At 46.2% G+C, this 57,671-nt stretch carries 51 protein-coding genes (1 of these 51 running past the window's edge); 38 read left to right on the top strand and 13 right to left on the bottom strand.

Annotated features, from left to right (window positions below; genetic code table 11):
* From BMY78_RS29630 to BMY78_RS29550, 17 genes are all read left to right on the top strand, one after another.
* On the top strand, positions 1–553 hold the 3' portion of the coding sequence (locus BMY78_RS29630; protein WP_090904815.1) for a helix-turn-helix domain-containing protein. Its footprint begins 299 nt before the window's first position; 553 of the gene's 852 nt are visible here — the last part of the coding sequence; its start codon lies off the left edge, out of view; its stop codon occupies positions 551–553.
* A 174-nt stretch (positions 554–727) separates the two neighbouring features.
* Entirely contained in the window at positions 728–1,594 is an 867-nt protein-coding gene (locus BMY78_RS29625) for a DUF6923 family protein (protein ID WP_090904814.1), read from the top strand.
* 45 nt (positions 1,595–1,639) lie between these two features.
* Complete coding sequence (locus tag BMY78_RS29620; RefSeq protein WP_090904813.1) at positions 1,640–3,007, top strand: ABC transporter substrate-binding protein; 1,368 nt, start codon at positions 1,640–1,642, stop codon at positions 3,005–3,007.
* A 129-nt stretch (positions 3,008–3,136) separates the two neighbouring features.
* Positions 3,137–4,027 (top strand): carbohydrate ABC transporter permease, encoded by an 891-nt coding sequence (locus tag BMY78_RS29615; protein WP_090904812.1) that lies wholly within the window; start codon positions 3,137–3,139, stop codon positions 4,025–4,027.
* Between the two features lie 128 nt (positions 4,028–4,155).
* Positions 4,156–4,965 (top strand): carbohydrate ABC transporter permease, encoded by an 810-nt coding sequence (locus BMY78_RS29610; RefSeq protein ID WP_256222522.1) that lies wholly within the window; start codon positions 4,156–4,158, stop codon positions 4,963–4,965.
* Between the two features lie 14 nt (positions 4,966–4,979).
* Positions 4,980–5,834 carry a metallophosphoesterase family protein gene (locus tag BMY78_RS29605; protein WP_177185921.1) on the top strand — a complete coding sequence of 285 codons (855 nt, stop codon included), beginning with the start codon at positions 4,980–4,982 and terminating at the stop codon, positions 5,832–5,834.
* The gene (locus BMY78_RS29600) at positions 5,831–7,039 is read left to right on the top strand and encodes a Gfo/Idh/MocA family protein (protein WP_090904809.1); all 1,209 of its coding nucleotides are present in this window, start codon (positions 5,831–5,833) and stop codon (positions 7,037–7,039) included. The genes BMY78_RS29605 and BMY78_RS29600 overlap by 4 nt, the downstream gene beginning before the upstream one ends.
* Positions 7,036–7,557, top strand: a complete 522-nt coding sequence (locus tag BMY78_RS29595; protein WP_090904808.1) for a GNAT family N-acetyltransferase — start codon at positions 7,036–7,038, stop codon at positions 7,555–7,557. Before BMY78_RS29600 ends, BMY78_RS29595 begins: the two co-directional genes overlap by 4 nt.
* Before the next feature lie 276 nt (positions 7,558–7,833).
* Positions 7,834–9,636 (top strand): sensor histidine kinase, encoded by a 1,803-nt coding sequence (locus tag BMY78_RS29590; protein ID WP_090904807.1) that lies wholly within the window; start codon positions 7,834–7,836, stop codon positions 9,634–9,636.
* Between the two features lie 11 nt (positions 9,637–9,647).
* Positions 9,648–11,252, top strand: coding sequence for a response regulator transcription factor (locus tag BMY78_RS29585; RefSeq protein ID WP_090904806.1), 1,605 nt, complete (start codon positions 9,648–9,650; stop codon positions 11,250–11,252).
* Between the two features lie 157 nt (positions 11,253–11,409).
* On the top strand, positions 11,410–13,083 hold the full coding sequence (locus tag BMY78_RS29580) for an extracellular solute-binding protein (RefSeq protein ID WP_256222518.1): 1,674 nt from the start codon (positions 11,410–11,412) through the stop codon (positions 13,081–13,083).
* 137 nt (positions 13,084–13,220) lie between these two features.
* A complete protein-coding gene (locus BMY78_RS29575; protein ID WP_218152291.1) occupies positions 13,221–14,195 on the top strand; it encodes an ABC transporter permease in 975 nt (324 codons plus the stop codon).
* Positions 14,196–14,210: 15 nt separating this feature from the next.
* A complete protein-coding gene (locus BMY78_RS29570; protein WP_090904804.1) occupies positions 14,211–15,110 on the top strand; it encodes a carbohydrate ABC transporter permease in 900 nt (299 codons plus the stop codon).
* Between the two features lie 124 nt (positions 15,111–15,234).
* Entirely contained in the window at positions 15,235–15,564 is a 330-nt protein-coding gene (locus BMY78_RS29565) for an ArsR/SmtB family transcription factor (RefSeq protein WP_090904803.1), read from the top strand.
* A 168-nt stretch (positions 15,565–15,732) separates the two neighbouring features.
* Complete coding sequence (locus BMY78_RS29560) at positions 15,733–17,484, top strand: SulP family inorganic anion transporter (RefSeq protein ID WP_090904802.1); 1,752 nt, start codon at positions 15,733–15,735, stop codon at positions 17,482–17,484.
* A 127-nt stretch (positions 17,485–17,611) separates the two neighbouring features.
* Positions 17,612–18,991 (top strand): amino acid permease, encoded by a 1,380-nt coding sequence (locus BMY78_RS29555; protein WP_090904801.1) that lies wholly within the window; start codon positions 17,612–17,614, stop codon positions 18,989–18,991.
* Between the two features lie 536 nt (positions 18,992–19,527).
* The gene (locus BMY78_RS29550) at positions 19,528–20,430 is read left to right on the top strand and encodes an SDR family oxidoreductase (protein WP_090904800.1); all 903 of its coding nucleotides are present in this window, start codon (positions 19,528–19,530) and stop codon (positions 20,428–20,430) included.
* 123 nt (positions 20,431–20,553) lie between these two features.
* Here BMY78_RS29550 and BMY78_RS29545 read toward each other — a convergent pair whose 3' ends face one another.
* Positions 20,554–23,067 (bottom strand): transglutaminase domain-containing protein, encoded by a 2,514-nt coding sequence (locus BMY78_RS29545; RefSeq protein ID WP_090904799.1) that lies wholly within the window; start codon positions 23,065–23,067, stop codon positions 20,554–20,556.
* A 320-nt stretch (positions 23,068–23,387) separates the two neighbouring features.
* Here BMY78_RS29545 and BMY78_RS29540 point away from each other — a divergent pair, with 320 nt between their 5' ends.
* Complete coding sequence (locus BMY78_RS29540; RefSeq protein WP_090904798.1) at positions 23,388–23,807, top strand: ester cyclase; 420 nt, start codon at positions 23,388–23,390, stop codon at positions 23,805–23,807.
* A gap of 69 nt (positions 23,808–23,876) precedes the next feature.
* A complete protein-coding gene (locus tag BMY78_RS29535; RefSeq protein WP_090904797.1) occupies positions 23,877–24,314 on the top strand; it encodes a phospholipase domain-containing protein in 438 nt (145 codons plus the stop codon).
* A gap of 44 nt (positions 24,315–24,358) precedes the next feature.
* Here the strand turns inward: BMY78_RS29535 and BMY78_RS29530 are convergent, their stop codons facing one another.
* On the bottom strand, positions 24,359–25,117 hold the full coding sequence (locus BMY78_RS29530) for a GNAT family N-acetyltransferase (protein WP_090904796.1): 759 nt from the start codon (positions 25,115–25,117) through the stop codon (positions 24,359–24,361).
* A gap of 162 nt (positions 25,118–25,279) precedes the next feature.
* Between BMY78_RS29530 and BMY78_RS29525 the strand changes: the two genes are divergently transcribed.
* Together BMY78_RS29525 and BMY78_RS29520 are read left to right on the top strand one after the other, a co-directional pair.
* Complete coding sequence (locus BMY78_RS29525) at positions 25,280–25,942, top strand: M48 family metallopeptidase (protein ID WP_090904795.1); 663 nt, start codon at positions 25,280–25,282, stop codon at positions 25,940–25,942.
* Between the two features lie 43 nt (positions 25,943–25,985).
* Positions 25,986–26,372 carry an iron chaperone gene (locus BMY78_RS29520; RefSeq protein ID WP_090904794.1) on the top strand — a complete coding sequence of 129 codons (387 nt, stop codon included), beginning with the start codon at positions 25,986–25,988 and terminating at the stop codon, positions 26,370–26,372.
* Positions 26,373–26,604: 232 nt separating this feature from the next.
* On the opposite strand, the gene BMY78_RS32680 is transcribed toward BMY78_RS29520, so the two are convergent.
* Positions 26,605–26,874, bottom strand: coding sequence for a hypothetical protein (locus BMY78_RS32680; protein WP_143067097.1), 270 nt, complete (start codon positions 26,872–26,874; stop codon positions 26,605–26,607).
* Positions 26,875–27,068: 194 nt separating this feature from the next.
* Between BMY78_RS32680 and BMY78_RS29515 the strand changes: the two genes are divergently transcribed.
* Positions 27,069–28,715 carry an RNA polymerase sigma factor gene (locus tag BMY78_RS29515; protein WP_177185920.1) on the top strand — a complete coding sequence of 549 codons (1,647 nt, stop codon included), beginning with the start codon at positions 27,069–27,071 and terminating at the stop codon, positions 28,713–28,715.
* A gap of 389 nt (positions 28,716–29,104) precedes the next feature.
* Here BMY78_RS29515 and BMY78_RS29510 read toward each other — a convergent pair whose 3' ends face one another.
* Complete coding sequence (locus tag BMY78_RS29510) at positions 29,105–29,680, bottom strand: dihydrofolate reductase family protein (protein WP_090904792.1); 576 nt, start codon at positions 29,678–29,680, stop codon at positions 29,105–29,107.
* A 245-nt stretch (positions 29,681–29,925) separates the two neighbouring features.
* Between BMY78_RS29510 and BMY78_RS29505 the strand changes: the two genes are divergently transcribed.
* The 5 genes from BMY78_RS29505 to BMY78_RS32675 all read left to right on the top strand — a co-directional run bounded on the left by BMY78_RS29505 (position 29,926) and on the right by BMY78_RS32675 (position 34,490).
* A complete protein-coding gene (locus BMY78_RS29505; protein ID WP_090904791.1) occupies positions 29,926–31,509 on the top strand; it encodes a glycosyltransferase family 39 protein in 1,584 nt (527 codons plus the stop codon).
* A gap of 5 nt (positions 31,510–31,514) precedes the next feature.
* Positions 31,515–32,084, top strand: a complete 570-nt coding sequence (locus tag BMY78_RS29500) for a hypothetical protein (protein ID WP_090904790.1) — start codon at positions 31,515–31,517, stop codon at positions 32,082–32,084.
* A 387-nt stretch (positions 32,085–32,471) separates the two neighbouring features.
* The gene (locus BMY78_RS29495; RefSeq protein ID WP_090904789.1) at positions 32,472–33,476 is read left to right on the top strand and encodes a phosphotransferase enzyme family protein; all 1,005 of its coding nucleotides are present in this window, start codon (positions 32,472–32,474) and stop codon (positions 33,474–33,476) included.
* Positions 33,477–33,686: 210 nt separating this feature from the next.
* Positions 33,687–34,217 (top strand): HAD family hydrolase, encoded by a 531-nt coding sequence (locus tag BMY78_RS29490; protein ID WP_090904788.1) that lies wholly within the window; start codon positions 33,687–33,689, stop codon positions 34,215–34,217.
* A gap of 99 nt (positions 34,218–34,316) precedes the next feature.
* Positions 34,317–34,490: a GntR family transcriptional regulator gene (locus BMY78_RS32675; protein ID WP_256222516.1), complete on the top strand. Its 174-nt coding sequence runs from the start codon at positions 34,317–34,319 to the stop codon at positions 34,488–34,490.
* Positions 34,491–34,516: 26 nt separating this feature from the next.
* On the opposite strand, the gene BMY78_RS29485 is transcribed toward BMY78_RS32675, so the two are convergent.
* Positions 34,517–34,729, bottom strand: coding sequence for a DUF6366 family protein (locus BMY78_RS29485; RefSeq protein ID WP_090904787.1), 213 nt, complete (start codon positions 34,727–34,729; stop codon positions 34,517–34,519).
* A 119-nt stretch (positions 34,730–34,848) separates the two neighbouring features.
* Entirely contained in the window at positions 34,849–35,418 is a 570-nt protein-coding gene (locus tag BMY78_RS29480; RefSeq protein ID WP_143067096.1) for a hypothetical protein, read from the bottom strand.
* Between the two features lie 293 nt (positions 35,419–35,711).
* On the opposite strand from BMY78_RS29480, the gene BMY78_RS29475 reads away from it, so the two are divergent.
* The 3 genes from BMY78_RS29475 to BMY78_RS29465 all read left to right on the top strand — a co-directional run bounded on the left by BMY78_RS29475 (position 35,712) and on the right by BMY78_RS29465 (position 37,423).
* On the top strand, positions 35,712–36,191 hold the full coding sequence (locus BMY78_RS29475) for a GyrI-like domain-containing protein (RefSeq protein WP_090904785.1): 480 nt from the start codon (positions 35,712–35,714) through the stop codon (positions 36,189–36,191).
* 339 nt (positions 36,192–36,530) lie between these two features.
* Positions 36,531–36,980 (top strand): hypothetical protein, encoded by a 450-nt coding sequence (locus BMY78_RS29470; RefSeq protein WP_090904784.1) that lies wholly within the window; start codon positions 36,531–36,533, stop codon positions 36,978–36,980.
* Complete coding sequence (locus BMY78_RS29465; protein ID WP_090904783.1) at positions 36,977–37,423, top strand: hypothetical protein; 447 nt, start codon at positions 36,977–36,979, stop codon at positions 37,421–37,423. Before BMY78_RS29470 ends, BMY78_RS29465 begins: the two co-directional genes overlap by 4 nt.
* Positions 37,424–37,677: 254 nt before the next feature.
* On the opposite strand, the gene BMY78_RS29455 is transcribed toward BMY78_RS29465, so the two are convergent.
* The 5 genes from BMY78_RS29455 to BMY78_RS29435 all read right to left on the bottom strand — a co-directional run bounded on the left by BMY78_RS29455 (position 37,678) and on the right by BMY78_RS29435 (position 44,709).
* Positions 37,678–38,889, bottom strand: coding sequence for an alginate O-acetyltransferase AlgX-related protein (locus BMY78_RS29455; RefSeq protein WP_090904781.1), 1,212 nt, complete (start codon positions 38,887–38,889; stop codon positions 37,678–37,680).
* A 39-nt stretch (positions 38,890–38,928) separates the two neighbouring features.
* Positions 38,929–40,350 carry an MBOAT family O-acyltransferase gene (locus BMY78_RS29450; protein ID WP_090904780.1) on the bottom strand — a complete coding sequence of 474 codons (1,422 nt, stop codon included), beginning with the start codon at positions 40,348–40,350 and terminating at the stop codon, positions 38,929–38,931.
* A gap of 117 nt (positions 40,351–40,467) precedes the next feature.
* Positions 40,468–41,619 (bottom strand): hypothetical protein, encoded by a 1,152-nt coding sequence (locus BMY78_RS29445; protein ID WP_090904779.1) that lies wholly within the window; start codon positions 41,617–41,619, stop codon positions 40,468–40,470.
* A gap of 17 nt (positions 41,620–41,636) precedes the next feature.
* Complete coding sequence (locus tag BMY78_RS29440) at positions 41,637–43,916, bottom strand: glycosyltransferase (RefSeq protein ID WP_090904778.1); 2,280 nt, start codon at positions 43,914–43,916, stop codon at positions 41,637–41,639.
* 388 nt (positions 43,917–44,304) lie between these two features.
* Entirely contained in the window at positions 44,305–44,709 is a 405-nt protein-coding gene (locus tag BMY78_RS29435; protein ID WP_090904777.1) for a CBS domain-containing protein, read from the bottom strand.
* 147 nt (positions 44,710–44,856) lie between these two features.
* Here BMY78_RS29435 and BMY78_RS29430 point away from each other — a divergent pair, with 147 nt between their 5' ends.
* Positions 44,857–46,941: a penicillin-binding protein PBP4(5) gene (locus tag BMY78_RS29430; RefSeq protein ID WP_177185919.1), complete on the top strand. Its 2,085-nt coding sequence runs from the start codon at positions 44,857–44,859 to the stop codon at positions 46,939–46,941.
* A 108-nt stretch (positions 46,942–47,049) separates the two neighbouring features.
* Here BMY78_RS29430 and BMY78_RS29425 read toward each other — a convergent pair whose 3' ends face one another.
* Complete coding sequence (locus BMY78_RS29425) at positions 47,050–47,805, bottom strand: class I SAM-dependent methyltransferase (protein WP_090904775.1); 756 nt, start codon at positions 47,803–47,805, stop codon at positions 47,050–47,052.
* Between the two features lie 305 nt (positions 47,806–48,110).
* Here BMY78_RS29425 and BMY78_RS29420 point away from each other — a divergent pair, with 305 nt between their 5' ends.
* The 7 genes from BMY78_RS29420 (at position 48,111) to BMY78_RS29390 (ending at position 54,659) form a co-directional block, all read left to right on the top strand.
* Entirely contained in the window at positions 48,111–49,355 is a 1,245-nt protein-coding gene (locus tag BMY78_RS29420; protein ID WP_090904774.1) for an FxLYD domain-containing protein, read from the top strand.
* A gap of 14 nt (positions 49,356–49,369) precedes the next feature.
* Entirely contained in the window at positions 49,370–50,524 is a 1,155-nt protein-coding gene (locus BMY78_RS29415) for a trypsin-like peptidase domain-containing protein (protein ID WP_090904773.1), read from the top strand.
* A 120-nt stretch (positions 50,525–50,644) separates the two neighbouring features.
* Entirely contained in the window at positions 50,645–51,244 is a 600-nt protein-coding gene (locus tag BMY78_RS29410; RefSeq protein WP_090904923.1) for a TetR/AcrR family transcriptional regulator, read from the top strand.
* Positions 51,245–51,276: 32 nt separating this feature from the next.
* Positions 51,277–52,497, top strand: a complete 1,221-nt coding sequence (locus BMY78_RS29405) for an MFS transporter (RefSeq protein WP_090904772.1) — start codon at positions 51,277–51,279, stop codon at positions 52,495–52,497.
* Positions 52,498–52,640: 143 nt separating this feature from the next.
* Positions 52,641–52,808: a DUF3934 family protein gene (locus BMY78_RS29400; protein ID WP_090904771.1), complete on the top strand. Its 168-nt coding sequence runs from the start codon at positions 52,641–52,643 to the stop codon at positions 52,806–52,808.
* A 166-nt stretch (positions 52,809–52,974) separates the two neighbouring features.
* Positions 52,975–53,406, top strand: coding sequence for a MarR family winged helix-turn-helix transcriptional regulator (locus BMY78_RS29395; protein WP_177185918.1), 432 nt, complete (start codon positions 52,975–52,977; stop codon positions 53,404–53,406).
* A gap of 80 nt (positions 53,407–53,486) precedes the next feature.
* The gene (locus BMY78_RS29390) at positions 53,487–54,659 is read left to right on the top strand and encodes a YhgE/Pip domain-containing protein (protein WP_090904769.1); all 1,173 of its coding nucleotides are present in this window, start codon (positions 53,487–53,489) and stop codon (positions 54,657–54,659) included.
* 173 nt (positions 54,660–54,832) lie between these two features.
* Here BMY78_RS29390 and BMY78_RS29385 read toward each other — a convergent pair whose 3' ends face one another.
* Positions 54,833–56,599: a methyl-accepting chemotaxis protein gene (locus tag BMY78_RS29385; RefSeq protein ID WP_090904768.1), complete on the bottom strand. Its 1,767-nt coding sequence runs from the start codon at positions 56,597–56,599 to the stop codon at positions 54,833–54,835.
* Positions 56,600–57,671 lie beyond the last annotated feature (1,072 nt).

Here is a 57,671-nt window from a genome sequence, read left to right as displayed (position 1 = left end):
ACTGCTAAAGGAAGGGTATATTCAGTTGGAAATGAAGTATTATGTCAAGGACCCCAAGCTGCTGCAATTAGGACTCTGGTTGCTTGAAGAGCTGCAGAATGGCGGCAGACAAGGAAAGATATATAGTGATTCACTCTCCAATATGCTCATCCTGCATCTCCTGAACCATTATTCTCAGGTATGCACGAACAGCACCCCCTCCAGAATGACGGCCAATCAGGAAATTTATCAGTCCATAGAATATATGAAGGAAAATTTGGAGGCGGAGCTCTCCATTCAGGAGCTGGCAGACAAGGCTGCCCTGAGCCTGTCCCATTATATTCGGCTGTTCAAACAGCAGACGGGGCATACACCGCATCATTATCTGATTCGCCTGCGGATTGAACATTCCAAGCTGCTGATCAGCAAGGGAGAGTACGGGCTGAAGGAAATTGCCGACCGTGCCGGTTTCTCTGATCAGGGTCACTTCACAAGAATGTTCAAGCGGATTGCTGGAACGACGCCCAAACAGTATATGAACGAGGTTTCTTCGAACCGGATCATTCTAAAATGATTGTTTTGTTCAATAAAAACCGCATTTTGTCCAACAGACGTCCTTATCCTGAAAGCTACAATTAGTTTAAGCCGATCGGGAAGTGAATCCCGCTGGCTAAAATGGAGGTCACTGCTTCTATAATGGACGAGCCATTATTTGGAGCAGACCCACAATTCAGGAGGCGTTAATATCATGAAACTGAGAAGAGTGTCAGGCTGGGTCTGTGCGGGAGTGTTAATTGCAGGTTCTCTTACATCAGGAGCATGGGCGGTGCCCGTATCGGCCGAAGCTGCGGAAAATGCGGTATATGCTGCACAGGCGGCTGAATCCTGGCATGAGGTGTCCAAGCAAACCTTTTGGCTGACGGATGCCTTTGAGCGTGGACAAGGCGTCACAACAGATGGAAACTCATGGATTTTCAACTCCCAGCTTGGTTTATTAAAGACGGCACTGGACGGTAAGACGGTTCAGAAACGAAATGCGGTAGCGATCCCGGCTGAGATAGCAGTGCAGGGCGGTGACCACATTGGTGACATTTCCTATTACAACGGGTTGATTTATGCTCCTATTGAAGACAGCAAGAAATACGAGCATCCCTACATTGCCGTCTATAATGCCTCCACACTTCAATATACCGGAACCTCCTATGCGCTTCCGCTGAACCTTCATCCCGGTGGTGTGCCATGGGTAGCCGTAGATGCCGATCGCGGTCAGGTCTATACGGCCCAGTGGAACAATGCCCCGGTGCTGAATGTGTTTCGACTCAGTGACATGTCCTTAATCAAAACCGTACCGCTTAGTCAAACGATTGATCGCATTCAAGGCGCAGAGATGTATAATGGTGCGCTTTATGCTTCCTCCGATAATAATTCCAAGAAATCCGTCTACCGGATTGATCCGGATACCGGAGCTGTCACGCTGGCCTTTGACCGGAACCTCGGAAGTAGTAATGAAGCACAAGGCATCACTGTACTTCCAACAGCCGAAGGTGCTGTCCTGCATATCCTTGATGTAGACTCCAACCGTGTAAGCATGAATTTCAGACATTATGCATTTTAAACAGAGCCAATTGGAACGCTCGGCACATATGAGGGGAGAAAACAAATGCTGAAGCAGGGGAAAATGGCGCTGATTGCGCTGGGGTTAACGTTAATGCTGGTCGGGTGCAGTCAGGGAGGGGGGAATGCAGCTGATACCAAGGCGGGTACAGGTACAACGGCTTCAACAGCTAATCCAAACACCGCTTTGGATCAGACTCCCAAGGAGCCGGTTGAAATTTCATTCTATTACCCGGTGAACGTAGGCGGGCCGCTTACAAAGGTTATTGACGGGATGAGTGCATCTTTTATGGAGAAATTCCCGGATATTAAGGTTAAACCGGTCTATACCGGAAACTACGGAGATAATACGATCAAAATTCAGGCAGGTGTACAGGCCAAGCAGCCGCCGGATGTGGCTGTTATGATGTCGACTGAGCTGTACAGCATGATGGACACCGACGCCATAATTCCTCTGGATGATTTTATCGCCAAGGATGCGGACTATAACAAGGATGATTTCTATCCGGCATTTGTGGAGGATACCCAAGCGGATGGACATACGTACAGTGTACCGTTCCAGCGAAGCACAATTATTTTGTATTACAACAAAGAGATGTTCAAAGCTGCTGGTCTGGACCCGAACAAGCCGCCAACAAACTGGGATGAGCTGGTGGAATATGCCGGGAAGCTGAATCGTGATGGACATACAGGGATGGAGATTCCGGGGAATGATGATTCCTACTGGATGTTCCAGATGCTAGCCCGCCAAAATGCGAGCGATCCCAAGCAAAGCATTATGGGGGACGACGGCAGAAAGGCCAATTTTAATACGCCGGAGAACGTCGAAGCTCTGCAATTCTGGCTTGATTTGTCCCGTAAGTACAAGGTAATGCCGGAAGGGGTTATTGATTGGGCGGCTACGCCAACCGATTTTATTGAAGGCAAAACGGCTATGATGATGCACACCAGCGGCAACTTGACGAACGTAAAAACCAACGCCAAATTCGACTTTGGTGTAGCCTTCGCACCAGCCAATAAGCAATACGGATCGCCTACGGGCGGGGGAAACCTGTACATTTTCAAAGATACCACACCGGAGAAACAGGCGGCGGCTTGGGAATTCGCCAAGTATATGACTGCTCCGGAACAGGCCGCACTGTTCAGTTCTTCATCCGGTTATGTCGGGGTTCGCAAATCCGCCTACGATACGGAAGCCATGAAGGCGTACACCGATGAATTTCCGCAGGCACTCGTGGCCCGCGACCAGCTGCAGTATGCATTCAGGGAGTTATCCACGCATAATCACGGCAAGGTGTCCTCCGCACTGACCAACCAGATTCAATCCGCGCTGGCTGGCAAAATCGATGCCGCCGGTGCACTGAAGGCCGCACAAGAAGAAGCGGATCGTGTGCTCGCTCCTTTTAACAAATAAAACTGCTGAATTAGAACCTTCCTCAGTTATGATCCTGGCGGGAAGCCAAGACAGTGCTTCCCGCCGATATTTCTTTCCCCGTAGTTGCAGGGATGCAAGGCGCAGATCGTACAAGGAGGAGAATCGGGCATGAATACCCGCTGGAACGAAAAGCTTAGGCGGAACGGGTTTGGGTGGGGACTTGTGTTACCATCCCTTCTGTTTCTTGGCATGTTCACCTATTATCCGATGCTTAAATCGGCATGGCTCAGTCTGTTTGAGCAGAATTTGGCCGTACGCACGCCCGTATTCGTAGGAATGGACAACTATAAGGCATTGCTGCATAATCCTGTTTTTATTGAAGTGTTCCGAAATAACATCTGGTTTGCCGTCGGTACGGTTCCCGTCTCGATGGCGCTGGCCTTTGTAATGGCGTTGTTCGCAGATAAAGCGATCCGGGGCAAAGGTCTGGTCCGTATTGCTTTTTTCTACCCGAATATGATTCCAATGATCGCCGCTGCGAGCATTTGGCTGTTTCTTTATATGCCTCAGTTTGGTTTGTTTGCCCGGTTTGCTTCCTGGTTCACAGGAAGCGAGGTTAATCTGCTTGGCAATCCGGATACGGTGCTTGGCTCGCTGATTGTGATGACTGTCTGGAAGGAAGCCGGATATTTCATGATCTTTTATCTGGCTGGCTTGCAGCAAATTCCGAAAGATCTTTACGAGTCGGCCTCGGTAGACGGGATCGGCGTGTGGACGCAGCAGCTGCGGATCACCATACCATTGACGATGCCCACAACGCTGTTTGTCACCGTCGTCGCGATTACGAATGCCTTCAAATGGGTGGATCATCTGTGGATGATGACCAAGGGAGGGCCGGATCATGCCAGCAGCCTGCTTCTATATTATATCTATGAGACAACTTTTAGTTTCAATGACCAGGGGATGGCGGCGGCTATGACCGTGGTGATGATCGTTCTGCTTCTTGTAATATCCTGCTTCCAGTTTGCGGGATGGGAACGCAAAATTCATTACCAGTAGAAGGTGGAAGGTGAAAGGGGATAGGAATCATGAAAAATGCTGCCGAGCTGTCCTTGTCCGCTACATTGCGGCCAGAAAAGGCCAAGCAGTCGCTGAACGGGAAGTTTCGATCCGCAAGGCGCCGCCGGATGGCCGGACAAGCGTTGTGGCATGCAATTATGCTGTTGTTTGCTGCCGCTTGGCTGATTCCGCTATTGTGGATGCTGCGCAATGCCTTTCTTCCAAAGGATGCATCCATTGGTGCAGGTTGGTCCTGGAATTTTACGCTGGATAATTTCAGTCGGGTGTGGCAGGGGGCACCATTCGGACAATACATGTGGAATACGCTACTTGTAACCTCAGGAATATTTGCAGTTCAGATTGTTACATTAACCCTGGCCGCATATGCGTTTGCCCGCGTTGCTTTTGTTGGGCGCCATATTGTCTTTATGCTCTTTCTCGTCCAGATTATGGTCCCATCGGATGTACTCATTTTCTCTAACTACCAAATCATTAACGAGTTGGGACTGCTGGATACAAAGATCGGTATTATGCTGCCTTATTTTGCTTCTGCGTTTGGCGTGTTCCTCTTAAGGCAGGCCTTTAAACAGCTTCCTTACGAACTGGATGAGGCTGCGCGTGTAGAGGGCTGTTCTTCGCTCGGCATTTTGCTGCGTATTTATATACCACTGTCGAAGCCCGTCTATCTTTCGTTTGCGATCGTTTCCATCAGCTTTCATTGGAATGATTTTCTTTGGCCGCTTATTGTGACGAATTCCCCGGAAAATCGTCTGCTCACTGTAGGGCTAGCGATGTTTGCCAAATCAACCGAAGCAGGTGCACAGTGGACGGATGTCAGCGCAGCAACCCTGATTGTAACGGCGCCGATGCTGATTGGCTTTATGTTGTTCCAACGGCAGTTTATCAGCAGCTTTATGCATTCGGGCATCAAAGGATAAGGGAGATTATGATAATGAGACTGATTGTAATGGGCGATTTGCACTATTCTAGCGAGCTGATAGAGGCGGATGATCCGATGATTGAGGCCAGGGAGGCTTTCTATACCGGTTATCTGTCGGAGTTTTTGGCATTCTCCGCTGACTACCATCTGTCTATTGGTGACTTGACACATGCCGGTGAACCCTCGGAGTTCGATTTTATTATGAGTAAGGTTAAAAGTGAGCTATTGCAAGGTGAATTTTTATATGCGCTGGGTAATCATGACACGCATACCTGTTCCAAGGGCGATCTTCAGGCAATGACGGGGCAACATCGCTATCTGGCGATTGAAGAAGAGGAGGCGGTGCTGCTGGTACTGGACACTGCGCGTGAGAATCCCGACCATTGGGGCGGTATGATCGATGAAGAGCAGCTGAACTGGCTGCGGGGACAGATGAACAGGTACGGACAGAAGCCGCTGCTCGTGTTCGCCCATCATCCGGTATACGCTACAACGGCCAGATCCACGGAGCCGATGATGTCTCTTGATGCTGCACTCGATATCTGGTCGATACTGAATGAACATCAGGGACCGGGCATTTTCTTTAACGGACATAACCATGTTCAGTCTGTCTTCCAACGTGATCATTGGCATTTTGTACAATTGGCGGCTGTACCGGATATCCCAGCGGTGCTGCTCGTAAACCTTCAGGAGCAGCAGTTGAGCATCAATACTATTTTGCTGCAGGGGACACCGTATCAGGAGCTGGCGAACATTTTTGTCAAAGGCATGTATGATTATGAACCGCATCCAGATGCCAAAGGCGATGGTCATTCCACAGAACTGATTGTGTCACTATCCTCTCCGAAGAAAGGGATGACGCGATGACCCGCAAGCGAGTAAGGCTGGCTATAGTGGGAGGTAACCGGGGGGCAAGCTTTCTGAATGCCTTGCATTCTCTGGCTGACCGAATTGATCTGACGGCTACTTGTGATTTGAATGAACTGGTTCTGGAGCAGTGGAAAGGGATTTTCCCGGGGATCAGGACGTATAGCGACTATTCGGAAATGCTGCAGGACGCTTCCATTGATGCCGTCTTTGTAATTAGCCCCATGCATATGCATGCCAGGCATTCCATTGATGCACTGAACGCAGGCAAACATGTGTTAAGTGAGGTGATTGCTGTGCAGTCGCTTGAGGAAGCCTGGGAATTGGTCGAGACGGTGGAGCGCACAGGTTTGAAATATATGATGTCAGAAAACTATTGCTTCTCCAGGTCCAATCTTACGGTTAATTATATGGCGCAGCAAGGTTTATTCGGGGAGATTACCCATGTTGAGGGTGGCTATATTCATGATTTACGCCATCTGATTCATCATCCGGACGGCTCACTTACGTGGCGAGGACAGCTCCACCAGAATTATAACGGCGTCAACTATCCGACGCATTCGATTGGGCCAGCCGCGCAGTGGATCGGGCTGAATCAACCGGGAGGAGATCGGCTTAAAAGCATCTCGGCGCAAGTCTCCAAACCGAGGGCGCTGCAGAATTATTTCAGCGAGCAGTTTGGCAAGGATCATCCGGCTGCCCGTGAAGGCTACTGGAGTCAAGGGGATTCAGCCGTCGCCGCGCTGGTGACCGAGAATGGCGTTCTGATTACGCTGCGTATCGACTGGGTCTCCGTCCGGCCGCATAATAAAACTCATTATATGCTGCAGGGAACCAAGGGAGCTTACTTGTCCGCGCGTCATCCCTATGAGGAAGATCTCGTATGGCTGCAGAACCGCTCTCCGGTAAACGGAGAGGATGGCTCGGATGTATGGGAGAAAATGTCCTGTTATCAGCCCGAATATGATCATCCCAAATGGAAGCAGTGGGGGCACTTAGCGGCGGGAACGAAGCATGGCGGGGGTGATTTTCTGGTGCTGGAGGAATTCATCTCGGCGATTCAGGAAAACCGCAGCCCGCTGGTTGATGTGTATGATGCCGTGACCTGGAGCGCGGTCTTTTTCCTCTCGATGCAATCCGTGAAGCAGGGCGGGAACACGGTTCCATTTCCAGACTTTAGAGTAAAGGCAGGCTTTACAGGATGAGGGATGAACGCTCCAAGCTGGTCATGAAAAAGGATACTTTGGCAGATCTGCCGCAGCTGAACATACCGGAAGGTTACAGCTTGAGATCGTTTCAATCTGGTGATGTAACGGAGTGGGAGCATGTGATCCGAATTTCTTTTGCCAGGGAGATTGCCTTCGGCGACAAGATCGGATTTCAGCCACCGTTTTTGCCGGAGAAGATTCTGTTTCTCTGTTATCAGGGACTTGCTGTTGCCACTGCTGTAGCATGGGAGAAAGAGGATAGGGATATCAACTGTGGATATCTGCATATGGTGGGTGCTCTGCCGGGGCACTCCGGGAAAGGGCTTGGGTATACCATTGCACTGGCTGCCTTGCACCGAATGAGAGATGAGGGGAAGCAAGCGGCCCTGCTTGAGACGGATGACTTCAGGCTTCCTGCAATTGCAATCTATCTCCGATTGGGATTTGTTCCTTTATTCATGGAGGATGGGCACAGCAGCCGCTGGGAAAAGGTATTCAACCAACTGATGAGTTAACGCATCCTCATGACCGTTTTCACTCAGGGGAGCCAATGTAAATGAGAAGCGAACGCTCGGCCGATTGTTGCGCCGAGTGTTTATTTTTGCTTCAATTCCTTCATGACCAAACTTTTTCTGGCACGTGGGCAAGGAATGCATGATGTTGTTCAACCCCAGGTGCTATGATCTTCCGGAGCACGACGGATAGGCGGCATCATTTGTACCAACTCCGATTCAAAAAACGATATAATAACGTTGATGCGATGTAATTGTTAGAGGAGATAATGATAAGAGATGAGCCAAAAGCAGTTCTGTAAGCGCAAACAATTTTTAGATGATTGGAGTCTCAAAACGAAGCTGTACATATTGTTCATTTTTTGTGTGCTAGTTCCGGTACTGGCAACCAATACGGTCTTTTATCAAAGCATCAAAGGCAACATCGAGGAAAAGGAAAACAACCGTTTCAATGAAATGCAGCAAAGGATCAGGTTCAACCTGCGGAACAGCATCGACAACAGCCTGTATGTGTCCAATTTTCTGTATACGGATGCAACGCTGAACCGATTTATGGAGTCCAGATACCGCGATGACGAAGACTATTATCTTGCTTACTATGACATGCTTAGCAACAATAATCTGGTCAGATACTATTACAGTTATCAGCAGGTGAATCAAGTAACGTTTTATGTCGGCAACGATACCTTTGTGAATGGCGGAAACTTCATTAAGCTGGATGATGCGGTTCGAGCAAGTGAGTGGTACCAAGCGTTGATGAATACGAGCGACCATATCATGATCTATTCGTATTTCGACAAGCAGCAGGCGGAGATGTCACAAAGTCAGGGAGGACGCAAAGTAAGCATCATTCGGAGGCTGGATTACTTTGGGGAGCAGCAGGTGGAGAAGGTTTTGAAGGTCGATCTGGATTATGCCTTCATCAACAAGTCGCTCAAGAACGAGGGAACGAACGGAAATGTATATGTGGTATCGGATGACAAGGTCATTTTCTCGAACGATTCAAAAATGAACCAGACGCGCCAGCCATTTCACCTGTTGGCGAACAGTCCAATTTCGTCTGTTCAATCCACGGAATTGATTCCCGTGGTATCAGAGAACTGGCAGATTATCGTCAGCGCCGCCAAATTGGACTTTTTGTCCGAGGTCATGGATTCCAGGCTCAATGTGACCGTCCTGATGATCCTCAATCTGCTGATGCCGACCCTGCTGATCTGGATGATATCCAGATCGCTGGTAACGAGGATTGACCGGATTTCGAAGCATCTGGATCAAGTGAAGCATGAGCAATTTGAGGTCATTTCAGGACCTGTGGGCAAGGACGAGATTGGTAGCCTGACCCACAGCTACAATATGATGGTGATCAAGATCAGGAACCTGATCGAGATTGTATTTAAGGGTCAGGTGGAGCGGCAAGCCCTTGAACTCTCCAGGAAGCAAGCGGAACTGAAGGCCCTTCAAAGCCAGGTGAATCCGCATTTCATGTTCAATACGCTGGAAACGATCCGTATGCGGAGCTTGATCAAGGATGAGCTTGAAACCTCGGATATTATTCATAAGCTGGCATTGCTGCTGCGCCAGACGATTAATTGGGGGGATGACCTGATTACCATTGCAGAGGAAATCAAGTTCGTGGAGAGTTATTTGAACATTCAGCAATATCGCTTTGGTGACAAGCTGCAATTCGCAATCAGGGTCACAGATCCTTCTATTCCAGACCTGATGATCCCCAAGCTGACCGTGCTCACCTTTGTCGAGAATGCTTGCATCCATGGCATCGAGAGCACGTCGAGTGACGGGATCGTGGAGGTTTTGTTCGAAATTCGAAGCGAGCAGCTCTCCATAACCATTCGGGACACCGGAGTCGGCATCGATCCTGACAAGCTGGCGCTGCTTCGAGCGATGATGCGTGATCCAAACATCGATCGGATGAGCGAGCTTAGCAGCATCGGCATGATGAATGCCTATATTCGGCTGCGGATGTATTTCGATGATTGCGTGCAGATGGACATCTTCAGCGAAAAGGGCAAGGGGACAACGGTTGCCATCCATATTCCCCTTTTGCAAGCATCTCAGGGATAAGGAGCGAGGATATGATCAACGTGCTGATTGTGGATGATGAGCCATTTATTCGCCAGGGACTTCAGTTACTTATCGATTGGGAGTCATGCGGATATCAGATTTGCGGTCAGGCATCAAACGGTTTGCAGGCGCTGGAGTGCATTCGGGCCGTGCACCCTGACCTGGTCATCGCCGACATCAAGATGCCGGAGATGGACGGCATGGAGCTTGCGAGAACCTTGTACGAACAGTATGGCGGCGAGATCAAGCTGATCCTGCTAAGCGGATTCTACGAGTTCGAGTATGCCAAGCAGGCGATTAAATACCAGGTGAATGACTATATTCTCAAGCCCATCGTGAAGACGGAACTGGTTCAAGTGCTTGAGGAATTCAGAATCTCATTCGATGCGCGGACAGAAGAGAAGCGACACCAGCAAGAAAAGGACCGGATCATCTTGGCTCAGCATATGCAGTCCATCTTGCTTGGGTCAGCCGATAAAGAATCTGTTGCAAATGTGCAGTCCAGCTATCAGAGTGCCAACTTCCTGCGCTGCATGCTGATCGAGGCGACAGGGGAGACCGCAGGGAGAGCAGAATGCGAAACGGATTGGTGCTCCCGGGTTGAAGCATCGGTTGGCGAGCCCTTCAAGGGACAAGTGCTGAAGCCGTTCACGGGGGAAAAGAATGCGGTTTTGCTCATTCTCACGGATCTGATGCTGAAGGAGGAGGCTATCGCGTTGGAGGAATATATCGGCCGATTACATGGCGAGCTGAATCAGGGTCAGGAGTCGGCAGTTGCCTTCTATATCGGAAAGGAAGTACAGAGGGTGGAGGAACTGTATGAGTCCTACCAATCCTGCGGCAAAATGAAGAGCTTGCGTTTTTTTACCACGAGTGGCCCCATGTATTACTTCGAGCATATGAATACTGAAATATTTACGAAACAGCCAGGACAACGAGAGAAACAATTGTTTGATGGCCTGATCAAGTCGATTGAGCAACAGCAAATGGATGAGCTTCGCAGTCATGCAGAGGCGATCTTTCAATTTTTTCTCAATGAACGAATCGAGCCGGGCATCGTCCGCATTCAGTTGCATTATTTGGCGTACAATCTGTTGGAACTTGTAAAAGGTGAGACGGGTCCCCCGGATTCCGGGTTGATGCAGTCAGCGTTCCTCCAGATGAATTACGCGATGCTGTCTATGGAGGCTAACATTGAAAATTTATGGGAGTTCTCGCGACTGTGCGCAGAGAAGCTGAAGGAGCAGCAGAAATGGAACGCAATGGGTGTATTGGCCAGAATCGAGGCATTCATTCATGAACATTACAGGGAGAACATCAGCCTGAAATTGCTGGGAGAGCAATTTTACATGAACAGTGCGTATTTGGGTCAGATTTTCAAAAAGCATTATGCTCTGTCCTTCAATGATTATTTGAATCAATTGCGTGTGGAGGAAGCCGCCCGGCTGCTGCGTAGAACCGATCAAAGGGTATATGAAATTGCAACAGCTGTCGGATATCGCGATTCCGATTACTTTATTAACCGGTTCGAGAAACTCATGGATGAGACGCCTGCGCAATATCGCAAAAGAGCCCAGGCAGCGTACGCTGCCGATTCTACATCCTGCACTCCTTGATGGAGGGGCAGGATTTTTATTGCCATTGAACTGGAATTATTGGGATTTCGCCTATAATTTCTCCCGTTGAGGGGGACAGGGGAACATGGTAATTTTAACATAGCCTTTGGAAAGCGCTTTCCACAAAGCTTCTGTCCAAATAATCGATGGAGGGGTCATGATGAAAAAGGATGTTAGAAAAAAAATCAGGCATTGCGTTTTGCTGGCTTTAATACTGGTTGTTGCACTTGCCGGATGTACGCCAGGATCATCCTCGTCTGGTGAGAAGACAGCGGATGGCAAGGATTTGAAGCAATTTTCCGCATTTTTTGCCGTGCCGGGGAAAATTGCACCAGACGATAATCGGGTGCTGAAAGCGATTGAAGAAAAAACGGGTGTCCGCGTGACCATGGATTGGCTCACCGGCCAAACGGCCAAGGAACGGATTGGCGTGCTGATTGCAGGCGGCGAATATCCCGACTTTATCGATGGAAGTGATGGTACTCAGCAATTGGTATCGGCAGGGGCGCTGGTCCCGCTTGAGGATTACATCGATAAATATCCGAACATCAAAAATTATCTAGGCGAAGATTGGAAAAAAATGAAAAACACAACGGATGGACATATCTACTTCATCCCTCAGTTTGGCAATGTACAAGGCGAGTCCATGAAGGTAACTCATGACGGAGAAGCATTCTGGATTCAGAAGGCTGTGCTGGAATGGGATAATTATCCGACAATCAAAACACTTGATCAATACTTTGACTTGATTGAACGGTATAAAGCAGCTCATCCGACAGTTGACGGTCAGCCGACGATTGGATTTGAAATTATCTCGTATGACTGGCGATATTTTGCACTGGAAAACCCTCCGCTCTTCCTGGCTGGTTACCCCAATGAAGGGGCAGCTATCATAGACAAAGAAACGCTGACGGCCAAAAACTACAATACGATTCCTGAAGCGAAGGCGTATTTCAAAAAGATCAATGAAGTGTACCATAAAGGTTTGGTCGATAACGAGACCTTTACGGCAAACTTTGATCAATATATTTCCAAACTTTCAACCGGACGTGTGCTGGGCATGGTGGACCAGGGGTGGCAGTTCCTTGACGCCGAGGCGTCGCTCGTGAAGCAAAAATTGTACGACAAAACATATGTGCCATTGTCCATCACGCTTTCCGAGGATGTAAAGGGGCGCTATCAGCACAAGCCAATCCTTAACGTGAATGGCGGCTTGGCCATTACAACGAGTTGCAAGGATGTAGAGGGTGCGCTTCAGTATATTAATGATTTGCTGGACCCTGAGATCGAAGTATTGAGAACATGGGGACAGGAAGGCGTGGATTACCAGGTCGATGAAAAAGGTGTATTCTCCCGGAATGAAGAGCAGCGTTCCAATTCCAAAGATCCAGACTGGGTGCTGGCGAACACGGGAAGTCCCCTAGTGTATTTTCCGCATCATGAAGGCATGACTGCTGACGGGGAAAATGCACTCGACCCTAAGGAGCAACCCGAGGAATATCTGGCCACACTGAATGACATCGACAAAAAAGTGTTGAAGGCTTACGGATATACGAAGTTTACGGATTTCCTGGAGCCTGCGGAGGACAACGAACCATGGTTCCCGATCTATACCTATAACTTTGAACCCAACAAACCTGAGACGATTGCTAGACAGAAAATGGACGACGTAAAACGAAAATGGCTGCCTAAAGTGATCATGACGTCACCAGCCGAGTTTGACCAGGCCTGGGAAGAGTATCAGGCCACTCTCAAGGAAAGTTCGGATATCAAAGCATATGAAGATGCATTAACGGAGGAAGTCCGCAGACGCGTGGAGCTGTGGGGGTAAGGATCTGCTATGCAGAGAGGCTATGGGGAATCCTGTAGCCTTTTCTTACACGATAAAATCGGAGATTGGATTGGAATGGACCGATTCATCCACACGAGGTTGATATAGATAAACTCGTAAGCAAGGAGAGAAAAAGAATGGCCAAAAATGAGTTGCAGCACCGGATAAAGGCAAGCCATTTTCCATCAGGAAAAAGCTGGATCGGGTATAACCTGTCACGAATGAAAAGTCAGCGTCAATTATTGTGGATGTCATTTCCATTTATTGCGTTTATCGCTATTTTTGCGTATGGACCGTTATGGGGCTGGTTGATGGCGTTTCAGAATTACAGACCCGGCCTTGGTTTTTTTCAGCAGGAATGGGTAGGCATGGAGCATTTTAAAACCCTGTTCACGGACCCTACATTTGTACGTGTCATCCGAAATACGCTGGCGATGAGCTTAATCAGTCTGTTTCTGGGCTTTGTTGGCTCGATTGGCCTGGCGCTTCTGTTGAACGAATTGCGGATGGTGCTGTTCAAACGTGTCGTGCAAACGGTTTCCTATCTTCCACATTTTCTATCATGGATCATCGTTACAGGCATCGTTGCCAACGTATTATCCACTGAGACGGGAATCGTCAATGTGCTGCTGACGAAGCTTCACATCATCAGCGCTCCAATTAATTTCTTCGCCGAGCCGAAATATTTCTGGGGCATTGTGGGCTTGTCCAGCATGTGGAAAGAAATTGGCTGGGGTACCATCATTTATCTGGCTGCCATGACTTCAATTAATCCGAGCTTGTACGAGGCGGCTTCGATTGACGGGGCAGGCCGGTTTCGCAAAATGTTCAATGTCACTCTTCCAGGCATTAAACCAACGATTATTATCCTGCTCATTATCAATGTCGGCAACGTGCTGAACGCGGGTTTCGAGATTCAATATTTGCTGGGGAACGGATTGGTGCAGGACGTGTCCGAGACCATCGACATTTTCGTATTGAAGTACGGAATTAACCTGGGCAACTATTCTCTTGCAACTGCCGCAGGCATATTCAAGAGCGTCGTCAGCCTGGTGCTCATATTTATGGCCAACGGGCTTGCCAAGGCTCTTGGCGAAGAGCGTTTGATTTGATAAGGAGGTATAGCTGTGAAGCGATTTAGCAGAAGACGAAGCTTTGGCGATTATTTATTTTCATTCACAAACGGTTTTTTTATGTTGTTCGTTATGGTTGTTACATTATATCCTTTTTTAAACACGATTGCCGTATCCTTCAATAATGGGCTTGATACGATCCGCGGAGGAATATATCTGTGGCCAAGGGAATGGACACTTCAGAACTACGTATCCGTATTCCAGAATCCCCATCTAACGCAAGCGGCATTTATTTCGGTCGCTAGAACGGTAGTTGGGACGATGGTTCAGTTGTTCTGTACCGCGATGCTGGCCTACGTGTTGAGCCGCAAGGAGTACATGTTTAACAAATTGGTCACCACGCTGTTTGTGGTGACGATGTATTTCAGCGGCGGATTGATTCCGGGATACATGCTGATCAAGCAACTGGGGCTGTTGAATAACTTCTGGGTATATATTATCCCTGGATTAATCGGTGTCTTCAACATGATCGTGGTCCGCACCTACATTCAGGGACTTTCAGAAGGACTGCTCGAATCGGCGAAGATGGACGGTGCCGGCGATTTTAAAATCTTTATGCGCATCGTGCTTCCGCTATCCAAACCGGTGTTGGCCACCATCGCGCTGTTTATCGCCGTGGGACAGTGGAACTCCTGGTTTGATTCCATGCTGTACACCGCTGGCAACCGGAATTTGACCACCTTGCAGTATGAGCTGATGAAATTGCTGTCCTCTGCGACTTCACAGGGTGGAACTGTCAATGTGGACCAGTACAAAAATGTAACAAACATGGTCACTCCCGTATCGATTCGAGCAGCAATTACGGTTGTGACGGCCATGCCCATCGTTTTACTATATCCGTTCTTGCAAAAATATTTTGTGACTGGACTCACCATTGGAGGGGTGAAAGAATAAAAAAAGCAATTCAGGGTGAGGATGGCCGGTTGTGAATGAAGGCCGCGGAAAACCTGCTTCCTTTCAATATGTTATATGTTATGATATTTGCATCTTCAAAAGTTTGATTGAAGGGGCATAGCGTATGAATCAGAGCATACAACAGTTTAAAGCGGATTTTTTCAAAGCCTTGGCGCATCCGATGCGAATTCAGATTCTGGAGCTGCTGAGCGATGGGTCGAAAAATGTGAATGAACTGCAAAGCATTCTGGGATCAGAAGGCTCCGCCGTCTCGCAGCAGCTGGCTGTATTGCGCAGCAAAAACGTTGTCCAGGGAACAAAAGAAGGGACGACAGTCACTTATTCGCTGCGTGACCCATTGATTAAAGACCTGCTGGTCGTTGCCAAACAGATTTTTGACAATCATCTGGTTGACGCCATTTCCATGCTGGAAGACATTCGAAAAGATACTTAAACACATTAAACAAGGGGAACCGGAAGCAAGTTTCAGGTAACTTCTTGTTTTTTGCGTTTTAAGAGGGTTACTGCTGTGAGCATTACGATTGACAGAGCGCACAGACGGGAGTAGTCTTTTTATTATATTCAAATATTCAAATATATGAAGAAAAGAAGGTCAGGACAGATGAAATGGATGGGAAGATTTGCAGGATACAATGCTGCCGCTTTTCGCAAGGATCTGGTATCGGGGCTGATTGTTGGCATTATTGCGATCCCGCTCGGGATGGCGTTTGCGATAGCTTCCGGGGTCAACCCCGAGTATGGTCTGTACACGACAATTATCACGGGCATTCTCATTTCCTTGCTGGGTGGGTCCAAATTCCAGATTGGCGGGCCGACAGGGGCATTTATTCCGATCCTCTTCGCCATTGTCATGCAGTATGGATACGAAAATCTGCTGATCGCCGGAATAATGGCCGGATTGATGCTTGTACTTATGGGCGTTTTCAAGCTCGGCGCGCTGATCAAATTTATTCCAAGACCCGTGACCATTGGATTTACGGCGGGAATTGCTGTGATTATTTTTAGTGGGCAAATTGCGAATTTTCTGGGGCTGAGCGGCATCGAGAAGCACGAGGATTTCTGGTCCAATATGAAAGAAATCGGGATGCACATCTCGACGATTAATATATACAGTTTGTTGACGGCTGGAATCTGTCTGGCTGTTCTTCTGTTTGTGCCCAAGTTTGCACCCAAGGTGCCTGCATCACTGGCCGGGTTGGTTCTATCGACGCTAGTTGCAGCGTTCTTTTTTGAAGGGCAGGTTGCTACGATCGGATCGTCATTTGGCGCTATTCCGGGAGCGTTGCCCCAGTTTCATATTCCGGAGATCACATGGGCGCGTGTGGTGAACTTGCTGCAGCCCGCTTTTGTTATCGCCATGCTGGGCGGCATCGAATCGCTGTTGTCTGCTGTGGTTGCGGATGGCATGACCGGGACCCGTCATAACAGCAATCGGGAGCTGATTGGGCAGGGAATCGCGAATATGGTGACACCGCTATTCGGCGGCATTCCAGCAACAGGGGCCATTGCGCGTACGGCAACGAATATAAAATCCGGTGCAGTATCGCCATTTTCTGGCGTTATTCACGGCGTTGTTGTGTTGCTGGTGCTTGTTCTCTTCGCACCATATGCGTCCCACATCCCTCTTGCCAGTATGGCCCCGGTGCTGATGCTGGTTGCCTGGAATATGAGTGAGCGGAGATCGTTCATACATGTAATGAAAACCAAAACGAGTGATTCACTCGTACTACTCATTACCTTTTTGCTCACCGTTTTTACGAGTCTAACCACCGCTGTGGAGGTGGGATTGATCCTTGCGGTCCTTCTATTCGTGAAGCGCATGAGCGAGATGCTGAAGGTTGCCAAAGTGCTGCCTGACCCCGATCACAAGCATGAGAAGGTTATGGCGCATATGGTTCATGAAGGGCATGATTGTCCGCAGATCAGTATGTATACGATTGAAGGCCCTTTGTTTTTTGGAGCGGCAGATCTGTTTGAGAAATCGGTGATGGATTCAATTCATCAAAGACCAGGTATTCTGCTGCTGCGTATGGGGAAGGTTCCTTTTATGGATACAACAGGTGAAGCCAACCTTGCCAGTTTGGTAAAGCATTTTGAGCGATATGGTGGCATGATACTGTTTTCAGGCGTTCAGGCACAGCCCTTGGAGATGATGAGGAAAACGGGTTTAATGGAGTGCATTCATCCGGATCACATGTTTGAGCATACCGGTGAAGCCATCAATTATGCATTACAGCATCTAAATCACCAGAAATGCCTAGGCTGCAAGCATTTTGCTTTTCGTGAATGTGCTGTGTTGTCTCAGGAGGATGCTGTTGCTGGACGGAAAAGTTTACTGGAGCCTACTTCATAGGTGTCCATGATTGATATAGTGTATCCGCTTCCTTACATTCCTTGTTGTATTTCTGCGGCACATCTCGTACAATTTGGTGAAGTAATTCTGCATTGCGTTAATGTGAATGTGAAAAGGGGAGAATCGTTTGGAATCGAAGCAACTATCCAGAGGGCTAAAGCCCCGCCATGTAGAGCTGATTGCACTCGGAGGTACGATCGGGGTCGGATTGTTCATGGGATCGGCAAGTACGATCAAATGGGCAGGTCCTTCAGTGCTGCTGGCCTATTTGCTGGCCGGGATCATTATCTTTTTTGTCATGCGCATTATGGGGGAAATGTTGATTCAGGAGCCTGTTACCGGTTCATTTGCCACATTTGCTCATAAGTATATCAGTCCACTCGCCGGGTTCCTGACTGCCTGGAGTTACTGGTTCCTCTGGGTCACGGTTGGTATGGCGGAAGTCACCGCGATTGGGATTTATGTAGGCTACTGGTTCCCGGATATTCCACAATGGCTGCCTGCCTTGGCTGGTGTGCTCATTATTGCGGCTGCGAATCTGGCAGCGGTAAAGTACTATGGCGAATTTGAATTCTGGTTTGCGCTGATCAAGGTGACGGCGATTGTCTTCATGATCGTGATTGGAACCGGACTAATTTTCTTCGGCTGGGGGAACGGAGGAGAGCCCATTGGGCTATCGAATCTGGTGAGCCATGGCGGATTTTTCCCTGGAGGCATCAAAGGTTTCCTCTTTGCCCTGTGTATCGTAACGGCAGCCTATCAAGGTGTCGAAATGGTAGGGATTACGGCAGGTGAAGCGGAAAATCCGAAGATCACGCTGCGTAAAGCGATCAAAAACATCGTGTGGCGCATTCTTATTTTTTACGTTGGGGCCATCTTTGTCATCGTGACATTGTACCCTTGGAATGAAGTGGGAGAGACGGGAAGTCCGTTTGTACTGACGTTTGCCAAAGTCGGGATTGTCGCTGCTGCGGGAATTATCAACTTTGTCGTGCTTACCGCTGCGATGTCGGGATGTAACAGTGGGATCTATAGTGCAGGACGTATGCTTTACACACTTGCGGAGAATGGACAGGCACCGGCCTTTTTCAAAAAGCTGTCCAAAGGCGGGGTTCCCCGCAACAGTATTATCATCACAATTTCTTTGCTGCTGGTGGGTGTGGTACTCAACTATCTGATGCCGGACTCCAAACTGTTCCTGTACATTTACAGCGCAAGTGTTCTTCCGGGGATGGTTCCATGGTTCGCGCTGGCCTTCAGCCAGTTCCGGTTCAGAAAGCGTTGGGGCAATGAAATGGGAGACCACAATTTTAAATCCAAATGGTTCCCCATCAGCAACTATATCATCATCGTTTATCTGACGCTCGTCATTATCGGTATGGCATTTAACCCGGATACGCGGTTACCCCTGATTGTCGGGGCGACATTTATGGCGATCGTAGTGATCGGATATTTCATATTTGGCATCGGAAAAAGACAGCGGGTAGATGCAAGCGAGGATCACTAGCCTTATGTTATAAAATCGTTGATGTTAATATCGTAATATCATACGTGCATTCCTTGAATACATGGGAGAACCTTCGGGAGATCCAGTGTCATGCAGGGAGTGCATTTTTTTGTTTTTCAAAATTCTTGCTTGAATCTCATGTAAATGATGGTTTTATGATTGAAAATAGAAGAGCTGCTATCAGAGCCAGTTTAAATTCCGCCCATCTCGGTTACAAAGGAAAGAGTGCAACTTTTATGAAAACAATATACAAAATAAATTTTAAATTTACACAGTCTATTGAAATTGAACTTATTTTCTACACAATAACGTAGAGGGCAGAGAAAGCCTGGAGAAGTGAAGCTAAAAGCTTTCTAAAAGAAAGCTGCTTCGAAAGCATATGCTTCGCCTTTATCCCCGGATTTCCCCTTAATTAGGGATAGAAAAAAATCTGGGGATAACAGCGATCGGAAGGTTGCTCCTGACCGCGTAGTGGCCAGTGTAGAATCATTTCGTTCTATTTATAGGGTGTAAATTAATCCGAGGAGGAATTGAACATGGCTAATCAAGACCAGCACACCATGCAAGATCCGACGACACAATATCCGAAGGCTACATCAGATTGGAAGCAGCAGCAGGAGGAGCCGGGACTTCAGCGTGAAATGACTCCTGTACCTGATGCAGGTGAAAAAAGCTATAAAGGCAGCGGGCGTCTGACCGGACGTAAAGCTGTTGTAACCGGAGCAGACAGCGGTATTGGTCGGGCAGCAGCCATCGCTTTTGCCCGTGAAGGCGCGGATGTTGTCCTGGCTTACCTTCCTGAGGAAGAAGCCGATGCGAAGGAAGTGGTCAAACTGATCGAAGAAGCAGGTCGCAAGGCTGTTGCGATTCCAGGCGACCTCAAGGATGAGAAATACTGCGAAGAACTCATTGAATCTGCTGTAAAAGAGCTCGGTGGGATCGATATCCTCGCCAACGTGGCAGGTAAACAGCAGTTTGTTGAGCAGATCGCCGATCTGACTACAGAACAATTTGATGCGACATTCAAAACCAATGTCTATTCGATGTTCTGGCTCTGTAAAGCAGCGGTGAAACACATGAAACCAGGCAGCTCCATCATTAACACGTCTTCTATTCAGGCCTATAAGCCATCTCCAATCCTGCTGGATTATGCGACAACAAAGGCAGCAATCAACACCTTCAGCAAAGCGCTGGCTCAGCAAGTCGGCAGCAAAGGCATCCGCGTAAACGTCATCGCACCAGGTCCAGTATGGACACCGCTTCAGGTCGTTGGTGGACAGCCCGTAGAGAAGCTTGCTGATTTCGGCTCCAATACTCCGCTGGGTCGTGCAGGGCAACCTGCTGAAATGGCACCAGCGTTTGTGTTCCTGGCGAGCCAGGAATCCAGCTATGTGAGCGGTGAGACACTGAACGCCAATGGCGGTACAGTTAGTCCGTAATTTTGGATAAAAAGGCCTATGAATCTTAGGTCAGTGATCATTGGCAAGAGAAGCAAAGAACTCCATTCCCGATGAAGGTGAATGGAGTTCTTTGTTGTTATGGAATTTTTCCTGATTATTGCATTACTTCTGATCCGGGTTAGGCTCCAGAATGGCGTAGCTGCCAAGCGTGGCCAATTGAGCCGTATTAAGCAGGGCCTCATCTACCGCAGCGAGGGCTTCGCCTGCAGCTGTCATCAGCTCATCAGAGTCCACAGGTGAGGCAAAACGGAGAATTACCCGATTTTCTCCATTCTTCAGTTCACTCTCAGCCTTCGTTTTGTATTCACTAATGGAAGCGACTTCGAGATCGTTCTGTACATAATAATCGTTCGCATCACTTTCACCATTAAACAGGGCGAGTTCGGAATCAAGCCAGTAATCCTTGTCGGCTATCGTTTTCTGACTTGCAGCCGTCTCATCATTTGCATTGTACAGGAAGTAAGGAATACCGGAATTGGTCAGATTGTTGGTGGCATCCACATGGAACCATTCATTCCCGATTTTGACCTTATTCCACGCATGAGGAACACCGCTAGAAGCTCCCGTTACGACGATGCTTTCCAGTCCAGACAGATCGGAGAGCAGTTTGTAGACGGAAGCATAGCTGGCGCATACGCCAACGCCTTTGACCAGGATACCGTAAGTGGTAAACGAATCATTGAACTGTGCATCGACATTTTTAAAGTTGTTCTGTTCCGCATTTTCAAGTGCCGCATCATCATACTTCGCGTTATCGTTCAGATAATCGTAGATGGCTTTCCGTTTCTCATCATCCTTCATGCCATCCTTGATGATGGAAGCAACAACTTCGTTTGCTTTGGCAATAATCTCGCTCTGTTTCTTCTGGATGACATCTACCGACTCATTGTAATGGATTGAAAGGGTAAGTGTACCGTAATTGTATTCAAAACCTTCCACACCCAGAATCAATGGATTCTGGTACATTACTTTCAGGACAACATCGGAGAGCGTTGTGAAATTCTGGGCTTCTGGAAAAGCTTTTAATGAGATCTTGTCATGGGCAGCAACCATGTTTTTAGCCAAAACTTCTTCCAATGCAGAATCTGCATTGATCATTGCATCGCCTGTAGCCGGCTCAGGAACCGTTTCCTGATTGCCTTGTTCTACATTCTGCTGTGTATTGGATTTCTGCTCATCCACCAAGTTGTCTTCTTCAGTTTCAGGTGATTCACTCGTAATTTCATCAGAAGCTTTATCGGAAGTATCATCGGAAGCCTCGTTGGATTCAGAATCAATTTTATCCTCTGACGTTCCAATATTGGTTGTGGACTCCGTAGATGGAGTTTCTTCCAACGTCGGTTCTGTGTCTGCTTCTGTTTCCGTTGCCGGCTCAGTCACAGGTGCATCATGATTGTTGATAATGGTTGGCACATCAGGTGCAGGGACGTATGGTGTGTCATTTTTCGGTTCTACCAGTCCGTTACTGGAATCAGCCACGGTTTGCTGGGCAAGTCTATCCAGGTCATCTTGGGTCACATTCTCCACTCGTACGTAACTTTTCAGAGCTGTTCCTTTAATGTGAAACGGAATATTCGTTTCGTTGAACTCCGAAATCTCTACGTTGGCAGTATCATAGATGATCGTCTCAAGGGCTAAAGAACCATCATTGTACTCAACTGTCGTTTTTTGGGGAAGTACATCTATATTCTTTAATTTCTCCATATACAGTTGTTCTTTCAAAGCTGTCGGTAACTGGGATGCCAGTGGAGCAGTAGGGACCCCTTTGCTAAAATTGGACTCTTTGCCCCCACCGATTGCAGTGACGTAATATTCTCCTCGTATACCATGGTTCTGATGAGTCGTTATCATTTCATTATAAGTCGCAAGCCCGCCTCTTCCGTCCTTCATAAAATCATTAAAGGAAGTCTCAGTCGTTACCGCAATATCTAAAGGTATACTATTGCTGAAAGCATCCTCTTCGCCAGTTAAAGGTTTGTTTGTATCAAAGTCGGTTAGGTCAGAACGTTTATAAATTTTATATTCAGTTGCACCCTCAACCTTGTCCCAGACCAATTTGAACCGTCTATCTTTGTCAATTTCGTATCTTAGATTGGGTACAGGTAACTCTGATTTCACCGTAAATGGAATAATGATTGGATGTTCGAGCAATGTCAGTTTCTCTGCATCTGGATCATAATTCAGACGAATGTAATATATTGGGGCACCACCCCAAGAACTTTGCCCCCTTTTCATCATGGAATCTGAACTTAAAACGCCCCATCCAAGAGGTTTAATAGAAATACTATTATCATGAATATCTGATAACAAAGCTACTTCACTTGCCTTAAGTGCTTTAATATCGGTATGTACTGAAATCATATCACTCAGTGACCAGTTACTTTTTCCTAAATCTGCTTTAAACTTGAACGTAAATTCTTCATCTTGAGCTACGTTATACATCGGCATAATCGCTTTATCCGATTCGGAGCCATACTTCTGCTTCAAACTTAATACGCTAGAGCCTTCTACTATTTCTGTGGGGGTATTCTCGGACGGGCTACTCTCCTTGTCATTGCTCTGGCATCCAGCCAATAACAGGGTGAGCGTAAACATAATCAAAAATAAACGTTTCATGGTACACCACTTTCTCGTTATTCTAAGTTGTTGCAAAGGCTAATTTCAAAAATAATTTCTCAACACCGAAGATTATCATTTCTGGTTAAAAACTATTTTCAAACCTCTTATCAGCAAGACCTCCTATTAATTCCCTAATGTCTTTTGCTAGTCTATGGTCATATAGACTTATTGTCAAGATATGTAATGGTATATTATGACTATATACAATAGAGTGATAATCGTGTATTAGAGTTAGTTAAAATGATCTTTGCGAGAGAGTGAGAATTGTTGAGACTTCTGGTACAATGCATGATAAAACGAAAAATGGAGTGGATCGGATGACGCCAGAACAGATTGTCAGGACCTTTTTTGAAGAAGTGCGCTCGGGTCGCAATCTTGATTATGCCAATACACTGATGGCCGAGCAGGTACTGGCTCACCAGGTAATCTCGGAAGAGGAAGTGACAGTCACAAGAACGCCCTCCGTCTATGCGGATCATGTGAGGGAAATGATGGAGGCGTACGGAGATTTTTCGATGCAGATTCAGGAGTTGCTTGCACAGGGAGATAAAGTATATGTACGCTGGAGACAAGTGGGTACTCATGTTGGAGAAGTGGATGGATATGCGCCGACCAATCTTCCCGTGATTGAAATAGCGAGTGCGGTATATCGAGTGGAGAATGAGAGAATTGCAGAATACTGGATTCAGATTGACAGGCTGGGGATCGAAAAACAATTGGAGCGCAATCAGAGCTGAGAACCAGCTCTTTCACAGGAGAGATTTCTTAAACTGTATAATTCAGATATAACAGGTAGAGGTGACATCATGAAACACATAAAAATGGCAATGGCTGTTCTGGCCGCCACCGCCATTATTACTACAGTAATAACAACAGCATTAATGAATAATGAAACTGTTGTCACTACTTCTACCCCATCCACATTATCAGTAATTAATAATGAGGATCTCGCAGGCACTGCGACTACAAAACAGTTTAATATCCCGGAGGGATTTGAATGTGTGAAAGTGAGCTTTAAAAATACCGGTTCGAAAGCGTTCACGTTCACGATTAACCAAGAATCTACTGCTGGAATCGCAAAAATGTCTTATACTGTCCCAGCAGATGGAAAAGAGCATACGTATTGGAGTGACCAAGCTTGGTCAAGGGGCTTGTTTTATGTGAGCGTGTCTTCTGCACAAGGGATGTCCGGCAGATTGAGTGTGCTTCTGGGTAAGGACTTCAATGAACTGAAAAGTTTATAGATTATAAAACCATTAGCTAGCTAGTGGAGTGATTACAGAAAAGCCTAAGCTTTCTTGACCCTATACCAGTATGAATAGATTTCGGAGAATCCAAGTTTGGCATACAGTTTTAATGCGGGAGCATTATTAGCAACGACTTGCAGGTAACTGGAGGTAGCACCATTCTCTTTTCCCCAATGCAACAGATGAAGGATCATCTGCTCGGCCAATCCCCGATTCCGGAAGTTAGCGTCCGTAATGATGTCATACAATCCAATATAACCTCGTTCCACCACACCGAATCCACACGCAACGACTTGTCCGTCGATGAACAGCGAGATGAAACCTGTGCGCGTACGGATGTTGTTTAACATTTGTTTCATCGTTCCCCGATACAGATCATTTACCTGATTCAGTCTGCAAAAGTGATCCAACCACTCTCCGGTTAACTGTTCGTCCATTTTTACATCAGCGTGCTCGGGCTCCTTAATGGTTTCCAGGCTTCGAGTCTGGACCCGGCTCAGATCCACAACATCATACCCTTTTTCATGCAAAAGCTGGTCGAGATGCTCCGGCTGGATAAACGGCGTAATTTTGAATATGGTACTTAACTGATTGGAAGCGTAAATTCGCTCACATTGCTCGATCTTTTCATGCACATCTTGGGTAGAGTAGTGGATAGGTTGAATGGAGTTGGCGCGCTTCGTAAATCCCTCTGAAAAACGCAGTACCCATCCGTCAAAAAGCAAGGTGGATAAGGGCTGCCAATGGTTGAGGGATAGTTCCTCAATCGTTTTGTATTCCGAATTCGATCTAAGGGTCATATCTATCCTCCTATCTTATGATTTTATAATAATACATATTAATGAATAAAAATTCAATATAAGATATATATTGTTGCGAAACATTATGCATAGAGTTACTGAATGGGTTACAATCTGAATGAATAAATTGAAATTGAAATATCGGAAGAAGTGGAGCAGGTTATGCTAACTATTGAAATAAACAATCACATCATTAACTGTCATATTGAATATGGGAAACGGAAGAAAGCTTCCATTACGATGGATTTACCCTATATGGTCACAATCAAGGCTCCCAATGGTACTAGCGAAGACATGATCCGGCAGCTAGTTGCGCAGCATGGGGACGTTATTTTGACGAAATCAGCTCTGATGCAGCAGGCGTTGGATGGTCCTCAAGCGAAAGAATATGAAGAGGAGGGCAAAGGGAAGTTTCTGCTCTTTGGCAAAGAACATGCGCTGCATGAGTTAATTGACGTAGAGGGACGTTCGGAAGAGGATTTGCGTGCGAATCTGAAGAAGTTTTATTTTGCGGAGTGTAAAAGAATGATCGGTGAGCGTATCGGCCGTTACCAGCAGGAGTTGAAGGTGAAGCCGAAGTCTGTGGATATCGTGGAATCGGCGACCAAGTGGGGAAGCTGTAGTTGGGATAAAAAGCTGACGTTTAACTACCGCTTGGCGATGGCTCCACTAGAGGTGATTGATTACGTGATCATTCATGAGTTATGCCATATCCATCATATGAATCATGATCGTTCGTTCTGGCGCCGTGTGGGCAGTATTATGCCTGATTACAAAGCCAAAGAGGATTATCTGATGCGAAATGGCCGAGCCATGACCTTGTGAAAAATATGCGTACCACGAATGGACGTGGTGGAAGGAGTTCAAGATGTCAGAGAGTACCTCTTTTGATGTGCTGGTAGATGAATATATCTCGCAATTTCCTTCGGATGTACAGGTCAAATTACAAGCATTAAGACAGATTATTCGCGATTCCGCTCCCAATGCCGTGGAGAAGATCAGTTACAAGATGCCAACATATGCAGAGCACGGGAACTTGGTTCATTTTGCAGCGTACTCTAAGCATATCGGATTTTACCCGGGTGCCAGTGGGATCGAAGCGTTTAAGGAAGAACTCTCACGGTATAAAGGAGCCAAAGGATCAGTGCAGTTTCCGTTGGATCAACCATTGCCAGAAGAATTGATCCGCCGGATCGTGGAATTTCGGGTGCAGGAAAATGTGAAGAAGGCTCAGGAAAAGAAGCAAAAGAAGTAGTTAATGGTACCGTAAATATATGCATGAATATAAGAGAATGTACGATGATTAACACGGTTTATATGTGACTTCAAAGATTTGAGTATGGTATAATTAGAGCAGATTAGACGTAAAATGCAAAGAGAGCCGTGCTGGTAACACGACTCTTTGAGCAATAGCCGCTTTTAAGGGCGGTGGGCTTCGCTTAGAAAGATGATCAGAAATAGACCGCATCCTTTTGCGAGGGGGCGGTCTATTTGCGTTTATCGGACAGAATAGCAACGATGAGCAATGCTGTTAAAGGTTTTTGTCCAGAATCATTTGGTATCCCTATAATTTCCACAGTTAGATTTATAGAGTCAGGCAGATTAACTTGATCTATATTCTCAAATCCGACAAAGTAATAATGCTGTTCGTCTAATTCTATTAAGCCTCCATCTGTCGAGCCAGAGGATGAAATTAAATTTCCGTCATTATAAAGCTTACAAGAAACATTATACTCATTCAAACTGAATCCATTCACTTCATACCCGACCTTTATGTGTCCTTCCGTGTATTCAGCATTTCGTAAATTAATAGTGCCTCAGATGTTTGTAATTATACATGTATGAAGGAATCCGGTAGGACGCCCAAATTTTTTGAAATAATCCCAACCTTTATTTCGCCTGGCACACTATATAATTGTCAGGAATTACAGATGCAACTATGGAGGCAAAAATGGATCCAATTAGTAAAAACGGAAAAGAAGCGGCGGAAGCGATTCGGAGCTATGTCAAACCGATTTTCGGTTTTGCGTTAAACCGGGTCAAGCAGCGGGCCGAGGCGGAGGATCTGGCTCAGGAGATTATGCTGCAGTTGTTGAAATCCTTCTCCGGGGTGCGGGACATTAGAAGCCTTGACGCTTACGTCTGGACGGTTGCCCGATACACTTGGGTGAATTGGTTGAAAAAGAGGGCGCACGCTCCCCAAGCGATCGAAATCAACGGCATGTCCGAACTGTCTGCCGCCCCTTCCCGGGAGCCGCTTGACCGGCTGCTGGTAACCGAAGCTTACCGCGAGCTGCGCCGAGAAGTCGCGTTTCTGTCCGATATCCATCGCCGGATCGTGGTCATGCATTACTACGACGAGGTTAAAATCGGCGATATCGCGATTGCTCTGAACATTCCTGTCAACACGGTGAAGTGGCATTTGAGCGAGGCTAAAAAGAAGTTACGGAAAGGGATGAAACGTATGCGTGCAACAGGAACTTTAAGTGTCAATCCGGTCAGCATGGGGGAAATGGGCCATTCCGGTTCGGCCGGCAGACTGGGCGAAACCAACGATTTTCTTGGACGCGCCTTGGCGCAAAATATCGTTTACGCGGCTTATCACAAGGCGCGTACCGTACATCAAATCGCGGAGGAGCTCGGAATGCCGCCGTCTTTGCTGGAAGGTGAAGTCCGGCACCTGGCCGATTACAATTTTCTCATCCAAACCTCTCCCGGCAAATATCAAAGCAATACCATCGTCTGGGACCTCTTCGAGTTGGCCGTAGCCGGTCATCAATTCTGGCAAGATTGCGCCGCCGAAGTGGCCGATGTTCATTTTGACGCGTTAATGGAAGTTCGCCGGCAAGTTGAGGATAGCGGAGTGTACGTTCCGGACGGCGACTATAACTTCCTGCTCTGGACCTTGCTGCCCAAGAACGTCGAAGAGCAATCTTGGCGGAGCATGCCTGCGGGCGAAAACTTCGATGCGGTCGCACCAATAAGAAAGGACGGAGGTCAGTATATTGCCTATGCGGCGTTAAACCGGAGCCACTATGCCGATCCGGGTTTTGATTTGAGTAGTTACGTCACCTTCGGTCCGTCGCTCCGCTACGTCGAAGACACTCCCTTATACTTGTGGCAATTCAATACGTACTGGAGCGACCGCCAGATGGATTGGCGTTTCCTGGAATACCGGAATGTCGAGATTTGTCATGCGTTCCAACAAGGGGAACTGCCCGACAACGAAGAGAACGCCGAGCAATATTCGTTCCTGCTGGAGAAGGGGTACATCCGCAAGACGAAGGAGGGGTACAAGTTCAATGCGGTTTGGATTGACTCTCCGCAAACGTTGGATCGGTTGAACAAAGCAATGCCGGATTTGTCCGCTCTTTATGCGCCTGCTGTCGGCAAGCTCTACGACAAAATGCTCAACCTGTTCCTGCAAAATCAGCCTAAGCATTTGGAGCCGCAGCTTGCTTACATGGTGAGAGGCAACACCGGAGGAGGTCGGCTGGTCGCTTATATTTTGAAGCATTTGATCGATAACGGGAAGTTGAAACCGCCGTTGCCGCACCAGCAGAAGACGATTTCGACCTGGATGGGGCCGGTAAGGTAAGGCGGTTCGGAAATGTATACGAAGAATAGTCGTTCCCTGGCGGTGGCCATTTTTACACAAAATTCTGTCTATCCAACGAAGTGATTAGGACATCTCTATTTCACAAGGCCCCCTCCTTAACGTATGGAAATGATTAAAAACTACCCATGACGCATGTGCGTCATGGGTAGTTTTTAATCGCAATCGTATCTGCCAGAGTTCTCCTTTAACCTTACGATTTTTAATTTTTCTTGTCCGCAACCAACCGTGAGAGGCCAGATGCTCCACTACTCAGCAGATCTATTCAACTAACCTGCCCGTTAGTTGAATAAAAGCAGCCGATCACGTTGATCAGCTGCTTTCTTGGTCTTATTGAGCTTTCTTTTAGCGTAATCACCTTAGTGACAAGGTCATCTTACCGTCTGGTAAACGAGGCCTATGGCTCCAGAATCAAAGGTCTTGTTTTCGATTAGCTTAAGATTGATCTTCTCCTTGATGCCTTGGAATAGCGGCAATCCCTTACCGATCAGCACGGGAGAAACCGTAATTTTATACTCATCAATTAAATCAAGCTGCATAAGGTGGTGTGCGAACCTGGGACTGCCGAGGATGACCATATCGTTGCCTGGCTGCTGTTTGAGGTTATTGATCTCTTCCTCGATATTTTCTTTCACGAGTCTTGAATTATTCCAATCAACGGTATCCAGCGTCGTGGAAAAAACAATTTTGGCTGTCTTTTCGATCCACTCGGCATGATTCCGCTCATGTTCCGAAGCTGATGGGTTCGAAGGCACAGATGGCCAGTAACTGTGCATCATCTGATATGTCCCACGCCCCCAAATGACAGTGTCGGCAGTACTCAGAATTTCTTTCGCATGTTTCTCCAAATCAGCATCGTAGGCAACCCAGCCAATGTCCATTGCACCATCCGGCCCTTCTACAAAACCGTCAAGCGATGCGTGAAGAAATAGAACGAGTTTTCTCATTTTCAGTTCTCCTTTGTGCATAAGGGATATCTAACTTTACAGTTACTACATTTTGCCCTAATTCAACTTGAATTGATTCTTATGGATTGGCACGATCCGACCAACATATTTTTCTTATTCGATGAGGTATCCTCAGATTCCTTGTTGTCTTAATGAGCATTCTTAAGCACAATCTGAATTCAGGCTTTTTTCAGGTAGAGGCATTATACTATTCCCGAATCCTGTACTGGAAAAGGAGTTTTGGCATGTCTAAGGTGATCCATAAGTCGCTTTATCTCATTTTGCTTGTTTTTGTCGGCGTATTTATCGTTTCGTCCCTGTTTGTCCGGGCGCAGTACAACTACACCTTGTATGGGGATAATCCGATTCTGGGCATGCAGCAGTGGAGTATTTTTATCCCGGTGATTGCTTTGCTTCTAGGAGCGGGTATCGGATTGTACCGCCTTTGTCTGAAGCTGAACAAATACAGCCCAAAGGTTGTCATTCCGGTGGTGCTGCTATGCTCTCTGGCCATTCAAATTATCATTATCTTCGTGTTTCCACGAGTGCCTACGGATGATTCACAGACCGTGCTTTCACTCGCGATGAACATGCTCTACGATCAGGATTATTCTTCGTTCGAAACGGGCGGATATCTGCACATGTTCCCGTTTAACTTTTCCACCGTCTTGTATCTAAAAACATTGCTGTACCTGTTCCCGGATAATTATCTGGTGATTAAGCTGTTCAATATTTTGTTTGCAACGGTAACGACATTAATGATTTATCTCATTTATAAACAGTTAAATCATAAGTCCACGGAACGTGATTACGGAGTTCTGATCTTTGCAGCGACGTATCTGCCATCCCTGTTTCTGAACAACCTGATCTATAACGATGTCATTGCTACGGCATTTCTGACGTCTTGTTTATACTTCTTGATTCGGTTTATACGTGAAAAGTCTTGGCAGACGATCGTCACTGCCGCCATTTTGCTTGCGATTGGCAACTACTTTCGAAGCATTGGTGTGATTTTTCTGATTGCTGCTATATTAACCATTCTGCTGAATATGCGAAGTATTGGATTCAAGAAAATGATTGCCTCCATCTTCGTGCTGGCTATGTTGTTTAACGTCCCAGGGTGGACTCAGAATGCGGTCTTGAAATCTTCAGGTGCTGTAAGTGAGCCTGTTGGGGAAAATTCGGCACCGGTCTATATGTGGTTGAACATGGGTATTAATCTGGAACGATTCGGCTTCTGGGACAACATGGAGAGCTACCAGATCTATCAAAGAGAAGCCAATTATAACAAAGCTGAAAGTACAGAACTGTACAAACAGGAGATTGAACGCAAGCTGTCGGAAGCGAGCTTAAGTGACTTGGCCCAGATGTATTACAAAAAGATCATTTGGACCTGGACCGAAGGTACCTACCAAATGGATCGATATGGCATTGGCAACGAAAGCTCCACGGGTATGGGAGGAGGAAGAGGTGGCGGAATTGCCGGCTCCTACAGTTATACCAATGCGGTAACAGACTTATTCAAGGGAGATTCCGTCTACCGGACGGGGGTGCTTTGGATCGTTTATGTGATGAATTTCATGATGTACTGTTTTATTTTCATTCGCTTGGTCGGTGGATTTCGTGGAAAGCGGTATGACGAAGTCTCTTTGATTCTGGTTATTCTGGGATTTATCGGGTTCTATATTCTGTGGGAGATTAAATCGAGGTATATTTACCCCGTATATCCGCTGCTGGTTGTATTGTCGTACATGGGATTCAAAGATGCGTATAACTTCATGTTTCATAGAAAACTCGGCTGGGAACGTTCTTCCCTGAGAAAAGGGTGATCTGTATGCGAAAAAATAGTTATCTCACAGCGGCTATACTCTCGTTGTTGACCTGCTCAGTTTTGCTCTCTGCTTGTGATGTTATTACTGCCCAGAACATTACGAATACCGGTTCTGCCCAAGGCATGAATGGTGGTGGCCCGGGCATGAACGGAGGAACACAGAGGGGCGTAGGGCAAGGAATGAATGGCAGAACAGGCGGTCAGGACGAAATGCGGGGGATGATGAATGCCGATCTTACAGGCAGAGTGATCTCTGCCACAGGAAGTACAGTCACGATCTCGTTGCTTGAGGTGCAGGACAACTCATCCACAGACTCCACGAATGGAAATGGAAGACAACCAGGTGCCTCTAGAGGCGGAAGCATGGATATGAAAGATACGGGCATCGAAATGAAATTGAACATCAGTGGGGATGTGGATATCACGGAAGGTATGGGCATGGGTGCCCCAGGTAACAACCAAAACGCTAATTCATCTATTCAGGTGTCTGATCTGAAAGAGGGAGATGTCGTTAGGGTTTGGTATAAGGAGAACACCGAGACCGTAGAACGAATGGTTGTTACACAGTCTTGATATTCGTTGCCGATAATCATCTAATGGAGTATTATGGAAATAACTTGTTTTTCGGAAGGAGTGAGCGTCATGAAACGACGGGCTAAGATGATGCAAAGTGTGACTACAACAATTAAGGTGATTACGAACTGAATAGATCCGGCAGAGCAACGGACACATGGCGAAGCATATGGAGTTTGCTAATGTGATGATCTGAAATCTGCCGACATATAGGGATATAACTGCTCATTTTCCTGGTACGCACGAGGTTTATTTGCTTATGCAAGTAAACCCGTGTATCTAGAATTTTTAAAGCCGCAGGCATAGCCTGCGGCTTTTTGCGCGCAAAAATAGGATTCGGAACGCTTAAAGCGTTCTATATTAAACGACCACTAAGGAGATATGCCCATGTTAAAACTTAAATATTTATTCCATAATAACGATCTCGCCGAGATGATTTTGAAAAACTGGAGTTATGATCCGGAGTCACTGGACATGTTCCGGTATTATCGTATATCCTCCAATGCCGTGTACCCGTTCCGGAATCAAGGAAAGGTTCACTTACTTCGTTTTGCCCCTGTAGAGGAGAAAAATCAAACCAATCTTGCAGCGGAGCTGGAGTTCCTGACCTATCTTAAACTAACCCAATATGGTGCCATGGAAGCTGTACCTTCTCATGCGGGAAAAGAGCTAGTAGAGGCACATACGCCTTGGGGAACGTATTATGCCTCCGTATTCAAACGAGTTCCTGGTAACCAGATGGGCAGTATCGATTTAAATGACCAGATCGTGCACAGCTTGGGTGAGGCATTGGGTAAGCTGCATCGTTTATCCCGTGAATACACACCCAAACAGGCAAAACGCTGGACGTATACCGATGTACTGGATTGGATGAAGGACGTTCTGGGGGAGTTCCCTGGCGAGAATGCGGCGCTCAATGAGGTGGAAGTTCTCCGGAATTATTTTGTAAATTGGCCCGTTACACAGCAGAACTTCGGGTTAATTCATTATGATTTTGAACTGGATAATGTCTTCTATGACGAGGAGAGTCATTCCTGTTACGCCATTGACTTCGATGACGCCATGTACCACTGGTACGCAATGGATGTGGAGCAGAGTCTGGATAGTTTACGGGATGAAATTCAGCCGGATGAATGGGAGCAGAAGAAGCGAATATTCTTGCAAGGGTATTGGAAGGAAGCAGGAGACGCCTATGATATGGAGTCGATGTTTCTGGCATGTCGTCGTTTTGCCAATCTGTACGGTTATGTACGTGTGCTTCGATCTGGGGAAGAACAATGGGCAAATGAGCCGGAGTGGATGAGTGGATTAAGAGCAAGGCTGGATAAAGCGATGACAGTGAAAGCAAAGCAGTTTGGTCAGCAGCAGCCCCTCCAACTACCGGCTAAATGATCCTCATTACTTTTTCGGTCAAGATGATTAAGCTTAAATCAGGCATCTGCATATGCACAACGAAATATTGATTGATTTTTTATTCGTCTCCATTGTAACATTAGATTAAGCGCTATACCTTTTATTAAAACATCAATGTTGGATTACATGGTCAAGTGGAAACCGGCAATTCGTTTCACCAATTAAATGAAGAGGATGGTCATAACGAACATGGACGACAAAAAGTTAATTATCTTTTTTGACAGCGGCGATACCATTGTTGATGAATCGACCGAGTTACGGGACGAAGAGGGAATTGTTCTGAGTGCGGATTTGATTCCGGGTGCGGATATCACGATTCAGAAGCTTCATGAAAGAGGGTACACGCTGGCCCTGGTTGCTGACGGCGATGCACAATCCTTCAAGAACGTATTTAATCAGCATGGACTTCATGATTATTTTACCGCAATGATTATTTCGGAAAACATTAAAGCCAGCAAGCCAAGCCCGCGGATGTTTAAGGCAGCCATTGGTGCCCTTGATTTGTCCGAAGGGGATTTTTCAAGAACAGTGATGATTGGCAATAACCTGAGTCGTGATATGAAGGGAGCCAACGCACTTGGCATCACCAGCATCTTTCAGAGCTGGACGCCACGTTATCCCCATGAGCCGGTGGATGAGACAGAACGTCCGACTCACACAGTCGGTGAACCGCTGGAGCTGCTTGAACTTATTGAACGGCTAAATGCCGAAGTCAAATAAATAAAATGTTTGCTTGTATGCCCGTGAGCAGAAGGATAGAATGTCATTCAACCTTCTGCTCACGGGTTATTTTACTTTTTTACATGAGAAAATGATAGAATGATCGTAAAATCCGGAACTGGGGTAGGTGTTCTTATGGAGGAACCACATCGGAAACCGTTGTTGTACTTGCAAACTGCCGATTTGGTGATGGAAGAAATCCGTAACCGGAAATTGCGGCCACATGATCCCGTGCCATCAGAAGGCGAGCTCGCCAAGGAGTTCTTCAAGTAGGGAAGAATGCTTATTTATCCCTATATTTAGGATACTAATTTATAGATTACATACCCTATTACCAATAATATAATGAGGATTCCAGTGCCTTTCCATCCCAAACTACCAACTAAATCTGCGAAGCTTCCAAATTGAGCACGATTTATGCCATCACCAAACGTACCCATAGGGTTTCCTTTTAATTCTTCTTGTCTCAAACGTTCTCTTTTTTCTTCGGGTGTTTCTTCTCGAAAATCCATGTAACCACCCCTGAGATTTGATTTTTTGGTAGACAGAACCTATATTCAAAAAGAGCACAGGTGATCCGAAGTAAGTCAGGAACGCTTTGTGCTCTTGTTGTATTCAAATGATGTAGGAGTTATGGTTCGATACTAAGATCGAAATTGGGTTCACACATATAGTCGATCGGGTAGAGATCGTCTCTCGCCGAGATTAATGCACGAAGGTGAAGGTAGCGATGATGAGGCTGTTCCACAACACCACCGACAGAATAGGGGACAAGTTCAGCTACGACGAAAACATCCTCTGCATGGTTACATTTGAAGATCACGTTGTTCGGGTTACACACTTCTTCCATATAACTGTAGGTCATGACATGGAAGGAACGACCTTTCCAATTCGTCTTAATCACTTTATAGGACTGCGTCCGCACAAGATCTAGGTAACGCTCCAGTGAAAAGGTATGCTCGAACTGGGTGATGTACCCCTTTTTATCCACATCAATCGTAAATTCCACATCATAGCTTACGTGAAACTCTTCCTTGTACGTTCCCTTCATCATCTTCATCGCATCAAAGTATGATCCGAATTCGGGATCTTCCATATAGGGAATGGCAATGAGTTCAGCGTTAATGTGATGAGTAACCTCGCTGTTGCTGGAAACACCCGTGTTAAACTTGGTAGGTTGAAAATCAATTGACCCAATCATGCTCCCGGGGAAACCGGGACTGCAACTTATTCGCATAGTCATCTCCTTCGTTGTTAGTTAATCATTAGACGATAGAATGAAAGTAAAGTTGCATCAGAATAAGGAAATTGAGGCTGGATATGAATGAACCTATTTCCAATCGTCTTGCTCTTTTGATACAGTATCTATAGTAAAACCAGGGAGGATATATTGTATATGGAAAAATCACTTCAAGAACTGAAGCATAATGCGTGCGCGGAGGCACGTTTCGATCAGATACTAATAATTCGTTCATTCTGAAAGGAGCCCGTTCCATGAATGTGAAAGATAACTTGATTGAACAGCAGTCCTTAACTTTCGTAGGCATTAAAAGAACATTCTCTTGTGTGGATGGCGAGAATTTGAGAGAGATTCCAAAGATGTGGCAGGAAGCTTTGGCAGACGGAATAGAAGATCGTTTAAACGAGTTTAATAACGGGGCCGTGTCCGGTTTGGTAGGCATTTGTATAGATCAGAGGGAATTACACAGCGATCAAATGGAATATTGGATTGCGACTTCACACTCCGGGGAAGTGCCTGAGGGTTTGTTTTCAATAGAGATTCCCGCGTCCCACTGGATGGTGTTTGAAGCCGATGAATTGGCTCCAGAAGAGATACAGCGGTTGTGGAAGTATATTATGAGCGAATGGTTCGGAGCCACCCCTTACAAGCATGCGGGAATTCCGGAACTTGAGGTATACAGAGGTCAAGGTCTTCCTCCTCAAGTATGGATACCTGTTAAACCTTTTTCGTGATTTAACGGATAACCGGCCAGGTTATATCGTTATATAGGTAAAGGTAAACGATATCAATTGAACTAAACTTTTACACGATAACGGAGAGGACAGAAATAACCTGAAGAGCGGAGCTAAAAGCTTTCTGAAAGAAAGCTGCATCGGAAGCATAGGCTTCGCCTTTATCCCCGGATTTTCCCCTTTAAAAAAGGGAATCCAAAAAATCTGGGGATAACAGCGATCGGAAGATTGTTCTGTCATCGGAGTGGCACGTGTAAATAATCTTTAGTTCGATTTATATTGTACCAGAGGGTTTACTCATCATGGCTGCATCATGTTCGATTCATTAGGAGGCTTAATATGTTATCCAATAAAGTGATTGATTATTGTCAAAATCAGGGCTGGTGGCATGAAGATGTGCCGGCAGAGTATGAAGAAGCTTTACGTAAACTGGGTATTGATCTTGCATCTGATTTTGCACATTTTTATTTGCATGCTGATGATGGTCCGACCTTTTACAGTAGACATCAGGAGATCTATCAGATCTGCTGGGTGATGGAAAACACCGTATATTTGGAGGACATGACGGTGGCTCAACTCACGTTAGGATTGCCAGAAGCCTACATCCCGCTGGACAGCTTTGAGGGCGAGGGCGGGTTCTTTTATAATCGCCAAACGGGAGACGTGGCTCTGGTGGAGCTTGGTGAATCAATTGAACGTTTCCTGAGCGGTGAAAGTACACCGCAATGGGCAAGCTTCAATAACTTTCTGGAATGGTATTTCGAACTGGAGGAGGAGGTTACGGAGTGAAAGATTTGACGCCGGAGCATCCCGAACTGGAGAGACAAATTATCGAAACGGTAGAAGCAGGCAATGTTCTGGATGAAACGCAGCAACATGAGCAAGCCCTGATCTATTATGATCAGGCTTGGGGGATGCTGCCCGAGCCGAAGACGGACTGGGAATTGGCAAGCTGGATCGCTTCCTGTCACGTGAATACACATATGGACCTAGAGCAGTACGCGCTGGCGAAGCCGTGGGCTGAAATAGCACTGCAAACGCGAGGTTCGGATATTAATACCGGCCCGTGGATTGAATTGGGTATAGTCTGCATGAGGCTAGAGCAGCATGATGAGGCTTTTGCTAATTTGGACCTGGCGTATGCATATGGCAAGGAAAGAGCGTTTCAAGGCAGCCCGCGTGACGTTTTGCAATATTATAAGGAACAAAAGGCGAAGCGTGAACGAAACTGATTCTATTTCTATTGGATTACAAAAAGAAAAGGATACCCTGTCTGCCAGATCATTGGCTGTGGGGTACCCTTTTCTTGTGTTTGACTACAAGATCATACCGGAACGGAGGGGGGCAGAAAGAATCTGGAGAAGCGAAGCGTTCACCTTTATCACCGGATTTCTCCCTAATAAAAAGGGATAAAAGAAATCTGGGGATAACAGTGATCGGAAGATTGTTCTGCCACTGTAGTGGTAAAGTATGATCCTTCACCGAGTTAATCTTTCGATCCGTAAGGGAAAAATTCATCCACGAGATCCTGCGGCGATATGGATACAAAGACGTGATCCAGGTCGGTTTTGCTGGCGAAATCCATGATGTCTCCCGTATAATACCGCGGATCAATCAGGTAAATCTCGGACACGACGGTCGACAGGAAGGAGATCATCGGCACTGCGAGAGAGTCCTTGATGAACAATACCTTGAGTCCATTCGAGTTGTCTTTGTTCACCACATGAACGATTCCCTGATTTCCGTACAGGTACGTAAAGTACTTGTCAGCGGTTAGATCATAGGTAGCTCCTTGCACATTCAGCGGATAGGTCGTGAGCAGAGCATCCTCAAAGCGGCCGTTCAATGTGGCTTCCGTCTCGCCGGTTTTGAAGTAGAAGGAATAGTCTGTTTTGAACTTCGGATAAATCAGGTCAAAGTCATCGTCACCCGCAAAGTATTTCCCGGCTTTTCGACCCTGTGATCCAATGAAAATATCCTGATACGGAACCACATTATAGTTATTTAAGTCCGTGAAATAATGATCCGGGTCCAGCGGTTTGTTGTACATGCCGTCCAGATGATTCACCAGCTGGCCAAAGGCCCAGAATGCAGTCTTGATTTTCCAGTGGTGATCCGTGGTGAAAAAGAGATCCTTTGCCGGAATACCGTTTTCCAATAGACCTTCGCGCAGATCCACCGTATCGATGCCATCCTGCTTGAGATTGGCCAGAAAGCCATCGGCTGTTTCGTTGTTATAATTGTAAGGAATGCCTTCCGGGAACTGTGTATACCCACGAACGTATTTGTCTGGTGTCATTACATAAGTCAGCTTTGTTTTGGGGTCCAAATGTGCTCCGAGCGCAGCAACCCGATTCGAAAGATCTTTCGTATCCGTCGGCCCTGTGGCGAAGTAGGTATAGTGCAGCTTGCCCTCCATGTCTTTTACGACTTCGAAGTTGTTCTCCTCGTTCTTCCACATGAGTGACTGCATATATCCATACGCTTCCACGAAGCCGAATTTATCGAAGACATGTTCATTAATGTCGTCGTCCAGTTCGTGAATCAGTTCTTTGGCTTCAGAATAATGGAAGTCCGCTGAGGCCAGTGTCTTTTGGATCGGCCCGAAGGACTGAATGATGTTCAGAACAGAGAATGTCACGAGCACGAGAATGAAGAGGAAAGCCGTGATTCTCTTTTTGGCAAAAAAGTTGTGCATGCTTGTGCCTTCTCTCAGAGAGTTAGTTTATAAATTGACTCAGAAATTGAAATAAATAAACGGGTTGTATGTACCTTTGACCAGATACGATACACACACCAGGAATAACACGATGATCGTAACTGGATATACCAGTTCCAGTGGTTTGCTGAAACGTGCGCCGTCGACCATCAGTTTGTTCATTCGCGTGGCAATCGGCATGCAGAACAGAATGCCCAGAATGAAGAAGAGCGCGTATTCCTTCAGGAACATCCAAGTCGTATCACTCCAGAACCCATTACCGTACAGTCCAAACATGTTGCCCAGATAGTTGCCAGCTTGTATTAGATCTGGTGAACGGAAGATCACCCACCCGATGACCACAATGAACATGGCATAGAGATGCCGCAGCGGGTTAAAGCGGGTTCCTTTATCAAAGTTAGAGATTTTCTCCAGCGCAATGAATGCGAAGTTAATCAATCCCCAGACTACAAATGTCCACTCCGCACCATGCCACACACCAGTCAGTCCCCAGACAATGAGCAGATTGCGAATCATTTTATCCTTGTTGGTGACACGTGATCCCCCGAGCGGGAAATAGACATATTCCTTAAACCAGGTACCGAGCGAGATATGCCAGCGGCGCCAAAATTCAGTGATGGACCGGGAGATATACGGATATCTGAAGTTCTCTTCGAACTTGAACCCGAACATGAGGGCGAGACCAATGGCCATATCGGAGTATCCTGAGAAATCAAAATAAATCTGCAACGTATAGGCGATGGCTCCAAGCCATGCCAGACTCGCCGGAATATCCGAGGTGCCACCCATGCTAAAGATGTGATCGGCGACAATTGCCATGCTGTTGGATAACAGCACCTTTTTACCCAGGCCCACAATGAAGCGGCAGCAGCCCAGTGCGAACTTGTCCCAACTTTCCTTACGGTTGACCATTTGATCTGCAATTGTGTTATAGCGCAGAATCGGTCCGGCAACGAGCTGAGGGAAGAAAGAGATATACAGCGCCACATAAAAGAGATTTTTTTGCACGGCACCATGTCCGCGATACACGTCGATGACGTAGGAAATTCCGTGGAAGGTGAAGAACGAGATGCCTAGCGGTAACGCAATATTCGGGATATTTAAGCCAAAGCCGGTATTTTCATTCACAATACGCAGTGCAAAAGCCATGTATTTAAAGACGAACAGCATACCCAGATTGACGATAAGCATCAACGTAATGATGGTGTACGCGGTATTCCTTCGTTCCCTGAACTTGTCCACAAGCAGGGCGAAAATATAGTTGAAACAGATGGAGGCCAGCATGATGAGGACAAACCACGGTTCACCCCATGCATAGAAGAACAGGCTGGCAACCAGCAGCAGCATGTTTTTGGCCGTAACCGAGAATCTCAGTATGTAATACAGCCCCAGCACAAGCGGCAGAAAATAAAATAGAAAGATTACACTGGAAAAGAGCACTGCCTTTCCTCCTTGAGCATCATATAAGGGTGCACGTTGTATCTATGGATGCAACATGCTCAAGCAAAACAGGCAGACACCCGCATCTAAGGAGGCGAGTTGGTCTGCAAGGGTCATTTACATACGAAAAGGACGCCGTGCTTGTCGATCTTCCCGGGAACGCCGTTTTATGGCGCCATGGGCAATCCGTTGTCTTCTCCACATCCAGTAGAGGACGAGTCCATGGATTCCGGCAGCGGTTAACAAGAGTCGAATAAACCATCCCACCGATGTTTTCATCAGTGGGTCCGCTGGGCTGAGTACCTTGGTAACTTCAGATGGGTCAGGAATAGAACGTGGCGTCCCGTCTTTCTCCTGAACATTCATGGCCGAAGAGCGATCCAGCATGACAGTCTTTGTTAGGTTCCATTTGTTATTCACAAGTGCACGTATGGTGGCCTGCTCAGCATCGACTTCGGTATGAAGCGTCAGCAGTCCATTCGGTGTAATGGATACTCCCTGTACGGGGGTGTCGAGCTGGAATTGTACATCGTGCTTTTCTTCTGAGGAGGATTCAACAGCGTATTGGGCAATGGATTCCCCGGCTACAGGCTTTACCACACGTTCGTCACCAGTCATATGCAAGGTGGTGAGCCCGTTCTCCACCACAGCTTGCTTTTTGGACAACGGCTTGATGTTGCCGATGCGGAAGCTCAGTTTGGCATTTTCGGGAGTTGTAGTTGTAATTCCCCAGCCAATGACTTTACCCAAGCTCACCCGACCTGCCGTGTTGGCCTTGTCCTGGACCATCAGGCTGGAAAAGGGGATGCGGATCTGTCCGACAAATCCCGGTTCCAAAGCAATCTGGCCGGAAACCGGGCGAATCAGTTCGGCATGTCCGGTTGATTTCTCGACTACGATGACGTTTCGATCATCAGACACAGTAAGGGAGGTTTTATCCGCTCGGGTCAGTACGATATTAAGAGGCAATTTTTGCTCCGATTCATTGCGGATGGAGAAGGTCAAAGCCCCATAGCCTGACCAGTCTCGATTCTGCAGCTCATAGACGTAGGCCGAATAGTATCCTTTTTGGAGCCCCTGCGTGGAGGTCTTAATCTGGATACTACCTTTGTTATCAACGCTGGCGTCTACCCTGGCTCCGTTGTTCCATTCATGGAGTTTATTCTCATTCACCTTAAGCTGCTCTGCCTGAACAGCCTGAATGGGATATACGTTCCATAACACAACAAGACTGGCGACAAGCGTCAGTTGTTTCCACTTCTTGATCATGCTTTCTTGCCTCCGCTCTATAGATAAGCCATCTCGTTCAGTTCGTCTGGAGAGATGTTGTTCTTGCCCTGGGATGCAGGGCCTGTTTTACCCAACTGAATATGTTCCTTATTCCACTGTTTCAGCAGAGCTTCCAAGGTTGGCATCTGATGGTTGCGAGCAATATCACGAATATTGGTCACATGGTACAAATTGCCTCGTTTGTTACGCAGGGACTGTACCCACACGCATTTCAGTGAGATGTCCTCGCTAAGCGGAAGTTGGATCTCATTGGCCAAATCATGAGGCTCCATCTCCACCAGGACGAATTCATAGTTGAAATCCAGCAATGTCACGGTTCCATGATCTGCCGTTGGCAATTCGCGATTTAGCGCAATTCGTGCCAGCTTCCGGTTGGACATGAACTCACTCTGACCCCGACGTACAAAATTCAGGCGAATATCTTCAAATGTACTGATATCCTTGTCCAGCTTCTGAGGCAGTGTAGGTTCGCGATCATAGATGATGTGCAGCAGCTGGCGCTGCTCTTGTTCCGTGATATCCTTAACCGTAAAAGCATATTTCCAACGGTTCCCGATCGAAGCGACATGTGCCACCTTGCCTGTAAACTCGCTTGAATATCGATCATTTACCAGTTTAATGCCAATCTCTGTATCACTTGGAATGTACTTCGGTGTATCAAGCATGACGGAAATACCGCCTTCCGAGAGATCGTGAGTGATGCAGGAGATCGTCTCCCCTTCCGTTGTGAGCGTGCAATCCACGGCAGCCATTGAGCGCTCATGATTGCGGAATACTTTGCGTCCAGCCAGGAAGAAGATCGACATCATGATGTTGTAGAAATTAATCAATAACCAGTACAGCACAACGAGGAAACCAATCGTTCCCTGACTGAATGTCCAGTGGATGCAATTCACGATTCCGATAATGGACAGAACCGCCAGAATCAGATGAGGAATCATCTGTTTAATCTGATAGTTCCGATCATCATTTTGCGCACCGTCTTTGCGAGTAACGACAAATTTGTTCATCGTGATGCCCAGTGTTTCCAGAATGACGGCTGGCAGAAGGGAAGGGAACAGAATAGTCTCATATACATTGGTCCATTTGGTGGTCCGAATATTGCCGGATAACATCCTCAGACAGGTGTTGGTCAACAGATACATCGGCAACCAGAACACGAGAATTTCCAGAATGGTACATTTCACAACCAGAACGCCGAACACGGCAAACAGTATGGGTGACATGATGTACAGCAGTCGTTTTAACCCGGAGTACCAGTAGGTAATGGAAGAAATGTAGTTTAGTTTTTGGGCAAAGCTAAGTCCTTTCTTGAAAAGAAGGTTCATCTTTTTGCCTGTCTGGATACAACCGCGCGCCCAGCGCTGACGTTGTTTGATCAGACTTTTCAGATCACCGGGAGCAAGTCCGGAGGCTAGTACTTTATTGGTGGCGAAGCAGCGATACCCTTTGCTCTGCATTTCAATACCCGTAGCAAAATCCTCTGTAATGGAACCGGTGTAGAAACCGCCGACGTCTTCCAGTGCCTGTCTGGAGAGTACCGTATTTGTTCCACCATAGATGACAGAGTTGGACTTGTTGCGTCCCACTTGTACGTCCCGATAGAAATAATCCTGTTCATTCGGTATCCGGTTCTCGGAGTACAGATTGTACTGGAACTGATCGGGATTATAGAAACTCTGTGGTGTCTGTACGAAACCAATTTTTTCTCCGGTCAGAAAGTAGGGAACGCACGACGTCAGAAAATCATGTTTTGGAATCATGTCTGCATCAAAGGTGACGATTAGCGGGGAGGACGTATGCTTCATGGCATTGTTCAGGTTACCCGCCTTGGCGTGTACATGCTCCGTTCGCGTAAGGTAGTTAATGCCCAGGTGTGCAGCCAGTTCCCGCATCTCGGGACGATTGGAGTCATCACACAGATGGATATGTACTTTGGAGCGATCAGGATAATCCATGTTCAGACAGCCATTAATCGTTTTGAACAGAAGTGAAGTGGGTTCATTATAAGTTGCGATAAATACATCCACATCCGGATATAGGGCTTCGTCAACAACGGGAAGTTCGGGATATTCGAGCCGGGTCATATTGTAAAAATGGACGGCCAGTTCGAACATACCTATTAGTTCGACAATGAGGAGGGCAAGACCTGCCGTCACGGCGAGAGGGCCATGTCCGAAAGGAATGGTGAAGAATGTACGCCAAATGACGTAAATACAAGACATAATCACTGTAGCCGTGACAAGTATCTTGTTGCGTGTACTTAAGTAGTTCAAGTGAATACCTCTTCCTGATTTTTCTGAGTAGTGCCGCCTATCGGAATAAAAAGAATGTGATCATTGTACTAAACGATTCTGAACAAATTCTGAAAAATGAGATAGGACCTCGAAAAATATAGAGCCATCGGTTCCATTTTTGATGGTTAATTTTGTCGTATCGTAATAATTATTGTAGTTATATGTCGAAATTTGCGCAATATGTTTATTTATTTTTCCGCATATCTGAAAGTGGGGCTTGGATGTTATCTGAAAACACAAAGATGACGAGCCCAAGGTTCTAATATCATTAAGTTAAATAACTTAATGACATTGCCCCAAGGACTCGTCATTTCTGTTTTAGCCTTTTGCCCATGTAATCAGCAAAAGGCATATATTCATTTCAAATTTAGTCGGAGATGTTGCGCGTATAATACTCAATAATATCCTTGCGACGGATAATCCCGAGGAAGACACGGTCCACATCCACCACAGGCACGAAGTTTTGGTCTGCTGCCAACGTCAGCATATCCTCCATTTCTGCCTTAATAAAGACACATTCATTATATACACGGTTGTCGATCTCATGCACCTGGACCTGATCCATCGTCTCAAACGTCAGTCCGGGGGTGTTCCGCATTTTCCATAACAAATCGCCTTCGGACAGGGTGGCAACATATTTTCCATCCTGGTCAATCACGGGAATGGCGGTATAATGCTGCAATTCAAGCTGCTCGATCGCATCTTTCATGGAAGCGGAAGACTTGATATAGGCCACTTCGGCTTTGGGGAGTAAAAAATAGCTGATTTCCATCATCGGGCTCCTTTACTGTAATCTCGCTCTCCTTATTTAAACATATTATGTGAGCTTTCGGCTATTTTTAATGATAAATTCGTCAGATTTGTTCCATTGTTTAATTGAGGCTGGAAATCTATAGTGTATATTAGAGGTGATATGATTATGAAATCGAAACGTAAAATTATTTATGGACTGCTTCCCATCTTATTTGCGGGTGGAATCGGAATGTACTTATACATGCAGAATAGCAAAACAGAGGAAGTTAAGCCTGAGGTAACCGTTAATCAGTACATAGAGCATTTGCAAAAGAAAGAATTTGATCAACTGTACACCTTGATGACGCCTGCTTCATTGAAAGAGTCCGGCATGAACCGTGAGCAATTTGTGGAAAAATATAACGCGATCTATTCGGGCATGGAGGTTTCTGCAATTAAGGCAGAATTGAAACCGAAAGTAATCGAAGAGACAACGGATGGCACGGGTAATGACAATAAAAACCAAAACCCGGATGCCTATGAAGTGGACTACAGCCTGCAGTTAACGACCTTCCTGGGAGAAGTGGCCGAGACACATACACTGAAACTGGTGCGTGAAGAGCTTGAGGAGGGTGGCAAAGTCTGGCGGATCAACTGGAAGCCATCCATGATTCTGACTGACATGGTCAAGGGAAGCAAAGTTCGGGTTAGAACCCTTTTCCCGGAACGTGGGGACATTGTTGATCGTGAAGGGCTGCCCCTTGCAACCAAGGGGAATATATACGAGTGGGGCATCATACCGGAGAAGCTGGGAGAAAATCCGGAGCCGATGATCGCCCGGATCGCGGAGCATTACAAAGTAACAGAAGCTATGATCAACACCGCGCTTGCACAGAAATGGGTGAAGCCGGAATATTTTGTCCCGATTGCTTCAACAGAGGACTCCCGGGTGCCTGCAGCACTGGCTGGTGTGCAGGTTCAATCCAAGGAAATACGATACTATCCTCTTGGTGAGGCTGCTGCTCATTTGATCGGTTATGTGCGCAAGGCCACCAAAGAAGATTTGGAGAAAGATACAGAAGGCTATTATCGTGCGGAAGATTGGATTGGCAAAGCTGGACTGGAGCAATCCCTGGAGAAGCAGCTTCGCGGCGAACGGGGTGGCCTGATCGAGATTACCGATGAATCGGGAAATACTCGTTCAGAGCTTATCCGCAAGGATGCAGTAGATGGCCAGAATATCCAACTGACGATCAGCTCCGAGCAACAGCGTAAACTGTATAAGACACTATCGAGTGGTGGTGACGCCGGTGCGATGGTGCTGATGAATCCGACGGACGGCAATCTACTGGCTCTGGCAAGTGCGCCTGCCTATAATCCGAACAAGATGGTTACGGGACTGACACAGGCTGAGTGGGATGCCTATTCAGCAGATGAGAAGCTTCCTTTTATCACTAGGTTTACGAATCGTTATGCACCAGGGTCAACCTTCAAAGCCATTACGGCAGCGGCAGGTCTGATGGAGAAGGTTACCACAGCGGACAAATCGCATGATATCTCTGGTCTGCAATGGCGTAAGGATGAGAGCTGGGGCGGTTATTATGTGAAACGTGTGAAAAGTGTATCCCCGGTGAACATGGTTGATGCGCTGGTCTACTCAGACAATATTTATTTTGCGAAGGAAGCGGTTGAGATGGGCAGCGCCAAGTTCATAGAGGGCATCCAGAAGTTCGGTTTTGGAGACAACTTTGGACTGGATGAACTGTATTTGAAACCAAGTCAGTATGCAAACGAGGCTCATCTCGATCTGTCATCCGAGGTGCTGCTCGCTGACACATCCTATGGACAGGGAGAAATGTTGATGTCGCCAATTCATCTGGCGTCCTCCTTCACCCCTTTTATTAATGAAGGAAAAATGGTGAAGCCTGTCCTGATAGAGGAAAAGGAAACCGTCGAACCGGAAGTTGTGATTACACCTGAAGTCGCGAATACGGTGAAGGATGCCTTGGGCCAGGTGGTGACCCGATCGGGAGGAACGGCTCATTCCTTGAACTCACTCCCTGAAGGACTGGCAGCTAAGACAGGGACTGCCGAGCTGAAGGCCAAGAAGGGTGAGAAAGGACAGGAGAACGGTTTTGTGGTGGTGTTTGATACCGAATCACCATCCTTCCTTATAGCCGCGGTCATTGAACAAGTGAACGGACGAGGCGGCAGTCATTATGTTTTGGACAAATTAAAGCCTTTCCTGGAGAAAAAGGGAGTAACGCAGTAATTGGATGGATTGCGATTTACGATGTATCTTTAGTATTTGAAGAGCCCATCCACCATTCATGTTACCAGAATGGTGGATGGGCTTTATTTTGCCTTTATGTTATAAGATTTATTTCCGAGCAGTCAGCATAAAACGTGCCGAGTTCGTTCGAATCCCTTTATCGCAGCGATTTTGCTCAACAAACTGTTGGAAACGCTCTAAGTCGGATTCCTTCTCTCCAAAATCGGGAATGATCGGTGCATGGGTCAGCAGGAAAAGTAGATCATCAGGCGTGGCGTAATATTCTGTTGCGTTATATTCGTACGCCTCAATGTCTTGAAAACCCGCTTCGCGAAGTTCGCGTTTGTATCGTTCCATTAATGTGCCAGGCTGAACGCCCAGTGACTGTCCACGGTCAAAAGCCTTTGAGAGATTATACTTATCATGTTCACTGACTTGTTGGGTAAGGAATACACCGCCATCGGCCAATACTCTGAATACTTCTGTAGCGCAGAAGTCGCAGTGTCTGGAGGACACGACATTAAAGAATTGATCTGGAAATGTCAGTTGCTCTGCATTCATATGCACAAAACGGACATTCGAACGGGAACCAGATGCCTTGAGATTACGCTGGGCAGTCTCAATCATTCCCCGGGAAAGGTCTATTCCAACCAATAATAGTGCAGCATCCGCGATGGAAAGAACAGCTTCTCCCCCACCTGTGCCAATATCAAGCAATAGATCTGACGGTTGGGTGCAGCGTGTAACTTCCTCGTAGAAGTTCCATCCAATGCCCTCAGAAGTCACTTTCAGGGAGCTGAAGTCCCAGCCATTCAATCGCCCAATACGTTCGTAAAAAGTAGTATAGTCCATCTTTTTCTTCATTATATGATTCCTCCAATGTGAGTTCTTGATTCTAGACAGATGTTGTGCCAAATCGTTATGATTAGATGCCGAACAGGCTCAAAAGGGCAGACGTATCCCATGTTAGCTGGTACGCGTTTTGGCCCAGCCCGACGACTAATTACTTCGAACGATTGGGAACGACATCCGTGTCACCTCACAGTTTGGAATGCATCCATTATACACCATAAAGATATGGTGCAATTTACCTTTTTACTATATGATAAGTGTCGATTCATGTAAAAATAGCATAGGATACATACGTTCTTTTTGATGGAGGGATCAGGGTGTATTGTCACGTATGTGGGACCAAAAGCAGTCTAGGGGACAGCACATGTAGAAAGTGTAGAACGAAATTAAAAGGTTCAAGCTCTACCGATGAACAGATTTGGGCAGAAACAGCGGTTGGTCTGGAGAGTGGGACGGGAAAAGCATTAGATCCGTTATCCAGACAGCATCAGTCTGCACCAAAGCAGAGCAACACGGCACAAGGCCGAGCATTTAGCTGGATCATTCCACTGCTCTTGGCTGCGGTGATGGGGGCTTTGTTGACTTATTATTACAAGCAGGAGATGGGTGTCAATGCGGCGGTAAAATCACTGCATCAACAGGCAGAGCAGGCAGCCTTGGACGGAAAATATCAAGAGGCGCTTCAACTTCTGGATTCGGCTCTTGCGAAACGGCCAAACGTGGATGGACTTGTACAGGATCGTCAAATTACAGCCAAAGCTTTCAATCTGATGAATCAGCTGAACAAAGCTGCGACAAGTTTGAAAACGGGGAAACTTGCTGCCGGCGACAAGACGCTTCAGGCTGTAGCAAAAGTGTTGAAAGAGCGAGAAGAACCGGTTTTTGCCAAGGTGCGGACGACTCTAAATAACAACAAGGTGACACTGGCTGTTCTGAAGGTGAAGAGAGAAATCGATAGTTTGACCACCGTACAGGCACTGGCTGAGAAATTGGACACTGTATCGAAATTGAAAGGCAAGGAAGCAGAGGCGGTTCAGAAACAAATTATCGACAAGCTGGCTGGTCTTAGCTATAAGCAAGCTGAACAGCAAGTGAAGAAAAAGGATTTTACGGCTGCATTGCAAACCGTTGATCAGGGGTTGTCCTACGCTCCGGAGGATGAAAAACTGACAGCATATCGCGAACGAGTATTGAGTGAGAAGAAGGCTTTTGAAAAAGCAGAAGCCGAACGAATTCAACTTGCTGAGCAACAGGCAGCAGAAGAAGACCTGACGAACCGCACAGCAGCGGTGAGCATTGTAGACGTAGAAGCGACGCTTGATATGTATGGCGATCTGTATATAAGCGGCTCAATCGTGAATAATGCCACTCGGCCTATCTCTTCCGTAACGGTTATGTTGGACATCTACAGCTCAGACGGGGCATACCTTGGTCAAACCTATGCGGATGTATATCCAAGCTGGCTTGAAGTAGGGGATCAGGGATTTTTTGAAACGTATTATTATGGTGTGTACGAGGAAGCGGAAGTTTCTGTAGTGAACGCAACGTGGTATCTGGAATAGGAGGACAGGTTGGAATGGCCAAACGAACATGGAGTACGATTATCTCCAGTGCAATCATTATTGGAGCGGGAGCAGGAGGTGTGTTCTGGATTCATCAGTATTCAGCAGATCAACTGCAGGATGGAGGACCAAGACTGGCTGTTGTCACTACGAAGGAAACGGCAACCACAACGTCTAAACCGTCCTCCCAGACAACCGTGAAGAAAACACGTAAACAGATTATTGAAGACAGTCAGAAGAAAGTGGTTACGATTGAGAGCAGCAGTGGACTGGGCTCCGGTTTTCTCTACAATGATCAGGGTGATGTGGTAACCAATGCTCACGTGGTGGAGGGCTCGAAAGAAGTAACGATTCGAACCCTCAATCATGAGGAGTATAAAGGAACCGTTATCGGGATTGGGGAAGAGACGGATGTTGCTGTCGTCAGGGTGCCTGATCTGAAAAAAGTTAAACCGCTGCCTATCGCCAAATCCAAAGCAGAGACGGGAGATGAGATTCTCGCTCTGGGCAGTCCGCTAGGTCTGGAGAACACCGTAACTACAGGCATTATCAGCGGTGTGGGCCGCAGCTTCGAAATTGCCCCATATATCTATAGTAATCTGTATCAAATCTCGGCGCCCATTACACACGGCAACAGCGGTGGCCCGCTGATCAGTGCAGAAACCGGTGAAGTACTGGGCATTAATTCAGCCGTTGTGGAGCAGGAAGGCGGAATCGGGTTCAGCATTCCCATCACCAGCGTGTTGAAGCAGGTCCAGGCCTGGTCTGAGAAACCGTCATCGTCTAAAACGGCCGTTCAGACGAGTGGCAATCAGGGAGCGGGATCAAATTCAGCTTCTTTGGAAGCAGAGGGCCTGGTGACCGAATTTTATATGAACCTGAATCTGAACGACTATGTTACCGCGTATGCCTTGCTTGGCAGTGAGTGGCAGAGCGGGATAAGTTATGCCAAGTTCCGTGAAGGTTACATCAACACCAGTTATGTTACCATCGCCGAAGTTTCGTCCTCGGATAAGTCAAATGATGAAATAGAGGTCACTGCTGTTATAACAGCGGATGAACGAAAAGACGGTGAATTGGTCACCACGAAATATAAGGTTACGTATCAGGTCGGATATGAAAATGGACAACTGAAAATACTTCATGGTCAAGGGAAAAAAGTGAAATAAAGTGTGGAGGGAGAATGGGCCAGGAGGCCGATTCTCCTTTTTGATTGCTTAAGTTTGATGGTTCTGTTAAAATACAGAACGAACGTTCAGTATGCAAGAGGCGGAGTGAAATGGATGAGTATGAATAAAAAGCAAATTCAAACCGAGCAGACCAAGAAGAAACTTGCGGATGCCTCAAGAGCTCTTTTTGTGCAAAAAGGGTATAAAGCAACCTCCATTGAAGATATTGTGGCTGCGACAGGCAGCAGTAAAGGCAATATCTATTACCATTTTAAAAGCAAGGAAGGCCTCTTTCTGTATCTGATTGATGAGTGGGATCGGGAATGGGAAGAGAATTGGGCGGCCAAGGAACATCTGTATCATACCTCTACCGAGAAGATCTACGGCTTGGCAGAACAATTAATCCTCGATGATATGAATCACCCGCTTACGAAGGCGGCAGATGAGTTCTTTACCGGAGAAAAGAAAGAAAATGATATTGAAGAACGCATAGCTTTGATGTTTGAGCGGCATATTCAATTTAACAAACAATTGGTGGAGCAGGGGATAGAGAGCGGAGAGTTCAAGGCGGACAACGCAGACAATCTTGCGCTCATTCTGGAAAGCACCATCATTGGACTTAGTCAGCTGTCGCGCGGAATGGAGCCAGAACAGGCTCTTGCCTTGTACCGCCAAGCGGCTAGCGTATTCTTGTATGGAATAGCAAAAGAAAAATCTTAAAGCAACATTTTGACAACACGGAGGATGGAATCATGGCATTACTTACACGGAACAGGGGCGCATTGCTGCTGTTAATGTTTAATATTTTTCTCGTTTTTACAGGTATAGGTCTTGTGGTACCTATTATGCCTGCGTATATGGATCTACTGCATATCACCGGGTTCACGGTTGGTTTGCTGGTAGCAGCATTCTCCTTCACGCAGTTTCTGTTTTCTCCAGTTGCGGGCCGTTGGTCTGACATCTTGGGGCGTAAAAAAATTATTGTTGGCGGCATGTTAATCTTTGCTGTATCGGAGTTCATGTTTGGTGCTGTGAATGCACCATCGCTGCTCTTCGCAGCCCGGATGCTTGGAGGAATCGGTGCAGCGATGATCTTCCCAGCAGTTATGGCCTATACCGCAGATATTACGACAGAAGAAGAACGCGGTAAAGGTATGGGATTAATTAATGCGGCAATTACTACAGGTTTTATCATTGGTCCGGGGATCGGCGGATATATCGCTGACTTTGGCATTCGGATTCCTTTCTATGCCGCAGGTATTGCAGGTTTGCTGGCATCCATCATTACCCTGATTATTTTGCCGGAATCGACCAGAATTACCGGAGAGCAAACCAAACCTGTTGCGGGTGCACCGAAGGTCAAAAGCCCGGGTATGGTTTCCCAGTTGCTGCATTCGTACCGGGAGCCTTACTTTTTCAGTTTAATTATCGTATTTGTCATGGCGTTTGGTCTGGCTAACTATGAGACGGTCTTTTCTCTGTTTGTGGATCACAAATTTGGCTTCACCACCAAGGATATTGCATTCATAATTACGTTTGGTTCCATTGCGGGAGCCGTGGTGCAGGTCTCACTGATTGGCTGGCTGTTAAACCGGTTTGGTGAGAAAAAAGTCATTTCGGTCTGCTTGCTTTTTGTGGCTGTATTTGTGCTATTGACCTTGTTTGTAAATACCTACTGGATGATTCTTGTCGTAACGTTTATCGTCTTCCTTGGTATGGATATATTGCGTCCGGCAATCAGTACGCAGATGTCCAAACTGGCGGAAGAACAACAAGGCTTTGTGGCCGGATTGAACTCAGCCTATACAAGTTTGGGGAATATCGCAGGTCCAATTGTAGCGGGAGCACTGTTTGATGTGAATATCAACTATCCTTACGTTTCAGCAGCTGTTGTTCTGGCAATCTGTTTCCTGTTATCTTTGCGGGTGTTAAGAGGAGTTAACTCCACAGGTAATGCTAAGGCTGAAATGTAAGCCTGACTTCTGGAAATGAACGTAAAGACGTCAAACTTTGTTATAATAAGAAATGCTGGAAGTGAAGAAGATGGGCTGGGTTGCATAACAAGTTACCGAGGACGGTCATTTTTAAGCATATACAGGATTATTGGAGTGATAACATGAGCAAAGCAAAAGGAAAAGGTGGCACCGGCCGCGGTACCGGCAAAAAAGGCTGGAACCGTTGGCAAGCCGCCGCTAACCGGGCGAAAAGTGCCCCGAAGCCTTACAAAAGTAAAGGTACAAAGAAGAAGGACGATACCGAAACTTCAAGTGGCAAGCCCGAGTAAGTATGGCTTGACGATGCCAGAGGAGAGAGCTGCCTGACTAACGGGTGGGTCTCTTTTTGTTTAGAGATATAAAAAAATTAAATTGACAGTAGTGTAGATCTGGTAATAATATAGAGCTTACGCAAATTAGATGGTAGTGCTACTATATAGAGAAAGGAGCATCAGCATGCCTGTTAATATGGATGAAAATCCACTTGGACTTATTCTCTCACGTACTTATCTGGCATACAAAAAAACAACAACCAGAAATCTGAGCGAACAGGATATTACTCCCGAACAATTTGCAGTTCTGAATGAATTGAGCAAGGCTGGAAGCCATATATCACAGAAAAAACTGGCTGAATTAACAGTTCGGGACCAGACAACGGTAGGCAAAATTATAGACAAGTTGATTCGCAAAGGTCTGGTGACGAGAGAAGAAGATCCACAGGATCGCAGAGCGGTTTTACTTTGTTTGACGGCGGAAGGACTGGAAATGAATAACGTTCTGACACCAAAGGCAAAACAGCAAGAGCAAGAGGCACTTGCCGAATGTTCCCCTGAAGAGCTTGATGTATTCATGAATGTGATGAATCGCATCTATGAAAAGATGAAATAAATTTTTTTGACCAAATATGTGCATGTGCATATATATGCAGTGCAATTATTTTAATTTTAACTAATGGGAGTCGTGAACGAATGAAAAGCTTCAAAGATTTTCTTAAAGTGCCACAGACAAAAATAGGATTGGTTTTTGCATTGATTGTTCCGCTGTTATTTGTTGTGATCTGGATGACGGGTTATCATCAAGCCACGGAGAGAGTGGATCAACTTCAAGTTGCTCTGGTGAACGAAGATGGGACACAGGGAACAGAGGTGCAGAAGCAGATTGAAACGCTCGCGCCTTTCCATGTCAATGTACTGGGTTCTGCCGAGGAAGCTGAGCAACAGATGAATGCAGGTAACTATGCGATGGTTATTGTTATTCCGGAAGGATTCACTGACCGGATTGAAGGTGGTACAGAGGCGAATTTATCCTTTTATATCAATCAGGGAAATGCCGATGTAGCCAAATCCATTGTAGAACACGCGGCGACTGGAATGACTACACAAATAGGTCAAGGGATTTTGGAATCCAAGGTTCAAGTGACACTCAATAACGATAGTATAAACAGCGAAGATTTAAGTGCAGCCATTGGACAAGCGATGGCGAAGATGAATGAAGGGCCTGTGAAGGCTGAAATTAATAAAACGAACAGTGTAAGTGATTTTGCAACATCGATGCTGCCCATGATTCTGGGTTTTATCACCTATATTGCCACCATGACTATGAATATTCAGTTCAATATTACGTCGAACATCATGAAGCGTAACCATTCCAAATGGGAAATCTTCTGGGGACGGCAAGTGCTGCTGTTGTGTATAGCTGTAATCGTTCCCCTTATTGTGGATACGGTGGCTCTTCAGTTTACGGATGTGGCGAGTTCCTTCGGCGCTTTGTATCTCTATCATGTGCTCGTATGTCTGGCTTGTATCTGTTTTACACAAATGAGTTTTGCCCTGTTTGGCAATGCAGGCCCTCTATTTAATGTGGCGATGGTTCCACTCCAGTTGATGACAGCGGGAAGTATCATTCCAGCCGAGATGCTGGCGCCATTCTACCGTTATATAGGGAACTTTCTGCCCGCTTCCAATGGGGTACAGGGCTTTATGCGTTTGATCTATAGTGGAGAAGCTGTGGGTGGGTTCATGCTAAATCTTCTGTTGATCTCGGCTGTAACGTGGGGAATTACGCTGCTTCGTGTAGGTTTACAAAAAGAAGCAGCACAACAAGCTTCAGTGTCCCCTGCAGCAGTGCAGACTCAGCATTAAGGTTGTATTTTATAACAATGTAATGACCATATTAAAAAGCGATTCACGAAGATTTAAACCTTCGTGAATCGCTTTTTACATAAGAAAAGCCATACTCAAACGGCAGCATCCAAGATTTAAAATTGGAGCGCCGGCTGAATCTGGCTTGAAAGGTGATGAATAATAAAAGTGATTCAGTTTGCTCTTACTTTAAAGAAGGAGATCAGTTCTTGCAATTGGCCCGATACAGCCGAGAGTTCATCAGAGGCGGCCACAATGGAAGCCATGGATGATTCCTGTTCAGCAATGGATTGCTCAATCTGTTTGCTGCTATGTGCTGCTTTGCTGACGCTCGCAGACAACTCATCCGCAGTAGCGGACATTTCCTGTGTGCTGGCGGATATTTCTTCGGTAGAGCTGGAGATATCCTGAATTTGGTTAGCAACTTTGTTCGTAGCTGTCAAAATATCTTCAAAGAATTGACCCGTCTCCATGGTAACCTGAGAGCCCTTCTCCACTTCTTGAGAGCCAAGGTGCATAGCTTCGGCAGATTGAAGGATATCGCGTTGAATTCCGTCAATTAAGGTACGAATCTGTTTGGCAGAGTCCTGGGACTGTTCAGCGAGCTTGCGGACTTCTCCTGCGACAACCGCAAATCCTTTTCCTTCCTCACCAACACGAGCCGCCTCAATGGAAGCATTTAGTGCGAGCAAATTAGTCTGATCTGCAATTTGTGTAATCATATTGACGATGCTGCTAATTTCGTTCGAGCGGCTTTCCAAAGACTGTATCGATTCCGACGTGTGCTTCACTGCACCTGAGATCAGTCTCATCTGTTCAACCACTTGTTGCATAATCTCATGACCTGTATTAGAACGTTCTTCCATGCTTGATGCCTCATCCGCAACATCTGCAGAACTGCTGGCAATCGTCTGCACAACGGTAGACATTTCTGTCATTGCTCGGGCACTTTCCACGCTGGCCTGATCCTGGGAGCGAAGGCCGTGAGAGATGTCCCGGATATTGCTGCTGATCATCTGGATATTATCATTATTTTTCTCGGAAATATCTAATAATTTCTTGGATGAGTCAGAGAGGTGATAGGATGTCGTTTGCACTTTGAACATCGTGTCATTGAATCGCTGAATCATCGTATTGAATTTTTGATTAATAATTCCCAGATCATCCCGTCCGGTGTGAATGCTTACATCCAGATTGCCTGAGCTCGCAGCCTCAATACCTTTCATAAGGTCACGGATTGGCTTAAGTGTTTTCTTCAATAGAACATACTGAAGTACCATAAACACGATCAGGAAAACGATCAGAAAAATACTACTGTATGTAATCAGTTTATGAAGTCCTTTTGGAACTGCGCTTGCATCAACATCAAAGTATATTGCTGCATAGGTATTGCCCTCGGCATTCTTGATGGGATACATAATTGTTGTCCAAGTGCCATAATCGTCGGTATAAAAGCTACTGAATCCAGGCTCACTGTCTACTTTCATATCCTCAAGAGCTTCGACAATTTGTGAGGATAAGGGATACATAGTACCTGCTGCCATATTGCCTTCTTCGAAGGACTCAACGAGACTGGTTGGAATCGCGATAATGGAGGTCTCATTTCCCTTTTCCAACTCTGTTCCAAAAATATAGGCCTGGGCGATATTGGGATAGAGTTCATGGATGGAATCCAGATAATCTCGAATTACCTTTTGGGCAGTCCCGTCATAGTTTTTCTCATTCGCTGCTTCAAGAACCTTGCTTGTATCCAGATCATCAGACCATTTCTGCGTCGTTACCTCAGCCTGATCATATAACTGTTGAATCAAAATGCTTTTTTGGAACTGATATCCGGCTGTAATTAAAATAACGCCAATTAGCGTAATGCTGCCGAATGAAATAACGAGATTTTTAGCAAAGAAGGGAAGAGTACTCCACCGTATCTTATCTAACAACATAGTTCACTCCTTTTTCAAATTGTGAGTATCTGGATGCGCGTTCGCTCAACGCATGGTGCTTTGTATCCATGTGATATATCGTAATAGGGTTAGATTAATGTTAGTTTTTGAATGAAAATGATGCTTTAGTACCAAGGTTTTCAGAATTTTCCTCATTTCTTTCATTAATATGTTCATTATTAAAAAAATGCGCAAATCTATAACGGCAATTTCTTAGAAGATTGGGCAATTAAATGCCAAAAAGGAATAAGCTCCCTTCATTTCAAGAAGTGAATTTTGCTTAACATGTATATACATAAAGGGAAGAGAGATTTAGATTGAAATAAAGATATGCGCAACTATGAAATACATTAATACGCAAAATGACTCTAAACGAGACTTGGCGAATATAGAAAAGTTCCCTGTACGATATCCTAATACTGTAATGAAAGACAGCAGTACATAGATGAAGCTACTTAATAAGTAGTGACTTTAATGAAGAAAAGTTTTTACGGCCCTACGAGACAAACTGTTTATTAGAGCTTACGCGTTGGGTTTGCAGTCAATATAGGCTATCCTATAGAACGCATAGAGCGTATCGCGAGATTCCGTTAGCTTAACAACCGCTGGAGTATATGTATAACTAGGAGAGTAGATTAACTAAATGTAGTGAAATAAATTAATTTATATTATGGGTTGTAATTAGTATTAGAACATGATATATTATTAATCCGGCCAAGAAAACACGAGAAACATGGTGCGGCAAGCAAATGAAATAATCTTCGAAAGAAACTTAAAAAAATGCTTGCAAAGTTGGTTTGGACGTGATAATATATAAGAGTTGCTGAAGAGAACAACGACGGCGACGCAAAGAAGTTTGATCTTTGAAAACTGAACAACGAGTGAGTAACGATCTTGGTTGCAAGATCGACGCTGAGAAATCGGTACAAGCCTTCGGGCTGTATGCTTTCAAAGCAAAATAAATGAGATTTTTAATCTCGTCAGTTTCAAAATGAGCTTATCGCTCTTTTCAATACTTTATTGGAGAGTTTGATCCTGGCTCAGGACGAACGCTGGCGGCATGCCTAATACA

This window comes from Paenibacillus sp. OK076, assembly GCF_900110055.1.
In the GTDB taxonomy this organism is placed as follows: domain Bacteria; phylum Bacillota; class Bacilli; order Paenibacillales; family Paenibacillaceae; genus Paenibacillus.
The sequence above is the reverse complement of the archived record's forward strand: the minus strand, read 5'-3'. Positions and strand labels throughout refer to the sequence as shown.

Coding starts and splice junctions, on each gene's coding strand:
- BMY78_RS29625 (WP_090904814.1), top strand. CDS start 728: ATGAAACTGAGAAGAGTGTCAGGCTGGGTCTGTGCGGGAGTGTTAATT.
- BMY78_RS29620 (WP_090904813.1), top strand. CDS start 1,640: ATGCTGAAGCAGGGGAAAATGGCGCTGATTGCGCTGGGGTTAACGTTA.
- BMY78_RS29615 (WP_090904812.1), top strand. CDS start 3,137: ATGAATACCCGCTGGAACGAAAAGCTTAGGCGGAACGGGTTTGGGTGG.
- BMY78_RS29610 (WP_256222522.1), top strand. CDS start 4,156: ATGGCCGGACAAGCGTTGTGGCATGCAATTATGCTGTTGTTTGCTGCC.
- BMY78_RS29605 (WP_177185921.1), top strand. CDS start 4,980: ATGAGACTGATTGTAATGGGCGATTTGCACTATTCTAGCGAGCTGATA.
- BMY78_RS29600 (WP_090904809.1), top strand. CDS start 5,831: ATGACCCGCAAGCGAGTAAGGCTGGCTATAGTGGGAGGTAACCGGGGG.
- BMY78_RS29595 (WP_090904808.1), top strand. CDS start 7,036: ATGAGGGATGAACGCTCCAAGCTGGTCATGAAAAAGGATACTTTGGCA.
- BMY78_RS29590 (WP_090904807.1), top strand. CDS start 7,834: ATGAGCCAAAAGCAGTTCTGTAAGCGCAAACAATTTTTAGATGATTGG.
- BMY78_RS29585 (WP_090904806.1), top strand. CDS start 9,648: ATGATCAACGTGCTGATTGTGGATGATGAGCCATTTATTCGCCAGGGA.
- BMY78_RS29580 (WP_256222518.1), top strand. CDS start 11,410: ATGATGAAAAAGGATGTTAGAAAAAAAATCAGGCATTGCGTTTTGCTG.
- BMY78_RS29575 (WP_218152291.1), top strand. CDS start 13,221: ATGGCCAAAAATGAGTTGCAGCACCGGATAAAGGCAAGCCATTTTCCA.
- BMY78_RS29565 (WP_090904803.1), top strand. CDS start 15,235: ATGAATCAGAGCATACAACAGTTTAAAGCGGATTTTTTCAAAGCCTTG.
- BMY78_RS29560 (WP_090904802.1), top strand. CDS start 15,733: ATGAAATGGATGGGAAGATTTGCAGGATACAATGCTGCCGCTTTTCGC.
- BMY78_RS29550 (WP_090904800.1), top strand. CDS start 19,528: ATGGCTAATCAAGACCAGCACACCATGCAAGATCCGACGACACAATAT.
- BMY78_RS29545 (WP_090904799.1), bottom strand. CDS start 23,067: ATGAAACGTTTATTTTTGATTATGTTTACGCTCACCCTGTTATTGGCT.
- BMY78_RS29540 (WP_090904798.1), top strand. CDS start 23,388: ATGACGCCAGAACAGATTGTCAGGACCTTTTTTGAAGAAGTGCGCTCG.
- BMY78_RS29535 (WP_090904797.1), top strand. CDS start 23,877: ATGAAACACATAAAAATGGCAATGGCTGTTCTGGCCGCCACCGCCATT.
- BMY78_RS29530 (WP_090904796.1), bottom strand. CDS start 25,117: ATGACCCTTAGATCGAATTCGGAATACAAAACGATTGAGGAACTATCC.
- BMY78_RS29525 (WP_090904795.1), top strand. CDS start 25,280: ATGCTAACTATTGAAATAAACAATCACATCATTAACTGTCATATTGAA.
- BMY78_RS29520 (WP_090904794.1), top strand. CDS start 25,986: ATGTCAGAGAGTACCTCTTTTGATGTGCTGGTAGATGAATATATCTCG.
- BMY78_RS29515 (WP_177185920.1), top strand. CDS start 27,069: ATGGATCCAATTAGTAAAAACGGAAAAGAAGCGGCGGAAGCGATTCGG.
- BMY78_RS29510 (WP_090904792.1), bottom strand. CDS start 29,680: ATGAGAAAACTCGTTCTATTTCTTCACGCATCGCTTGACGGTTTTGTA.
- BMY78_RS29505 (WP_090904791.1), top strand. CDS start 29,926: ATGTCTAAGGTGATCCATAAGTCGCTTTATCTCATTTTGCTTGTTTTT.
- BMY78_RS29500 (WP_090904790.1), top strand. CDS start 31,515: ATGCGAAAAAATAGTTATCTCACAGCGGCTATACTCTCGTTGTTGACC.
- BMY78_RS29495 (WP_090904789.1), top strand. CDS start 32,472: ATGTTAAAACTTAAATATTTATTCCATAATAACGATCTCGCCGAGATG.
- BMY78_RS29490 (WP_090904788.1), top strand. CDS start 33,687: ATGGACGACAAAAAGTTAATTATCTTTTTTGACAGCGGCGATACCATT.
- BMY78_RS32675 (WP_256222516.1), top strand. CDS start 34,317: ATGATCGTAAAATCCGGAACTGGGGTAGGTGTTCTTATGGAGGAACCA.
- BMY78_RS29485 (WP_090904787.1), bottom strand. CDS start 34,729: ATGGATTTTCGAGAAGAAACACCCGAAGAAAAAAGAGAACGTTTGAGA.
- BMY78_RS29480 (WP_143067096.1), bottom strand. CDS start 35,418: ATGATTGGGTCAATTGATTTTCAACCTACCAAGTTTAACACGGGTGTT.
- BMY78_RS29475 (WP_090904785.1), top strand. CDS start 35,712: ATGAATGTGAAAGATAACTTGATTGAACAGCAGTCCTTAACTTTCGTA.
- BMY78_RS29470 (WP_090904784.1), top strand. CDS start 36,531: ATGTTATCCAATAAAGTGATTGATTATTGTCAAAATCAGGGCTGGTGG.
- BMY78_RS29455 (WP_090904781.1), bottom strand. CDS start 38,889: ATGCACAACTTTTTTGCCAAAAAGAGAATCACGGCTTTCCTCTTCATT.
- BMY78_RS29445 (WP_090904779.1), bottom strand. CDS start 41,619: ATGATCAAGAAGTGGAAACAACTGACGCTTGTCGCCAGTCTTGTTGTG.
- BMY78_RS29435 (WP_090904777.1), bottom strand. CDS start 44,709: ATGGAAATCAGCTATTTTTTACTCCCCAAAGCCGAAGTGGCCTATATC.
- BMY78_RS29430 (WP_177185919.1), top strand. CDS start 44,857: ATGAAATCGAAACGTAAAATTATTTATGGACTGCTTCCCATCTTATTT.
- BMY78_RS29425 (WP_090904775.1), bottom strand. CDS start 47,805: ATGAAGAAAAAGATGGACTATACTACTTTTTACGAACGTATTGGGCGA.
- BMY78_RS29415 (WP_090904773.1), top strand. CDS start 49,370: ATGGCCAAACGAACATGGAGTACGATTATCTCCAGTGCAATCATTATT.
- BMY78_RS29410 (WP_090904923.1), top strand. CDS start 50,645: ATGAATAAAAAGCAAATTCAAACCGAGCAGACCAAGAAGAAACTTGCG.
- BMY78_RS29405 (WP_090904772.1), top strand. CDS start 51,277: ATGGCATTACTTACACGGAACAGGGGCGCATTGCTGCTGTTAATGTTT.
- BMY78_RS29400 (WP_090904771.1), top strand. CDS start 52,641: ATGAGCAAAGCAAAAGGAAAAGGTGGCACCGGCCGCGGTACCGGCAAA.
- BMY78_RS29395 (WP_177185918.1), top strand. CDS start 52,975: ATGCCTGTTAATATGGATGAAAATCCACTTGGACTTATTCTCTCACGT.
- BMY78_RS29390 (WP_090904769.1), top strand. CDS start 53,487: ATGAAAAGCTTCAAAGATTTTCTTAAAGTGCCACAGACAAAAATAGGA.
- BMY78_RS29385 (WP_090904768.1), bottom strand. CDS start 56,599: ATGTTGTTAGATAAGATACGGTGGAGTACTCTTCCCTTCTTTGCTAAA.